Source organism: Sphingomonas oryzagri (assembly GCF_029906645.1).
Classification (GTDB): Bacteria; Pseudomonadota; Alphaproteobacteria; order Sphingomonadales; family Sphingomonadaceae; genus Solisphingomonas; species Solisphingomonas oryzagri.
Genome location: NZ_JARYGZ010000001.1, coordinates 1812159 through 1866173 on the forward strand (window position 1 = coordinate 1812159; position 54015 = coordinate 1866173).

Consider the following 54015-nt stretch of genomic DNA (forward strand, 5'->3'; position numbering starts at 1 on the left):
CGCTCGGCCGCAGCCTCGCTCAGGCGCTCGAACCGCTCTGCGCCTGGGGCACGGAAAACATGGCCGAGATGCAACGCATCTTCGCGGAGCGCGATGCGTGGCAGCGCCCGCGCCCCGCTCGTCCGAAATAAAAACCCCCGCTTTCTGGAAGCTTTGGAGAAATGGTGGAGCGGACCCGCCTCGAACCGGCGCCCCCACCCGAAGGATGGCGCCTCGTGGGCCACGACCAGACGGCGCGACTGGAAACCCACGCCCGATGATCGAAGTACGAAGCTCTGCGACGATGGCATCAATCAGCTTGCCATTGCGTTGACCTCTGTCCTCCGAAGCGGCCAGACGAACAGGATCAGGAGGAAGATCGTGCCGGTGATCAGCGTCGCGATCGGAAGGCCGATACCGAGCGCCTCGTTCTCCGCGAGAAAATCGCCCATCGCGGTGCCGGCGGTACGCGCCACGGCGAGCGTGAGCCAGTAGAGCCAGATGCGGTTCGCCCCCTGTGCGCGCCACAGCGCCAGCGCACCGATCAACGCCGCGAGCAGCACGATCGACGCCGTGCCCTGCCCGATCAGCTTCTGCGCGACATCGCCGAAGAAGGTGCCGAACACACCTGCGCTCAGCATGGCGCACCAATAGGCGACGCCGGTCTTGGGCATCCCCCTCCGCTCTTCGGCGATCTGCTCGGCCCGATCATGCGCTTTGAGGGAGACTGCGACGAAACCGACGAGCAGGATCGTCAGGATCGCGCCGAAAACGACGTAGGGCATCTGGTGCTTGCCATAGTCGGCGATGTTGGTTGCGCCTGTGCGAATGATGATGATCAGCAGCCAGTACCAGGCCTCGCGCGGCGCGGAATCGCGGCGCTCGATCAGGAAGGCGAGCGCCGCCAAGGCCGCGAGCACCGGAACGCCGCCGATCAGACCCAGCCCGCTGTCGTGGGCGTAGAGATCGCCGAGATTGGTCCCGAACAGGCTGGCCATGGCGATGGCCGACCAGTAGCGCATGTCGACCTTCGGCATGTGTTGGATCTGCATGTCGTTTGTCCCGTGGGTGTGAAAGGATCAGGCCGGCTGGGGTGCCGGTTCGCCCGCGCGATCCCTGCGGCCCGCCATGGCGAGCAGCAGCATCGGCAGGAAGCAGAGGACGAGGGGCGCGCCGATCACCAACCCCGCGATGATCGCCGTGGCCAGCGGCGTCTGAAGCCCCGCGCCCCGGCTGATCCCAAGCGCCAGCGGCAGCAGCGTGAGGATGGCGATCAGCGCCGACATCAGGATCGGGCGAAGCCGTGCCCTGCCGGCTTCCAGCAGGCTCGCGGCGGTCACCGGCGCGTCCGGTGGCAACTCCGCGAGGAAGAAGATCGCAAGCTCCGTGAGCATGCCGACCACCATGGTGAGACCCATCATCGCCGAGATGTCGAGCTCGGTGCCGGTCAGCCAGAGGCCGAAGAACACCGCCGTGATCGACAACAGAACGGTGGCGAGCACGGCGATGGTGAAGGCCCAGCGCTCGAACAGCAGGGTGAGCAGCAGCGCGGAGAGCAGCAGCGCGGCGACGAACACCGTCGTGAGATCGGAGAAACTCTGCCTCTGCTGGGCGTAGAGACCGCCATAATCGACGCGGATCGTGGCCGGCAGATGCAGGCCGTCGACCGCCGCCCGAACCTCCTTCATGCCGGTGCCGAGATCCTTGCCCTCGAGCCGTGCCGTGACGGGGATAAAGGGCGCAAGGTCCTCGCGGGTGATCTGCCGCTGGCCCGCCGCGATGCTGATCTTCGCGATCGAGCCGAGGCTCGCTGTGCGGCCGTCGGGCGCGCGCAGCAGCAGTGCACCCAGCGCATCTGTCCGGCTGCGCAGATCCTGCGGCAGACGCACGCGCACGTCGATCACCTGCTCGCCCGAAAGGATCGAGGTCGCCACCGTGCCACCGACCTGCGCCTCGACCTGCTTGGCGACAGCATCGGGATCGAGGCCGGCCATGGCGGCGGCCGATCGATCGACGTGGATGTCGATGGCATCGCCCGCGACGCGCAGGCCATCGACCACCTCGACGACGCCGTCGATCTTGCCGATCGCATCGGCGACCTTCTTGGCCGAATCCACCAGCTCCGCATCGTCGTCGCCAAACAGCTTGACCTCGATCGGCTGCGGCACGGCGGTGAGATCGCCGATCAGGTCTTCCATCAACTGCGCGGTTTCTATCTCGAGGCCCGGAACCTGGTTCTCAACCTTGCCGCGGATCTCGCTCATCACCTCGTCGATCGGGCGGCGGCTGCCGCCCTTGAGGCGGATGAAGAAATCACCCTCGTCCGCCTCGGTCAGTCCCCCGCCGAGCTGGACGCCGGTGCGGCGCGAATAACTCGCGACCTCGGGCGTCTGCCGGATGATCGTCTCGACCTGACGGAGCAGGCGATCGGTGTCGGACAGCGCCGCGCCGGACTTCGCCTTGTAGTCGAGGATGAAGCCGCCCTCATCCATCGCCGGCATGAAGCCTGACTGGATGCGCGTCCACGCGAAGCCGCCGACCGCGATCAGCAGCACGGCGACGATCGCCGCCAACAGCGCCGGGCGTGCAAGCGCCCACGCACCGAGCCGCTCGTAGCGATTGGCGACGGCGCTGGTCATCCGCTCGGCCTTGTCGGCGGCCTCCGCGTCCTTCAACGTCAGCCAGCGATCCGCGACCAGCGGCAGGACGTAGCGCGCGTAGAGCAGCGAGACGCCCAGCGCCGCCACCATCGTCACCGCCAGCGCCTTGAAGAAGCCGCCCGTCACGCCCGAGATGAAGGCGAGCGGCAGGAATACCACGATCGTCGCCATGGTCGATCCGAACAGCGGGCGCGCCATCTCGCGCGCGGCGGCCAACATCGAGGGACGCGTCTCTTCGCCCTCGGCTTCCTGCAGGCGGCGCATGAGATGCTCCAGCATCACCACCGCGTCGTCGACGACGAGGCCGACGGCCGCCGCCATGCCACCGAGCGTCATCATGTTGAAGCTCATGTGGGCCACGGCGAGCGCGAGGCAGGTCGCCGCCAGCGTAGCCGGCAGCAACGTCGCGGTGATCACCATCAGGCGCCAGGATCGCAGGAACAGGAACAGCACCACGCCGGCCAGCAGCGCGCCGAGCAGGATCGCGTCGCGCACCGCGTCGGCCGCGCCGACCACCAGTTCGGACTGATCGTAGAAGAAGCTGACCTTGACGGACTGCGGCAGGTGCGCGCCGTCGAGCCGGGCCTGCACCTCTCTCGCCAGCTTCACCGCATCGGCGGTGGGCGTCTGGCGGATGTTCACCAGCACCGCCTGCGTGCCGTTCGAGGTGACGCGGGTCCACGCCGGCGCGGGCGCGCGGCGGATCGTCGCGACCTGCCCCAGCGTGGCGACGCCGGCTCCACTGGTCGTGCCCGCCTTCACGGGGATCGCGGCGATGTCGGCCTCGGTGGCGAGCTTGTCGTCGACCAGTGCTAGGTAGAGACGATGTCGGTCTTCGATACGGCCGACCGCCGCGACGCTGTTGGCGGAGCCGAGCGCCGTCGAGACGTCGGCGACGGTCAGGCCAAGCGCCTGGAGGCGAGCCGGATCGACCTCGACCTCCATTTCGGGCGTGGCACCGCCCAGCACGTCGACGCCTGCCACCCCCGGCACGGTCGAAAGAAGCGGCCGGAGGCGGAGCTGTGCGAGTTGCTGGAGGGCAACGCCATCCAGCGTGTCGGACGTCAGCGAGATGCCGAGCACCGGGAAGATGGTCGGGTCCGAACGACGCACGGAGAAGCGCGTTCCGGCCGGCAGATCGGGCAGGATCGTGGCGAGCACGCCCTGCGTGGCAAGCGTGGATGCCACCATGTCGTCCCCCCAGCCGAAGCCGAGATCGACCTCGGCCGATCCGCGACTGGTGGTCGAGCGGATCTGGGTGACACCGGGCACCTCGCGCAGCGCGATCTCCGCTGGGCGGGTGATGTCGGCAGCCATCTGGGTCGCGTCGCGCTCGCCCGCATCGATCGAGACGACGACGCGCGGATAATCGATGTGCGGGAACAGGGTAACAGGCAGGCGCGTGGCGGCGACCAGCCCGGCCAGCGTGACGAGAAACACGCTGAGCCAGATCGATCGGCTGTGCCGCTGCATCAGCTCCCTCATTGCGCGGCCCCCTGTTCGGAGACCTTCATGCCATCCTCGAGCGCAGTGCCGCCTACGGTGACGACCTTGTCACCCGCCGAGAGACCCTTGAGAATCTGGATACGGTCCCCCGTCGAGTTACCCGGCGAGACATCCTGCTCGTGGGCGACCCCGCCCCGGATCACGAACACGTAGCTGCGGCCGCCATCATCGAGCAGCGCGCCGTAGGGGATCGTGATGCCGTCGGACTTCGCCGCGAGCGACAACGATCCGCGCACCGCCTCGCCCGGCCCGACCTCGAAGCCGGCCGGAACGTCGCCGTAGACGGAGGCCAGCCGTGTGGTCGGATCGACCTGGGTATCGAGGCCGTCGACGGCGATCATCGCATGGGACGAGCCGGAAACACTGCTGAGTTCCAGCGGCTGCCCGATCCTCACGCGCTGGGCGATCGCCGGATCGATCCCGAAGCGGGCGCGGAGATTGCCCTTCACGGCGATGCTCGCGACGGTGGCGCCGGCGGCCACCTGATCGCCCGTCCTGGCCGACAGAGCCTGCACCACACCTGCCATCGGCGCGCGAAGCGCCATGCCGCCGCGTCCGATCCCGAAATTGGCGAGCGTCGCGCGCGCCGTCTCCGCGGCCGCCCGCGCGGTCTCGACGTCGGCATCCGAAGCCAAACCGTCTGCCCGGAGGCGTTTGGCGCGAGCATAAGCCGCAGCCGAAGATGCCGCGTCGGCCGACGCCTTCGCCATATCCGTCGCAGTGGTGCGGCTGGGGTTCAGCGTCGCGACGACCTGGCCCGCGCGCACAACCGTGCCGTTGGGCGCGAGGATGCGGTCGACGATCGCCTCGGCCGGCGCGATCAGGCTGCGTTCGCCGCCCGGCCCCGCTTCCGTCGCGCCATAGATGATCGTCTGTTCGGCTGTCGCGCCCATCGTCGCCGGGGCGGTACGCACCCGTGCGACCGGATCGGCCTTGTCGCCCGCATCACCGCCACCGCCGCCCGAGCCGCACCCCGCGAGCAGCAGCAGGGGAATAAGTGCGATCGTCCTGGTCATCGGGTCCATCCCTCGCTGGGTCCGCCCGAGAGAAGTTCGAGCGCGATGGTCTGTTCGGCAATCTGCTGGTCGAGCTGCGACAGGGTCAGTTCCCGGTCGCGCACCGCCTGTTCGGCGGTGGCGGCCGCGGCGGACGAAAGGTCGCCGCGTTTCACCGCAGTTGCTGAGGCGTCGGCTATGCGCTTCATGGCAGGCAGCTTGGCGAGCAGATCGGCCCGCTGCTGCCGAACGGTATCGATGCCCGTCACGGCTGTCGTGATCTCGGCGCGCGTCTGGAACAGCCGTGCCTCATATTCCGCCTTGAGCTGCGCCCGCGTCGCGGTCGCGATCGCGATGCCGCCGCGATTGCGGTTCCACAAAGGCAATGTGAAGCCGATCGCCGGGCCGATCGTGCGGTTGTCGCTGGTGTCGCGCGCGCTCGCCAGCGTCAGCGACAGATTGGGGAATTGATCGAGGATCGCTTTATGGACGTCGGCTTCGGCGGCATCATAGCCGGCGCGCAGAGCTTGCAGATCGAGACGTCGAGTAATGGCTTGCGAAACCAGAGTGGCAGGATTCGGAGCCTGGACAGGTTCCGGCGGCGGGGCGATCCGGAGCACGGTTTCCGGCGGAAGGCCGAGCAGCTTGTTGAGTTCCATCTGCGCGGCGCCAAGATCGGTGTCGGCCTGCCTCGCCTTGTCGGTGGCATCCAGCGCGGCCTGCCTGCGCGTATCGACATCGGCGCCGGAAATATCGCCGCGCCCTCCGGCACGAAGGCTCGCCTCGAACAATTGCTCTGCGGATGCGGCGCTCGCCTTCGCGATCGCCAGCTGCCGGGCCAGCGCGAGGATGCGCACGCCCTGGAGCCGCGCCTGCCCCGCAGCCTGCCACTCCGCCCAGGCGAGATCGAGGCGAACCTGCCTCTTGCCCGCCTCGTTGCTCTGACGCTCCACCCGTGCGGTGCGAAGCTGGTTGAGGTCCATGGCCAACTGGCCGCCGAAGGCATCGAACATGTCCGGGCCGGCGAGCAGCTTGTCGTAATTGGCCTGCACCTGCGGATCGGGCAGCAACCGCGCCGCAAAGGCCTGCGCGTCGGTGACGCCGACCTTCGCGCGCTGCGCCTTCAGGTCCGGATTCTCGAGTACCGCGATCACGGCGAGCGCGTTCGGCGTGAGCGGCCGCGTCCAGTCGATCGGCTGCGGCTGCAGATAGGGCCGGTCGATCCGCGCCGCGTCGGCCGATACGATCGCCATGTCAGGCGGCGCGAGAGTCGCGCTGACGTCCGCGAGGGGCGCAGGCCTGTAGCTCGCGCACCCCGTCAGGAGAGACACGGTGCCCAGAACGAGCCCGGTTCGGACCATCCTGCTGCTCATCGACGATCGTTCCGCTGCAGCGGCATGAGGCGCTCCCTTTTCAGGAATGCGCTATGCAGCAGGCAACATTGGGCCAGCATTGGCCGAACATTGGGAATCACCAACTTGCGGCGAGCCCCGAAAACTGCCCATCATAAAAGGCAAGCGGCCACCATCAGATCGATCATGAAGCTCCTCCTCCTCGAAGACGACGATGCGACGCGGGTGCAGGCGGCGCGCCAGCTGACCGCCGCCGGTCATGTCGTGGAAGCGTGCGCCACCGGCCCAGAGGCCATCTTCATGGCGACACAGGGCGATTACGGCGTGCTGATCCTCGATCGGATGGTGCCTGGCCTCGACGGGCTCTCCGTCCTCAAGGCATTGCGGGCAGCCGGGGTTCGCACCCTGGCCCTGTTGCTGACCGCGATGGACGGGATCGACGACCGGGTCGAGGGGCTGGAAGCCGGCGCCGACGACTATCTGGTGAAGCCTTTCGCGGCGGCGGAGCTCATCGCCCGCGTCAACGCGCTGTCGCGCCGTCCGCCGATGTCGGACACGGCGGTGACGGCGACGATCGGCGATCTTACGATCGATCGGGTCAAGCGGACAGTCACGCGCGCGGGGCAGCGGATCGAACTGCAGGCGCAGGAATTCAAGCTGCTCGATTATCTGATTCAGCATTCGGGCGAGGTCGTGACCCGCACGATGCTGCTCGAAAACGTCTGGTCCTTCCACTTCGACCCGCAGACCAACGTCATCGAGAGCCACATGAGCCGGCTGCGCGCCAAGGTCGATCGCGGTTTCGGGCGGGATCTGATCCAGACGGTGCGCGGTGCCGGTTATCGGATCGATGACTGAGCCCCTCCAACGCAGCCAAAGCCCGTTCCGAAGCGGCGCCTTCCGCTTCGCACTGGTGTTCGCGGCCGTCTTCGCGATCGCGGCCTTTCTGATGCTCAGCATGGTGCGTCATCAGATCGGCCACTATGCGCACAAGGCCATGGAGGGATCGCTTACCAGCGAGACCGCCACGCTGATCGCCGAAGAGCCGGAGGGGCTTGCCGGGGAAATCCGGCGCCGCATGGGTGCGACCAACGGCGCCGCCTTCCAGTATCTGCTGCTCGACCGTCAGGGACGTTCCCTGGTCGGCGCCATTCCCCAGGCGACGGCGCACGAAGGCTGGGGTTCGGTCGTCATGCGCGAGCACGCGTCGACGCCGACCGACCCGGAAGGGCCCGAACGGCTGATGACCCTTGGAACCCGGCTGGCCGACGGATCGCTCCTCGTCGTCGCGACCGATGGCTTCGATGTCGACAAGGTCGGTGGCCATATGACCCGGTTCACCATCCTGTGGGCGACCGCGATCACGCTGATCGCGCTCGTCGGCGGTTGGATGACGGGGCTGATCTTCCTGAGACGGATCGGGGCCGCCAATGCGGCAATCGAGCGGATCGTGGCGGGCCGCACCGAGCAGCGCCTGCCGATGATCGGGCTGGCGCCGGAGCTCGACGATCTCGCCCGCAACGTCAACCGGATGCTCGATCGCATCGACGGGCTGATGGAGGGCCTGAGACAGGTATCGACCGATGTAGCCCACGATCTGCGCACACCGCTCACCCGCCTGCGCCAGATGCTGGAAGCCGCGCGGGAAGCCGCCGGGCGCGAGGAAACGGACGCGGGCATCGAGATCGCGCTGGCACAGGCCGACCAGTTGCTCGCTACTTTCCGGGCGATCCTGCGGCTGGCGCAGATCCAGGGCGGCGGGCGCCGTACGCCCTTCGCCCCCGTCCATCTCGACGAGTTGCTCAGAACCCTGATCGAGACGTACGAACCCGTGGCCAGCGATGCCGGGCATCTGCTGACGGCGGACATGGTGGCCGGGGCAGTGGTGAAGGGCGATGCGGATCTGCTCGCCCAGCTCTTCGCCAACCTCATAGAAAACGCCATCATCCACACGCCGTCGGGCACGCGGGTCTCGATCGAGGTGCAGCGCGAGGGCGACGCGATCGAAGTCGTGGTGCGCGACGACGGGCCGGGCGTTCCCGGCGCTGAGCGCGAGCGGATCACCCGGCGCTTCTATCAGGTCGATCCGAGCCGCAGCGGCGGCGGCTCCGGCCTCGGCCTTTCGATCGCGAGCGCGATCGCCACATTGCATGAAGCGCAGCTGACCATCGAAGACGCCCTGCCCGGCCTTCGTATCGGCGTCGCTTTCGCTCAATACAGCGGCACTCCCGAAAACCTGTAGCCGCTCGACAACTCACCGCGGCTCTGGGAGTGGCTGACTATCTGCCGACAAGAAGAATTACCGCCACCTGCGACCGGACCATCTCGCCGACTTCATCGAGGGCGTGGAGGATTACTGGGCGGAGGTGGGCGAGCACACCGCCGCACACCTGCGATCCCACAGTGATCCCAAAGTCATCGCTTTCGGAAAATCGAGACGAGGCTGAAAATAAAAAACCCTGCCGAAGCAGGGCTTTGAGAAATGGTGGAGCCGAGGGGGATCGAACCCCTGACCTTCGCAATGCCATTGCGACGCTCTCCCAGCTGAGCTACGGCCCCACACTTTTCTGCCCGATCCGGCTGGGTTCCGGCCTCGGGAGCGCCGCCTTTAGGGCAGGCGGCCCACCCTTGCAAGCGCCTTTCCGGGGCCTTCGCATTTTTCTGCGAGAGGCCCCGGATGGACGCCCGACGACGTGCTTACTGCTCGTCCTCGTCGTCGTGCTTGGCGACGCCGAGATCGTCGTCGCCACCGATATCGGTGTCGTCGTCCGCCGGCTCCTCGTCATCGTCACCGATGTCCAGATCCTCGGCGAGATCCGAATCTTCCTCTTCCTTCTTCTCCTTGACGGGCTTGGGCGCGTCGAAGGGCAGCGGCTGCTTGGACTTGAGCACCGGTTCCGGCTCCCACTGGATCCCGCACGCGATGCAGGTCACGGGGTCTTCCTTGCCCAGATCATAGAAGCGGGTGCCGCACTTCGGGCAGGTCCGCTTGGTGCCCCATTCAGGCTTCACCATGTTTCGTCCACATCCAATCGCTCGAGAGAAGGGCGCGCCCGGCGGCAACCACCGGAATCGTCAGGCCGCGCGCCTTGCCATAGCGGGACGCCGCTGTCAAAAGCCCGCGCGCATGAGCCACGCAGCCCCCTCCCCACTCCGCCTCTCCACATCGCGGCCCCTGTCGGGCACGGTGCGCGTGCCCGGCGACAAGTCGATCTCGCACCGCTCGCTGATGCTCTCGGCGCTGGCGGTGGGCGAGAGCCGCGTCGAGGGGCTGCTGGAGGGCGAGGACGTGCTCGCCACGGCGCAAGCGATGCGCGCGATGGGCGCCTCGATCGTACGTGGCGAGGACGGGCTGTGGACGATCCATGGCGTTGGCGTCGGTGGCCTGCTCCAGCCGGAAGCCGCGCTCGACATGGGCAATTCGGGCACCTCGACCCGGCTGCTGATGGGCCTCGTCGCGAGCCATGCCGTCACCGCCACCTTCGTGGGCGATGCCTCGCTGTCCAAGCGGCCGATGGGGCGCGTGATCGATCCGCTGTCCAAGATGGGCGCCGAATTCATCCCCTCGCCCGGCGGCCGCCTGCCGCTGATGGTGCGCGGCCTCGTGCCCGCCGTGCCGATCGAATATCGCCTGCCAGTCGCCTCCGCGCAGGTGAAGTCTGCGGTGCTGCTCGCCGGCCTCAACGCGCCCGGCATCACCCGCGTGATCGAGCCGGTGCCCACCCGCGACCATAGCGAGCGGATGCTGCGCGGCTTCGGCGCCGAGCTGACCGTCGAGGAGGTCGGCGGCGAGCGGATCATCGCGATCACGGGCGAGGCCGAGTTGAAGCCCCAGCATATCGTCGTGCCGGGCGACCCCTCCTCCGCCGGCTTCCCGGTGGTGGCGGCTTTGATCGTGCCGGGTTCGGAAATCGTGGTGGAGAATGTCGGCCTCAACCCGACACGCGCCGGCCTCTACGAAGTGCTGCGCGCGATGGGCGGCGACATCGTGCTCGAGAACGAGCGCACCGTCGGCGGCGAGCCGGTGGCGGACCTGCGCGTGAAGGCGTCCAGCCTCCAAGGGATCGAGCCGGACCCGTCGATCGTTCCCTCGATGGTGGACGAATTCCCGATCCTCTTCGTCGCCTGCGCGCTGGCGCACGGCCGCTCGACCCTGCGGGGGCTGGAGGAGCTGCGCGTCAAGGAATCGGATCGCATCACCGTGATGGCCGAAGGGCTGCGCGCGATAGGTGCCACCGTCGAGGAGGTGGAGGACGGCCTGATCATCGACGGCACCGGCGGCGAGACGCTGGCCGGCGGTGCGACGGTCGCGACGCACCTCGACCACCGCATCGCGATGAGCTTCGCCGTCGCCTCGCTCGCGTGCCGCCAGCCGGTGACGGTCGACGATCGCGCCCCGATCGCGACCAGCTTCCCGATCTTCGTGCCGATGATGGAGTCGCTCGGCGCCGAGAGTCACGGCGCGGTGGTGGCATGAGCCATTTCGCCGCCACCATCATCGGCCTGATCGGCAGCGCGACCTTCATCATCGCCTTCGCCTACGCCAACATCGCCAAGGCGATGGACAAGCGCCTTTTCAACGCGATGAACCTGGTCGGCGCGATCCTGCTGCTGATCTCGCTGAGCGTTGATTTCAATCTCCCCTCCGTGGTGCTGGAGAGCGTGTGGGGGATCATTGCGCTGATCGGCCTGATCGCGGCACTGCGCGGCAACCGGACACCTCAGATATGATTATCGCCGTCGACGGGCCCGCGGCCTCGGGCAAGGGCACCATCGCCAGGGCGCTGGCGAAGCATTACGGCCTGCCGCATCTCGACACCGGCCTGCTCTATCGCGCGGTCGGCATTGCGGTGCTGCGCGCCGGCGGCGATCCGGCGGACGAGGGCGACGCCTTCCACGCCTGCGCCTTCGACGACGCGCTGCTCACCGATCCCGGCCTCAAGAGCGAGGCCGCCGGCCGCGCCGCCTCGATCGTCTCGGCCCATCCCTCGGTGCGTGCCTCGCTGCTGGAGCGCCAGCGCGACTTCGCCCGGCAGAAGGGCGGCGCGGTGCTCGACGGGCGCGACATCGGCACGGTGATCGCGCCGGAGGCCGACGCCAAGCTGTTCGTCACCGCCTCGCCCGACGTGCGGGCGCGGCGCCGTTTCGACGAGTTGCAGCGCATGGGCCTCGCCGTCACCTACGAGCATGTGCTGGGCGACATCCGCGCACGCGACGAACGCGACTCCGGCCGCGGCATCGCCCCGCTGAAGCAGGCTGACGACGCCGTTCTGCTCGATACCAGCGCACTGAATGTCGAAGGCGCGGTGGCCACCGCGATCGGGCTGGTCGAGCAACGTCGCAAGACCTGAGGCCCGCGCATCGGGCAAATGGAGACCGACATGCAGCGACCGGATATCGGCGACCGGACCAGGGCCTTCTGCGAGCGTTACGGCATGGCGCTGCCGATCTGCGAGGCGCCGATGGCGGGCGCCGCCCCGGTCGGTCGTGCGATCGCGGTGGCGCAGGCGGGCGGCATGGGCGCCGATGGCGCGGTGTTGACCGCTCCGCACGCGATCACCCGCTGGGCCGACGCCTTCCGCGCCGCAACCGACGGCCCCTTCCAGATCAACCTCTGGGTGCCCGAGCCGGCGCCCGTGCGCGACGCGGGTCGGGAAGCCGCCATCCGTGATTTTCTCGGCCAATGGGGCCCGCCGGTCGAGGCCAGCGCCGGCGATGCCACCCCGCCCGACTTCGCCGCGCAGACCGAGGCACTGCTGGCCGCAAAGCCGACTGCCGCATCGTCGATCATGGGTCTCTTCCCGCCCGATATGGTTGCCGCGCTGAAGGCGGCCGGCATCGCCTGGTTCGCCACCGCCACGACGCTGGCCGAGGCGCTGGCGGCGGAGGCGGCCGGGGCCGATGCGGTGATCGCGCAGGGGTTCGAGGCAGGCGGCCATCGCGGCACCTTCGATCCCGTCGCGGCGCGGACGACGGGCGTTGGGCTGATGGCGCTTGTCCCGGCGCTGGCCGACCGCCTCTCGATCCCGGTGATCGCGGCGGGCGGCATTGCAGACGGTCGGGGCATCGCCGCCGCGCTGACGCTGGGTGCCAGCGCGGTGCAGATCGGCACCGCCCTGCTCCGATCGGACGAGAGCGACACGCCGGCTGCATGGGCCGACGCGCTGCCCAGTACGCCGCCCGAGAGCACCACCATCACCCGCGCGTTCAGCGGGCGCCCCGGCCGATCGATCGTCACGCCCTATGCCGCGTCAGCCATGCCCGATCCCGCGCCCTACCCGGTCCAGCGCGGCCTCACCGCCGCGATGCGCGCCGATGCGGTGAAGCGCAACGATCTCGCCGCGATGCAGGCGTGGGCCGGCCAGTCCGCCGCACTGGCGCGGAGCGGCCCGGCAGGCAAACTCGTGCAAGGCTGGTGGGAGGAGGCGCGAAGCCTCCTGCCCTAGCGGCCCGGCAGCGGCGGCTGGTGCCGGATCGCGAACAGGAAGCCCAACAGAGCGACGACACTGGTCGCGACGCTGACGATCGCCAGTGCGAGGCCGATATGCCCCTCCCCGCCCAGCATCGCGCTGATCTGCGGGACGAGGCTGGGCGCGATGCCCAGGCCGCCGACCGCGCCGATCACGATGAACAGGCCTAGGCAGAAGCCGCGCACCTCGTTGGGAATGTAGATCGAAAGCGCCGTCGCGGTGACGAGACCGGTCACTCCGCCGCAGGTCAGCAGCAGGCCGAGCGCCCAGGCGAAGCCGGTCGATGTCGGCATCACCGCGAAGAAGGCGGCGGGGATGGAGAGCGCGGCCGCCGCGATCGCCGCCGCCAGCATCCCGCCGGGGATACGCCCCTTCTGCCCGAAATCGGCCACCAGCCCGCCCAGCATCGCGCCGACGATGCCCGACAGCAGGATCACCAGCCCCATCCAGCCGCCAAACTGTTCGGGGCGCAGATGATAGTCGCGGGTCAGCACCGGCGCGGCCCAGACGCTCGCCGCCATGTCGGCCATCACCACCGTCACCTGCCCGATGAACAACGGCACGACGAAGCGCGCGCGCTGGCCGATCTCCGCCAGCGCCTCGCGCAGCGGAATATGGATATTCTCGGCGATCTCGTGGCGCGGCGGCTCGCGCAACAGGGCGAAGCTCGCCAGCGAGAGCAGGCTCGCGCCCGCGAACAGCAGCTGCGCCTGCCGCCACGGTGCCATCCCGCCGATCGGCAGCGCGGAGACGGCGACGCCCGCCAGCTTGCCTGCCACCGCGAAGGCGATCGCGGAACCGGTCATCAGGCCGAGCTGAAGGAACAGCATCGCCCGGCCGCGCAATTGCGGCGCGACGAGATCGGCGCAGATCGAGATCGCCACGGGCAGCGCGCAGAAGCCCGCCAGCACGCCCAGCATCCGCCCCGCGAACAGCAAGGCGAAGCTGGACGCCACGCCCGCAATTCCAGTGCCGACGATGGAAACGAGCGTGATCCCTGCCAGCAGCCGCACGCGATGCGAGCGGTCGGTCAGGCGCCCCAGCGGCAACGACAGCAGCGCGATTGGCAACGCACCGGCGATGCCTTGGATCAGCCCCAACTGCGTATCGCTCAGATGCAGGTCGGTCTTGGCCAGTTCCTGCACCGGCGCGAAGACGAGCCGGAGCGCGGCGCCGACCAGCAGGTTGAGCGTCAGCACCGCGATCGCGATCACCACGCCCGAGCGACGCATCGTCACGGCAGGAGTCGGCGCCTCTGCGGACGCGACGAACACGGTCACTGGCCGGCCTTCAGGATGTCGTCGATCGCGGCATCGAAATGCGTGTTCATCGCCGCCACCGCCGCCTCCGGGTCACCATCCGCGATGGCGCGTGCGACGGCACGGTGGCGGGCGATCGTCGCGCTCTTTTCCTCCTCGGTGACGCGCGTGCCCCAGGCGGCGGGGACGGCCACCTCCATCAGCGGCCCGAAGGCGGAGACGATCTGCACGAACAGCGAGTTGCGCGAGGCCCGCGCGATCGCCTCGTGGAAGGCGATGTCGTGGCGGGTCTTGGCGGCGAGGTCGTCGGCATCCGCCGCCATCGCCTCGGCCAGCGCGACGATCTCGGCCGCCTCGTCGCCAGTGCGATGTTGCGCGGCGAGCACGACGGTGCGCATCTCGATGGTGCGGCGCACGTCCCACACGTCGGCGACGCTGATCTGCGCGGTGGTGATGCCGTGGCCGAGTGCGGCCGCCATCACCGATCCGTCGAGCGCGCCGACCTTCGCCTTGCGGCCGTTACCGACGTCGAGCAGCTTGAGCGCGCCCAGCGCCCCGAACGCCTCGCGCATCACCGCGCGGCTGACGCCCAGCTGCGAGGCGAAATGCCCTTCTCCGGGCAGCGTATCGCCGACCCGCAGATGCTGGTCGCGGATATGATCCTTGACCGCATCCATCGCGCGCTGCACGAGCGAGCCGCCATCAGCGCGGCGCGCCATGTCCATCGCCGTTTCCATGGTCTCCGTCCCTTTCAGGCCGCGATGCGGCCGGCGCGATAGTCGCTCGGCGTCACGCCGAAGCGGCGCACGAACGCCCGACTGAAGCTGGCATTGTTCTGATATCCGTTGCGGTAGCCGATCGAGGAGACCGGCAGGTCGGTGGCGACCAGCATCTGGCTCGCCTGCCCCAGCCGCCGTTCGGAGATCGCCTCCGCCACCGAGCAGGAGAAGAGCGCGCGGAAGCCGCGGCGCAGTTTCTCGCGGTTGACGCCGCACGCGCCCGCGATGCTCTCCAGCGTCAGTCGTTCGTGCCAGCGCTCCTCGATCAGCCGCCGCGCGCCGAGGATACGCTGGGTGTCGGCGTGGCTCAGCACGGTCTCGGCGGCGAGCGGCATCAGCGCGCCGTCGCGGAGCAGGCGGGTGGCTTCGCAGAGCAGTTCCACCGCCTTGGCCGCGCAATAGAGATCGCCCGGTTCGCCGGGGAGATCGCAATCGAGCATCGCGCGCAGGATCGAGCGCAGCTCGACCGGAAGGTGGAAGTCGGCGTCCGCATCGCGCGGAAACGGCGTGGCGAGCCGGCGGAACACCGCCTCGTCGAACAGCATCACCACGCGAGATCCGGTTTCACCCCGCACGAGCGCCGCAATCGCCTCGCCCTCGACGAAGCGGAGGCTGGACTGAGCAGAGTCGCAAGCCACCACCACCGGCCGTTCCGGATACGGGGCGGCGTCGATCGCAAAGGGACGGATCAGAATGGTGAGTTCAGGCGAGACCACCACGTGCCGGTTGCGCGCCCCGAAATCCTCGGCCTGCCGAATCTCCATCCCACCTCTCCGTATCTTATGGAGATATCGATACACCTATCGGACAGGTCAATCAACCTATCCGATAGCATAAGTCAGAGCGCGAATATCTTGCCCGGATTGAACAGATCCTTCGGATCGAGCGCGCGCTTGATCATGCGCATCATGTCGACCGCATCACCGAGCTCGTCGACCAGCGCCGCCTGCTTGCCGAGACCGATGCCGTGCTCGCCTGTGCAGGTGCCGTCCATCGCCAGCGCGCGGGCGACGAGGCGACGGTTGATCGCCTCCACTTCCTCCATCTCCTGCGGCGCGTGGGGATCGATAGAGAAGACGACGTGGAAATTGCCGTCGCCGACATGGCCTAGGATCGTCGCCGGAATGTCCGATCCGTCGAGGTCGCGCCGGGTCTCGGCAATGCACTCCGCGAGGCGGCTGATCGGCACGCACACGTCGGTCGCCCAGCCGACCGCGCCGGTGCGCAGGTTGACCGCCGCATAATAAGCCTCGTGCCGCGCCTTCCAGAGCTTCGATCTTTCCTCAGGCCGGTTCGACCATTGGAAGTCGCCGCCGCCGTTCGCCGCAGCCAGCTCGCCGACCAGCCGCACCTGCTCGGCGACATGATCGGGCGTGCCGTGAAACTCGAAGAACAGGGTGGTGAGTTCCGGATAATCGAGCTTCGACCAGCGGTTGACCGCCATCATCTGCATCGCGTCAAGGATTTCGACGCGGGCGAGCGGGATGCCGAGCTGGATCGCCTGCACCACCGTGTCCACCGCACCGCCCAGCGTCTCGAACGGGCAGACCGCCGCCGAGATCGCCTCGGGGATCCCATGGAGGCGCAACGTGATCTCGGTGATGATGCCGAGCGTGCCTTCGGAGCCGACATAGAGGCGGGTGAGATCGTAGCCCGCCGCAGACTTGCGCGCGCGCCTTGAGGTCCGGATATCGCGCCCGTCGGGCGTCACCACCCGCAGGCTCAGGATCGCCTCGCGCATCGTGCCGTAGCGCACCGCGTTGGTGCCCGATGCCCGTGTAGAGGCCATGCCGCCGATCGTCGCGTTGGCGCCCGGATCGATCGGGAAGAACAGCCCCATGTCGCGCAGATGCTCGTTGAGCTGCTCGCGCCGCACGCCCGCCTGCACCGTGCAGTCGAGATCCTCCTGATTGACCGTCAGGATGGCGTTCATCTCGGAGAGATCGACGCTCACCCCGCCCGCGATCGGCAGCGCATTGCCCTCGATCGAGGTGCCCGCGCCGAACGGCACGACCGGCACCTCGGCGGCGGCGCAGAGCTTGACCAACGCCACCACCTCCTCGGTCGATCGCACGAAGACCACCGCGTCGGGCAGAGCCGGTGCGAAATGCGTCTCGCTCTGCCCGTGCTGGAGGCGCATCGCCTCGCCGGTGTGGACACGCTCGCCGAAGAGCGCGCTGAGATCGTCGAGGAAGCCGCCGGGCAGCGGCCTCCGGTCGATCGCGATGGTCGGCGCGCTCATCGTCAGAACTTGAAGCCGGCGCGCACGCCGTAGCGGCGCAGATCGCCGATGATGCCGAGATCGGAGGCCGGAAGCCCCGCCAGCTGCAGCGTCGTCTTCTCGATATAGCTCTCGAAATAATGCTTGTTCAGGATGTTGTTGGCGAACACCGCGAATTCGAACGGGCCGGTGTGGTAGGTGATCGAACCGTTGACCAGCGCATAGGGCCGCAGGATGGTCGGCGTCGTCTGGTTGAGCGTCGCGGCGAGGCGGCTGCCCTTGCCTGAGACGCCCGCGCTGAACGTCACCGTATCGTCGCCGCCCACCTTCACGACGTAGTCGGTGTTCAGATTGTAGGTCCAGTCGGGCTGGAAGGTCAGCCGGTCGCTGGAGAGCGTGCGGCCGGTCACCTCGGTATATTCCGAACTGTCGATCAGGCGCGAGTGCATGTAGGTCAGGCTGCCGGAGATGGTCCAGGCGCTGATCGGACGCAGCCGCGCCTCCAGCTCGGCGCCGTAGCCGTGGACGTGGCCGGCGTTGAGATCGACCGTGACGAGGCCGCCACCCGCCGCCGGCGCGACGCTGTTGAGGCCGATATAGTGGCGATAGTCGTTGTAGAAGACGTCGCCGGACAGGGTCAGCAGGCGCGAGGCATATTTGGTGCCCACCTCGTACGTCCAGGCGGAATCGCCGCGATAGGTGCGGGTCGGCGCGGTCGGCGCGTTGAAGCCGCCGCCGCGATAGCCGCGCGACACCGAGGCGTAGCTCATCAGATGCTGGTCCCAGTGCCGGGTGAGCGTGAAGCGCGGCTCGACCTGGTTGGACTTGATCTGCGCCGGATCGACCGGGCCGCCGAGCGTAAGCGGGCCGCCCGCCGTCGGGATGGTCTGGTACAGGCTGCCCGTCGCGGTGCGGTTCTCATGGTCGTAGCGCAGACCGAGCGCCACTTCCCACGCCGCGCTGGGCTTCCAGAAGACCGTGCCGAAGGCGGCATAGGTGTCGCCGACGCGGCGATCGGTCGAATTGCTGGTGACGCCCAGGATCTTGATGTTGGTGAACCCCTCGGTCGCCAGCGTCTCGTGGCTGTAGAACAGGCCGAAGAGCGTGGAGATCGTGTCGCTCGCCTTGGTGTCGAAGCGCAGCTCGACCGTCTTGGTGCCGAGCCGGTCGCGGCCCGCCTGGCGCACCGCGTCGAGCGGGCCGAAATCGCCGTCGGTGTCGGGCGCGTTGCTGGTGCGGCCGTCATAGGCGCCGATCAGCGTCACCTTGGTGTTGATCGCGTCGATCGGCGTCTCGATCTTCGCGTTCACGCCGTAATAGCGGTAGTTGGTGATGCCGAGCGTGTTGAAATTGTTGAGCCGCGAATAATCGGTCGGCCCGCTCACCCAGGCGTAGGGCACGTTGGTGCCGACGATGTAATCGTAGTAGCCGTTGAGCGTGACGGTCACGTCCTCGGTCGGCTCGGCGCGAACGGTGGTGTTGACCGAAGTCGTCTGGAAGCGGTTGGAATCGCCCCCGATCGTGCTGTTCCTGATGAAGCCGTCCTGCTCGCGGTGCGAGGCGGCGACGCGGACCTGCAGCTTGTCCTTGATCACCGGGCCGGAGACCGAGCCGGAGATCAGCCAGCTGTCGTCCGGCCCGGCATAGCTCGCCTGGCCGGCCGCCTCGAAATCGTTGCTCGGCTGGCGGGTGATGACGTTGATCGCGCCGCCCAGCGTGTTCTTGCCGTAGAGCGTGCCCTGCGGCCCGCGCAGCACCTCGATCCGCTCAACGTCGAGCAGCGGGTTGTTCAGGTAGGCGGTGTTCGGGCGATAGATGCCGTCGATGAACAGGCCGACGCCCGGCTGCACGGTCTGCACCAGCGTCACGCCGACGCCGCGGATCGAGACGAAGGCGCGGCCCGCGCCGTCCGAACTGATGTTGAGGCCCGGCGACAGCGACGCCGCCTCGCGCACCGAATTGATGTTGCGCTTGATCAGCGTGTCGCCGGAGATGGCGGTGACCGCGACCGGTACGTCCAGCAGGGTCTCTGCGCGCTTGCGGGCGGTGACCACGATATCGCCGGTGGCGGCTGCCTCGGCGGCGGCCGGTGCCGTGTCCGGATCCGGCGTGCCCTGCGCGGCGGCGACCGCGCCGGTCGCCCAGCCCGCCGCCAATATGGAGCCCGCCAGCAGGGTTGCGAAACGCACCATCAGAAATCCCCTCTCATGCCGCCGGGTTTTCCCGGCTTGAAGGCAAAGCTATCAGACAGGTTTCCTATCTGAAAGGTAGACGTTTGTGCAAATCCGCACGGCCATTTAGCCGATCATCTCAGGAGCAATAAGGCGCGGCGGGCAAGGGTGCCTCGGTCGTGGCCTCGTCCTGCTCCAGCCGACGGACCCAGGGCTTATCCGCGCTGTATTCCGGCCAGGCGAGTCCACCGTCGCGGGCGAAGCCGACCCAGATGGCGTGGATGCGCTTCGCCAGATCGGCGGGCGGTCTCGGGCCGACGAAGCCTTCCTCCCCCGTGCAGCAGGCGATCGTGTCGAACACGAAGGGCAGGTCGATCGCATGGCAGGCGCCCAGCTCGCCGCCGAAAATGGGCGAGCGCCAGCCGAGTTCGTAGAAATGCGTCCTGCCCCGATGCGCGGCCGCGAACGCACGCGCCGGCTGGCGGAAGACCAGATCGCTCAGCGCCTCGGTGAAAGCATCGCCCGCCTTGCGCCTGCCCATTCCGTAGGCCTTCAGGATCGCGCGCGCCTTCGGCACCTTGCCACGCAGGATGAACCAGGCGAGCAGCCGCCCTATCCTGGCCTTCACGCCGGTCGGCACGAAATAGAGGTTCATCTCCTCGGCATTGGTGCCGATCAGCAGTTCCACCTCGGCGCCGGCTCCCTTTGCAAGCGCATCGAGCGGATGCTCGGGAAGCACGTCGTCGCCGAACACGGGCAGGAAGCGGGAGAGACCATATGCCGGCTCGCGCCCCTGCCCGTCGCGCAGATCGATCCGGGTGGTGGGAGCCTGCACCGTCTGCTGGTGCGGGATCCATTGTGCGGGTGACAGCGTGGCGAACCCATCGACGTCCGGCGTCACCCCGGCGAGCTTGGCCAGCTTCGCCGTCGCCCGCCGCGCCACCGCGATCGGCCGCACCATCGATCCATGGCCGCTCTCGACGATCGCGCGGCGGAACAGGCCCTTGGCGAGCGGCGAGGCGATCAGGCAGCCGATCGACATCGCGCCGGCGGATTCACCGAAAACGGTGATATTGGCGGGATCGCCACCGAACGCCGCGATATTCTTCTGCACCCAGCGCAGCGCCGCGATCTGGTCGCGCAGGCCTAGGTTGGTCGGGGCGCCCGGCAGCGCCAGCCAGCCCTCCACGCCCAGCCGATAGTTGATCGACACCAGCACCACACCCGATCGCGCGAAGGCGGTGCCGTCGGTCACCTGCGCGTCGTTGCTCCCGCCGACGAAGGCGCCGCCGTGGATGAACACCATGACCGGCGCGGCGATCGCATCCTCTGGCGCCCAGATGTTGGCCTGCAGGAAATCATCACCCTCGCGCCAGCCGGCACCGATCAAGGGCACGATGTCGAGACCCGGAAAGGCCGGCGTTTTCGCCTGCGGCGCAGTCGGTCCAGGCGAGGATACGTCGCGGACGCCTTCCCACGCCGGATAGGGCTGCGGCGCGGCGAAACGACGCTCGCCCAAGGGGGACGCGGCATAAGGCACGCCCAGGAAGCGCCTCACACCGCCCTCGCTCACGCCTTTCAGCCCGCCTTCGGCCACCGTCGCCAGCGCCTCGCCCATGCCCGTCTCCTGCCTTTATCCTTGCCTTCCAGATAGAAGACCGACGCACGCAGGCAATCGCGCGGACTTTGCCGCGCGGCACTCCGTGTTGATGGAACCTTGCCCCGCCACCCGCGTCTCGGCTGCGTAGCGAAGGGGATGCCCACCATGAGCCGAAGCCTGTTCCAGCACAGCCGCCTGCACGTCCGGCCGGACCCGTCTCGCACCGTGATCCGTCCCTTCTCGCCCTCCTACCCCGATCCCTTCCGCGACGACGAGCATCCCCGCACACGCAAGATCGTCGAGCGCATCCTGGCGCTCGGCGAGGAGGATATCGGGCGCAAGTGCGCGATGGCGCTCGACGCGCTGGGCGGGCGCCACCGCAATGTCGAGGAGACGCTGCTGCGTCGCTACGACGAGATACGCGAGCAGCTGCCGATCTGCGACGAGGCTTCCGACAAGGGGCGCCTCGTCATCGGCGCCTATTTCAGCGAGGAATACAGCTTCGAGGCCGCCGCTTTGTTCAACCCGAGCATGGTCGTCCACCCGGAGCATGAAGACGACGGATCGGGCGCCGTGCGCTTCCTGATGTCGCTGCGCGGCATCGGCGAGGGCCATATCTCGTCAGTCACCTTTCGCACCGGGCGGTGGTCCGAGAAAGACGGCTTCGCGCTGGACGATGCCAGCCCGCAGGCGGTCTCGCCGCGCATCGAAAAGGTCAATGGCGACGGATCGACCTGCATCGTCTGCGAAGGCAGCGAGGACGTGTCCGAGACGGTGCTCTTCCCCGTCACCGACAGCCAGCGGCAGGGCATCGAGGATCTGCGCCTGTGCCGCTTCGTCGAGGATGACGGCGAGGTGAAATATTACGGCACCTACACCGCCTTCGACGGCCGCGATGCCCGTTCCGAGTTGCTGCGCGGCACCGGTTTCAAGAGCTTCGAGGTCAGCCCGCTCACCGGATCGGCGGCGGCGGCGAAGGGCATGGCCCTGTTCCCGCGCAAGATCGGCGGCCGCTACGTGATGCTCGGCCGGCAGGACAATGAGAATATCTGGCTGCTGGAATCGGACGATCTCCACCATTGGGACGGCGGCGCCAAGCTGATCGAGCCGCGCTTCTCTTGGGAATTCGCGCAGATGGGCAATTGCGGATCGCCGATGGAGATCGACGAGGGCTGGCTGGTCATCACCCACGGCGTCGGCATGGCGCGCACCTATTGCCTGGGCGCCGCCCTGCTCGATCGCGACGATCCTTCGAAGGTGCTCAAGCGCACTGCCCAGCCGATCCTGAAGCCCAGCGCCAAGGAACGCGACGGCTACGTGCCCAACGTCGTCTACAGCTGCGGCGGCATGGTGCACGGGCGCACCCTGCTGCTGCCCTACGGCGTCGCCGACAATTTCGCGAGCTTCGCCAGCTGCCCGATCGACGATCTGCTGGCGCGGATGAGTTGACCTCTCATCCTCCCCCTCCCCGCGCTTTGCGCAGGGAGGATGACGTATTCGTTCGACGAACGGCCATTCCGGTTCGACCGGGGCACGAAAGCCCGATGCCCCGTTAAGCCTTGCGCGTTATGCACTGGGCCATGTCGAACGAGGACGCCGTCATCCCCCGCCCCTCGCCGCGGATCGTCCTGCTGTCGATCGCGGTGTTCTGGCTGCTCTATTTCACGATCTGGTCGCTGCGCGCCACCGTGGTCTACAATAACGGCCACACGATGCTCACCGCCCGCGCGATCGTCTCGGCGGCGAGCGCGGGCGTCACCCTGATCTTCTACCTCGTGATGAGCAGCTGCAATACGGCGCGATTGGGGCGCGGCATGGTCCTGGCGGCTCTGCTCTCGCTGCCGGCCGCTTTCGCCTACGCGACCATCAACTGGTACGTGTTCGATCATCTGGCCGACAAGAAGCCGATGTCTTGGAACTGGACGCCACCCGCCAAGACGGCCTCGCCCGTGGTGCCGTTCGATCCCAAGGACGCGCGGGTGATCGTCTCCACCAACAGCGTGACCCACCAGCAATCGGTCGTCATCGTCCCGCCGCCGCCCCCTCCCCCATCGGTCGGCACCATGCCGGACGACGAGGAGGAGACGCCGCTGATGGGTATCGCCGATCAGGCGGGCAACGGCTATTTCTTCTTCGTCGCCTGGGCCGCCATCTACCTCGCGCTCTGCTACGCGGCGCGGATGGGCGCGCTGGAGCGGCGCACAGCCGAACTGCGCGCCGCCGCCCAGTCGGCCGAGTTGCGCGCGCTCCGCTATCAGGTGAACCCGCATTTCCTGTTCAACACGCTGAACTCGCTCTCCTCGCTGGTGATGACGGGCAAGAAGGGCGAGGCGGAGCGGATGATCCTGAACCTCTCCACCTTCTTCCGCACCAGCCTGACCGGCGATCCCACCGAGGACGTGCCGCTGTCGGAGGAGATCACCCTCCAGCGCCTCTATCTCGATATCGAGACGGTGCGCTTCCCCGAACGGCTGATCGCGCAGATCGAGGTGCCGGAGATATTGCGCAACGCCTGCGTGCCGGGGCTGATCCTCCAGCCGCTCGTCGAGAACGCCGTGAAATACGGCGTATCGCGCGCGCGGCGGCCCGTGACGATCCGCATCCACGCCAGCGCCGAGGCGGAGGTGCTGCGCCTCTCCGTCGAGGATGATGGCGATCCCGTCGGCGGAACCGAAGGCGGCACCGGCGTGGGCCTGCGCAACGTGCGCGACCGGCTGGCCGCGCGCTTCGGCGATGCCGCGCACTGCCATTGGGGTCCGCGCGCGGGCGGCGGCTTCGCCGTGCGCATCACGTTGCCGCTGGTGCGCCATGGCTGCTGAGCCGCCCAAAAGCCCCCTGCGCACCCTCATCGTCGACGACGAGCCGCTCGCGGTCGAGCGCCTCCAGATCCTCTGCGCGCAGACGCCCGGCATCGCACTGGTCGGCACCGCGACCGATGGCGAGGCGGCGCTGCGCATGATCGAGGCGCTGGCGCCCGAGATGGTGCTGCTCGACATCGCCATGCCCGGCCTCGACGGCATCGGCGTCGCGCAAGCGCTCGAGGCTAAGGCGGTGCGCCCCGCCATCATCTTCTGCACCGCGTTCGACCAGTTCGCGGTCGCCGCCTTCGATGTCGCGGCGGTGGATTACCTGCTGAAGCCCGTGGTGCCCGAACGGCTCGCCAAGGCGGTCGCCCGCGTCACCGAGACATTGCGCGCCACCGAAGCCGCGCCCGAAGCCCAGGCGGAGTGGCTGGAGGAATTCTGGGTGCCCCACCGCTCCGAGGTGATCCGCGTCTCGGCCGACGACGTCGATCGCATCGAGGCGGAGCGCGATTATATGCGCCTGCACATCGGCGCGCGCAGCTTCCTGCTCCACCAGACGATCACCGAGCTGGAGCGGCGGCTCGATCCGGCGCGCTTCATCCGGCTCCACCGATCGGCGATCGTGCGCCGCGCCTTCATCACCCGCCTGCGCCACGACGGCCTCGGCACCTGGTTCGCGGTGCTGGCGGACGGCAGCGAGACACGCATTGGCCGCAGCTACCTTCCCGCCGCCAAGACGCTGATCGGGCGCTGACGAAAAAGAACCCCCGGAGGATCGCTCCGGGGGTCAGGGGGACAAACGGGTGGATGCGGGTCAGAAGCCGCGCGCGGCGACCTTCACGTCATTGACCGCGAGCTGGCGGTCTCCGCGCGCCGATGCCATCGCCAGCTGAACCTGCGGCTCGGCGCTCGCCAGCGCGACCTGACGGCAGGCGGCGACGCTGTTCATCAGGCTCAGGTTGCGCTGGTCGACGTCACCACCGCATACCGCATTCGCGGCGCGGGCGATGCGGCTGTGCAGCCTGGCGACGCCGGCATCGGTGGCGAGATCGAGATCGGCGAAGCGGACGGTGGTGCTCATCCCGTCGGCAGCCGGCGCCGCGAACGCGGGAGCGGACAGGAGAAGGGCGGCGGAAAGCGCGAACGCGGTGAAACGGATAGCCATGGTCAGTGCTCCTCAAGGGGGCCGGAGCGGTATGTCCCGGCGGATGCGAGGGCGTTGCATCGCCTTCGCTGGAGCCTTGCTAGGAAATGGGCCGGCGCCATGCGCGCCGGGTTCGATGGAGGGCGCTCAGCCGTCCATCGACGGCGGTACGGCCTGACCAACAACGGTCTGGGATCGACGAACGACCGTCACCGAAACGACATCAGCGCGACGGCGCGACGACTCGCAGTGAGGGACGCACGGTGCGTACCGGACGGACCGGCCGCTCCCGGCGATAGGGATAGCGCGACAGGCCCGGCCCGCCGTCGATCAGCAGGTCGAGCAGGCGCTGTCCCTCCGCCCATTGCCCCATCCGCGAGCGCGCATTGAGGTGCCCCGCCTCGCCCGTCTCGACGAAATCGGACACCCACTCGCCGGCGATCTCCCGCGACCAGCCGGGCGACGCGGCCGGATCGTCACGCCCCGCGACCACGATCGAGGGGAAAGGCAGCATCGCGGTCGGCACCGGCGCGAAATCGGCGAGGCCGGGGTTCCGCGACGGATCGGGCGGCGCGACCAGCAACGCGCCCCGCACCCGCCGCGCCGCGCTCTTGCCCAGCAGGGCCGCCCACCACGCCACCGCGTGACAGCCCAGCCCATGCGCCACCAGCACCACCGGCCGCCCTGCCCCGCTCACCGCCTGGTCGATCCGGCTGAGCCAGACGTTGCGGATCGGCGCATCCCAGCAACCGAGATCGACGCGCGCGCAATCGGGCCGGTCTCGCTCCCAGATCGTCTGCCAGTGGCCGCGCCCCGAATTGTCGATACCGGGGATCGTCAGGCAGAGAGGCCAATCCGTCGCCATCGCGAGTCTCCACGCCAAGCCGAAGATGCCAGAGTGACTCGCGCCGGGCTTCGGGGGCAGTCCCCCGCCCCCGCAATCGTCGCAGGCCAGCCTCCGCCCGGCGCAGAACCGCCGTTGCGCCATTCCCCGTTTAACTTGCTCCGTTGCGGCCTTGTCGCTATAGGCGCGCCATCCAGCGGGCAAAGCTCGCGGTGGCATGGCGCGGATGGGGTGAGCCACAGGCTCTCCGTCACGCGCCCTTTTCGCGTTTGGACGCTGCCGCCGCTTGCCGTTGCTTACTGGACGCCGCGACGGGCATGGGGCCTCCGCGGCAGTTCGGCCAAAGACCCCCGGATTCAACCGGGTGGCCGGAAACGATTGATAGGAACGAACCGCTTTATGGCGACCACTGCCAACCCGACCCGCGACGATTTCGCGGCTCTCCTCGACCAGACCCTTGGTCATGCCGACGGCTTCGAAGGCCGTGTGGTGAAGGGCACCGTCACCGGCATCGAGAACGACCTCGTGGTCATCGACGTCGGCCTCAAGTCCGAAGGCCGCGTGCCGCTGCGCGAATTCGCGCCCGCGCCGGGCCAGAAGGCCGATCTGAAGGTCGGTGACGAGGTCGAGGTCTATGTCGACCGCGTCGAGAACACCCATGGCGAAGCGATGCTCAGCCGTGACCGCGCCCGCCGCGAAGCCGCGTGGGACAAGCTGGAAGGCGAGTTCGCCAAGACCGCGCGCGTCGAGGGCGTGATCTTCGGCCGCGTCAAGGGCGGCTTCACCGTCGACCTGAACGGCGCCGTGGCCTTCCTGCCCGGCTCGCAGGTGGACATCCGCCCGGTCCGCGACGTGACCCCGCTGATGGACATCCCGCAGCCCTTCCAGATCCTCAAGATGGATCGCCGCCGCGGCAACATCGTCGTGTCGCGCCGCGCCGTCCTCGAAGAGACCCGCGCCGAGCAGCGCACCGGCCTGATCCAGTCGCTCGCCGAGGGCCAGGTGATCGACGGCGTCGTGAAGAACATCACCGATTACGGTGCCTTCGTCGATCTCGGCGGCATCGACGGCCTGCTCCATGTCACCGACATGAGCTACAAGCGCGTCAACCACCCGTCGGAAGTCATCAACATCGGTGACACCGTGAAGGTGCAGATCATCCGCATCAACCGCGACACCCAGCGCATCTCGCTCGGCATGAAGCAGCTCGAGAGCGATCCGTGGGAGGGCGCGCAGGCCAAGTACCCGATCGGCGGCAAGTTCTCCGGCCGCGTCACGAACATCACCGAATATGGTGCGTTCGTCGAGCTGGAGCCGGGCATCGAGGGCCTGGTCCACGTCTCCGAGATGAGCTGGACCAAGAAGAACGTGCATCCGGGCAAGATCGTCTCGACCTCGCAGGAAGTCGACGTGGTCATCCTCGAGGTGGACGAGGACAAGCGCCGCATCTCGCTCGGCCTCAAGCAGGCCCAGCAGAACCCCTGGGAGGCCTTCACCGAGAAGCACCCGATCGGTTCGACCGTCGAGGGCGAAGTCAAGAACGCCACCGAGTTCGGCCTGTTCATCGGCCTGGACGGCGACGTGGACGGCATGGTCCACATGTCGGACATCGCCTGGGGCGTGACCGGCGAGGAAGCCCTCGCGCTGCACCACAAGGGCGAGACCGTGCAGGCGGTCGTGCTCGACGTGGACGCCGAGAAGGAGCGCATCTCGCTCGGCATCAAGCAGCTCGAGCGTGGCGGCGTCGCCGGTGCCGGCGCGTCGGCCGGCGGTTCGTCGGGTTCGGGCGTCAACAAGGGCCAGACCGTCACCGTCACCGTCCTGTCGGTGGGTGATGCCGGCCTCGACGTGCAGATCGGCGACGATGGCGCGACCGGCTTCATCCGTCGTGGCGATCTCGGCCGCGACCGTGACGAGCAGCGCGCCGAGCGCTTCCAGGTCGGCCAGAAGTTCGACGCGATGGTGACCGGTTTCGACCGCTCCAAGAAGCCGACCTTCTCGATCAAGGCGCTGCAGCTCGCCGAAGAGAAGCAGGCCGTCGCGCAGTATGGTTCGTCGGACTCGGGCGCCTCGCTCGGCGACATCCTCGGTGAGGCCCTCAAGGCCCGCCAGGAAAACAACTGACGCAGAACAACTAACAGTCTCAACCGGTTAACCGGTCGAGCCTCGAAGCCCCCGTCCGCCACCCGGCGGGCGGGGGTTTTTCGTTTCACATGCGTAACGCGTTAACCTTAGATGCGCGTGACATTGATCCAGTTTTATGAAAAAGATCGGGCCCAGGGAGACTCGTCCGACAGGGCATAAACAAGGGTAGGCGAGATGATCCGGTCCGAACTTGTGCAGCGGGTGGCGGATGCCAATCCGGAACTGCCGTTGAAGGATATCGAGCGCCTCGTTTCCTCGATCTTCGAGGCGATCAGCGCGCATCTGGTGGCGGGTGGCCGCGTCGAACTGCGCGGCTTCGGTGCTTTTTCCACGCGCGCGCGCGATGCGCGCACCGGCCGCAATCCGCGCACGGGGGAACCGGTCGAGGTATCCGCCAAGCGCGTGCCCTATTTCAAGCCGGGCAAGGAAATGCGCGAGCGGCTGAACGTCGCTTAGGGGCTTGACCACGGCGCCCTCCCCGCCTCTTTGGGCGGGGCTGCGGGCGTGGCGAAACCGGTAGACGCAGGCGACTTAAAATCGCCTTCCCATGGAGTAGGGGTTCGAGTCCCCTCGCCCGCACCATCCGACAGGAACGGCTCGCGACAGGATTGCCGCGAGCCGTTCGTCCTCGGCCATTTCAGATGCGCGAGACAGTGAGGCCGTCCTGCGCCCATTCCGCCTGGCTCTTGCACTGGAAGCTGGGCAGCCGGGTGACGCCGGTCGCGCCCGCGTCCATCTCGGCGGTGTCGATGCAATAGGTGCTGCTCGCCGGCTGATAATAGACGCGGACGTGCTGGACGGGCGCGGATGCCTGCGCGAACGCCGGCGCGACGCCGACGAACGCGGTCGAGAGCGCGGCAAGGGCCGGGACGAGGCGGGAAACGCTGGTCATGGCGGTATCTCCTTCCTGGGGGCGGACCGAAGCCCGGCAAGCCCTTCCGGCTTGCTCCTCCGCCCAAGCAGCTAGCGTGCCAATCGTAGAAAGCGCCCGATTCTCGGGCCTTGTTCGACGCTCCTGTCGACCGTAATCAATAATCCTCGCCGGCTATTGGGAGACCGCGCCAATTATCGGCTCAAACCCATAATTGCGTGCCGATCCCGGCCGTAACGAGATATTGCGCATCCCCTCCGCTCGTGTTTCATTCGCCCCAATGGCCGTAGAGCCCGGAGAGGACAAACCGGTACTTCGGGGAAATTCGCGCCATGAGCATGATCGATCGCGTCGCCCGCGCCATCCATATCGCCCTCCCGCGCATGGCGATCAGCGGTGCGCCGATCGCATGGGACGACCTGACCGACGAGGCGCGCGCCGATTACCACGCCGCCGCCCACCGCGCGATCAGCGCGATGCGCGTTCCCAGCGAGGCGATGCTGCGCGAAGGCGAACGACGCGATCTGTCGCGCGACGCCGCCAATATCTGGGAACGGATGGCCTTCACCGCCTTGTCCGACGGACGCTGACACGAAAAGGCCGCCGGCGAGGATACGCCGGCGGCCTTCATGGCGGACATGGCCGCGCGTCAGGAGGTCGGCGCATTCTCCGCGTCTTGCATGTCGCGATCGCTGTCCGCGATCGAGCGATCGAGATTGGCCAGCGCCGCCGCCCGCTGCGCGTCGGTGAGGCCGGGCGAAGCCACGATCGCCGCACGCGCATTCTGGAGCGAGGTGCGGATCATCTCGCGCATCCGGCCGCAGGTGGCGGGTGCCCGCCAGTCGGCTTGGGCATCCACCGGCGTACCGGCGGCGGCGCATTTCGCGGCGAGGTTGGAGCGCGCGGTGGCGAGAGCGGTGCGCTGGATCTCCGCCGCATTGGCGCCCGCCACCGCCGCCTCGTTCGCCGCCTTGCGCGCCGCGGCCTCGGCCAGCGCGGCACGACGGTTGGCCTCCGCCGACATCCGGTCCGCATCCGCCTCCGCCGATCGGCTGACGCGTTCTGCCACCGCCGCCGCACGGCGACCATCGGCCTCGGCGCGGCGACCGGCCTCCTCCGCCTGCTTCGCGGCGTGCGCCGCCTCGACGCGCGCCGCCTCCACCGACGCCGGCGCGGGGCCGGTGAACTCCACGGGATGCACATCCTGCGCGAAAGCGGTGCCGGATGCGGTGAGCAGCAGCCCGCCGCCGATCGCGGCGACCGCGACCATCCCGCCCATGACGAGGCGCGATGCGCCGATCGGTTTCCTGGCCATCATGACGATCCTCTCCTTGAGCTGGGCCTTGTGGCTGAGCGCGCAGGCCACACCGGGCATCCGCGCCGACGCCGACTTGAGCACCGCCCGCCCGTAGGCGAGGCGATCCCCGGCCTGCGCGCCAGCCAGCACCGTGGCGTCGCAGGCCAATTCCTGATCCGATCGGAACGCCCGGTAGGCCCGGTGCGCGAGCGGATTCCACCAGTGCAGCGCCAGCACGGCGAGACCCACGAGGTTGGCGGGAAGATCGAGGCGATCATGGTGCGCCGCCTCGTGGACCAGCGCCAGCCGCCGCTCCTCGGGTGTGTAGCGCTGCATGAAATCGGCCGGCAGGAAGATCCGGCGCCTGACGATGCCGGCGGCCACCGGCCCGTCGACCTGATCGCTGAGTAGCACGTCGATACCGCATTCGCGGGTCAGCGGCCGGGCATCGCGCATCGCCCGATCGAGAAAGGCGCGATAGCGGATCATCTGCCACGCGAACCACAGCAGCGCACCGCCGAGCCACACTGCCAGCAACAGCGCGCCCCAGCCGATGCCCGACGCCAGCGGCGGCGCGGGCTGCGGCGCCAGGATCATCTGCACCGGCAGATCGGGCGCGATCGGCGTGAGGTGGGATGCGACCCGCATATGTCCGGATCGGACCACCTCATGCGCCAATTGCACCGCCGTCGCCGGATCGACGAGGCCAACCGTCGTCTCCGGCCCCTGCCAGACGAAGACCGGCACGCCGATCATCCGCCACCCCGGCAACGGCGGCAGCACCATGCGAAGCACCGGCAGCAGCCAAAGCGCGTAGGCGGCACGCGCGCCGAACGTGCGGGTCACCGGCGCGCGCAGCATCAGCACGATCGCCATCAGCAGGGCCGAGGCGATCAGCGTCTGGACGATCCAGGCGATCATGCCTTGAGCTCCTTCAGCAGTGCCTCGAGTTCGGCAATGTCGTCCTGGGAAAGCCCCTCGCCTTCCGCCAGATGCGCAACCAGGGGGGCCGCGCGGCCACCGAACAGCCGATCGACCAGCCGGCGGGACTCACCCGCCACATAGGCGTCGCGCTTCACCGCAGGGCGATAGAGGTAGCGGCGGCCATCCTCCTCATGCGCCAGCACGCCCTTGGCGAGCAGCCGGCCGAGCATGGTCTTGACGGTGCGGTCGCTCCATTCGCGCGCATCGCCGATGCGATCGTGCACCTCCTGCGCGGTGAGCGGCGCGGGCGCGGACCACAGCGCCTCCATCACCGTCAGTTCGGCTTCGCTGATCCGTTCGGCCACGACTCACCTCTTCGATTACAGTTGTGATCGTAATGACCACATCTGTAATCGTCAAGCGGTCGCGCTGCGGCGGTTCAGCCTTCGAGGAGGCCCGCGACGATATCCGGATGGAGGCGGCCGGCGAATTCGCAGCCGGCGGCGGCGCCGTCATACCAGACGACGCGGGCCATGAACGGCCCCTGCCCGCCGACCTTCAGCCACACGACGCTTTCCGGCGCCAGCGGCTCGTCGACGAGGATGCGGAAGCCCGAGCGGGAGAGATCGGTGACGACGCCCGCCACGCTGTCCGAGCCGACCGGCTCGATCTCGCCGTCGCGATGCGCGAAGTGGCGCGCCTCGCGCCGCGGATCTTCCCGCCGCATCTGGATGACTGCCTTCATCGCTCACCTTTCCCCGGTTCGACGGCCGGCAATAGCGCAGGACGCGTAAAACAATGGTGAAGAGCAGGTTGAGGCTGGCGCTCGCTCCCGCGCGGCCTAGGGTGGCAGGCGGTCATGATCCGCTCCGTCCCCCTTGCGCTCGCGGCGCTCGCCCTGGTCGCCGGTTGCCGGCGGCACGACGATGCCGGCCCGATCGAGGCGAGCGTGATCGGCCCCGCTTTCTCGGCGCACGCCGATGCCGATGGCGGGCCGCTTGCCGCACCGCAGGCGGCGTTGATCGGCGCGACCGGACAGGGCCTGCTCCGCTTCGATGCCAGCGGGCAGATCGTCCCCGGCCTCGCCGCGCGCTGGATCGTGGGCGACGGCGGGCGCAGCCTGATCTTCCGCCTGCCCGATCTGCCCGCGCCGGGAGTGCGGCCGATCGATGCCGAGGCGATCGCCCAGCGCATCCGCGCCGCGATCGCGGCGGACAGCCGCAACCGGCTGAAGCCGCTGCTCGGCGCGATCGACGAGGTGGATGCCGTCACGCCGCAGGTGATCGACATCGAGTTGAAGGCGCCGCGTCCCAACCTCCTCCAGCTCTTCGCCCAGCCCGATCTGGCGATGGGCGAGCCGGGGCGCGGCCCTTTCGCCATCACGGAGGCGCGGAAGGGCACACTGCGCCTGCGCGCGCTTCCCGATCGCGACGCCGATCCGGACGAAACGCCGCGTCTGCCTCCGGCGGTGCGGTTGCGCGCCCAGACCGCCGGCCGTGCCGTCGCCTGGTTCGTCGCCGGGGCGACCGATCTGGTGCAGGGCGGACGCTTCACCGATCTGCCGGTCGCCCAAGCCGCGACGCTGCCGCGCGGCGCGCTGCATTTCGATCCCGTAAAGGGCCTGTTCGGCCTCGCCTTCGTCCGCGCGGACAGCGGCTTCATCGCCGATGCCGGCAATCGCCGCGCGCTCTCGATGGCAGTCGATCGCGAGAGCGTAGGCACATCGCTCGGCCTGCCGAACTGGTCGCCCGCCGCCGCGATCGTCGCGGCCGGTACGCCGGAGATCGAGCATCCCGCCATGCCACCATGGTCCACCACGCCCCTCGCGGACAGGCAGGCGCAGGCACGCGGGACGATCGACCGGTGGCGGAGCGCCCATGGCGCGCCACCGGTGTTGCGCATCGCCATGCCCGCCGGGCCGGGCGCGCGCCTGCTGTTCGCGGCGATCGCGCGGGGGTGGCGATCGATCGGCGTCAGCGCGGTCGCGGTCGGGCCGGACGATGCGGCGGACCTGCGCCTGATCGACGAGATCGCACCCGCCGACGTCGCCAGCTTCTACCTGCGCAGTTTCGCGTGCGATCGACAGGTGGCCTGCAGCGACGTCACCGACCGGCTGCTGGTCGAGGCGCGCGACGCCGACTCACTCGCCGAGCGCACGGTGCTGCTGATCCAGGCCGACGCGCTGATGGCGGACAACACGCCGTTCATCGCCTTCGGCCCGCCGGTCCGCTGGTCGCTGGTGGCGCCGTCGCTCGATCTCTATCGGGATTCGCCGTGGGCGATCCACCCGCTGAATGAACTGAGGACGCCCCTCAAGCGCTGATACGCGCGAAGGAGCCTTTCATGCCGATGACCGACCATTTCGACCGTCTTGCCGATCAGGCGAAACTCGGCCGCGACCCCGCCTCGGTGCGGCGGCGGATCGAGCATATGGAGCATCTGCTCGAGGGGCTGATCACGGTTCCGGTGCTCAATCGGCGCATCGGCCTCGACGTCATTCTCGACGTGCTGCCGGTCGCCGGCGACGCGGTGGCCGCCGCGCTCGGCGCCTATATCGTCTGGGAAGCGCGCAACCTCGGCATGTCGAAATGGCAGATGACGCGGATGCTGGGCAATGTCGGTTTCGACTTCGCGCTCGGCCTGATCCCGTGGGTCGGCGCGATCCCCGATTTCTTCTTCCGGTCCAACACGATGAACCTGAAGATGATCAAGCGGCACCTCGACAAGCATTACCCGCAAGCGGCGATCGTCGAGGGCGAGGTGGTGCGTCGGTAACCTCCGACACCACCGTCATCGTGAAGCGTGAAGCTCCGTGGCGATCCATAAGGTCCGCCATGGATGCCTCGCTACACTCGCAATGACGGCGAGGCCTTAAGGGGCCGCCACCTTCACCGGATCGCCCATGTCGGCCCCGCCCGCCGTCGCCGGGCAGGTGCGCGGACGCTTGTCGAGGCCGAGGCAGATCCACACCTCCTCCAGCCAGCCGCGCTTATTGAGGTTGAGCCGCATCATGTCGGCGCGCATCCCCGGATTGGCGGCGGCGAAGGCAGTCTGGAACTGGCCGGCGGTCAGCCCGCGACGATGCGACAGCGTCGCCATATCGGGCGTGCGGATGCGGCGATAAACCTCACCCTCGGTCCGGAAATAGGCGATCGGATCGTCCGTCATGCAGGTGCCGTGCTTGGCCCATTCGTGCTGGAGCAACTGGGTCGAGGGCGTCGCATCGACGCCGGCGCGAAGCTGGTCGTCGCTCAGGATCGGGGTGGTCCGGCAATATTGCGGCCAGCGGTTCGGCCCGTCCCCGTCCGGCCACAGGCCGTGCAGGATGAAGCCGCGCGCCGCGACGCCCGAACATTCCATGTCGTTTGCGTCCCGGCCCCGCCGCTTCTGCGCGAAGCAGTGCTCGGGCGTCCAGATGATCGACAGCGTGTAGCCGGTGGTCGGAACGCGCCGCGTCGGCTGGTCCGCGCTCGGCAGTTCGGCATGGGGACGCGGGAGCGATTGTGCGGCCGCGACGGACGGCGCCAGCAGCGCAAGGAGGATCAGCAGGAAACGCACGCGCGAATCTCCCGATTGGAACATTTAAAGAACGAATAGGCCGTGAAATCCTACAGCGCAAGCGCTCAGGAGAAAGTGTCGCCCAGGTCGCCCGGCATCCGCTGGCCCTTGAACCAGCGCACCGCGTCCGGCCGGAACAGCAAGGCCGTGCAAATTCCGTCGAGTACGAGGCGCGCCACCGTTATCAGCATCACCATCGCCGGCAGCATGAACTGCGGATGTCCGAACAGACTCCGCAGGACGCCCACCACGCCGAGCGCGAACAGGATGACGAAGATCCACCGCGCGATATCCGCGCCGCGCCGTGCGATGAAGAACCACAGCAACAGATCGACGACGAGCGTTCCGATCACGCCGCCGATCATGAATACCGGCATGGCCGCCATCATCCGAGGCGGCATCCCGGCGGGCACGAAGCTGGAGATGTGCAGCATCGACCAGATGCCGGATGCCAAGCCACTCAGCACGTAGACTAGAAAAATCCGCTCGAACAACAAGATCGACCTGGGACGCATCGTTCATCTCCCTGCGGGATCGCAACCTATCGCGACAGGCATTTCAGGAAAAGGTATCGGCATAATCCTCCTCCATCACGCCGCGCCGCTCGAACCAGTCGCGCGAATCGGGCTGGAAGAGCAGCATGATCATCGTGAAATCGAGGCCGACGCCGAACAGCGACCCGATCTTGAACACGGCGGGGAGAAAATTCGGCGCGATGACGACCCGGAAAATCGAGATCAGGCTGAGCACGGCTCCCGCGATGAAAAGCCATTTGGCGACACGGCTCGCCCGGCGACCGATCAAATAGAGGAGCAGTAGATTGCACAAAAGGCCGATCAGGAGGGTGCCGAGGGCAATCCAGCCGCTGAGATAACCGGGGGGCGGATAGCTGCCGAACGTCCGGCTGGCCCAATAACCGCTGTAGACGGTGATCGCCAGGCCGATGACGATCCGGCCGATATAGACCCGCTCGAACCAACGAATGGATTCCGGTCGCATGAATTCGCCCCTCTGCCCCTGGGAGCGAAGTCTAGCGGCAGTCCGGCACTTCTCAAGCCAGTGCGAGGTCTAATCCGATGTCCGCTGCCGGGGCCGACTGGGTGAGGCGACCGACCGAGACGTAGGTCACGCCGGTCTCGGCGATCTCGCGGATCGTCTCCAGCGTCACCCCGCCCGAAGCCTCGGTCGGCACGCGCCCGCCGACGAGGGTGACGGCGCCACGCAGGATCGAGGGCGTCATGTTGTCGAGCAGCAGGTGGGTGGCGCCGGCCGCCAGGGCCGGTTCGATCTGGTCGACCCGATCCACCTCGACGATGATGTTGGCGATGCCCGCCGCCTTGGCGGCACCCACCGACTGCCCGATCGAGCCGGCCACCGCGATGTGATTGTCCTTGATCATCGCCGCGTCCCACAGGCCCATGCGGTGGTTGGTGGCACCGCCCATGCGGGTCGCGTATTTCTCCAGCACGCGGAGGCCGGGGATGGTCTTGCGGGTGTCGAGCAGGATCGCCCCGGTGCCCGCGATCGCATCGGCATAGGTGCGCGCCATCGTCGCGACGCCGGAGAGGTGCTGGAGCGTGTTGAGCGCCGACCGTTCGGCCGTGAGCATGGCGCGCGCCTTGCCCTCCATCCGCATCAGCGTGGTGCCCTTGAGGATGCGGTCGCCATCCTGCGCCAGCACTTCGATCGTCACGTCCGGGTCGAGATGGCGGAAGAAGGCCTCGGCAATCGGCAGGCCGGCGACGGCGATGGCATCGCGGCTGACCAGCGCGCCGGTGAAGCGCGCGTCCTCGGGGATCACGGCGGCCGACGTGATGTCGCCGGCGTCGCCCAGATCCTCGGCGAGCGTCGAACGGACAAAGGCGTCGAGATCGAAGCCGGGAAGATCGAAGGTCACGTCACAACTCCGTTCGTCCTGAGCGTAGTCGAAGGACGGGCTGCAGGCGTCGCGCGTGAGGCACGCACTTCGACTACGCTCAGTGCGAACGGTTTTATCTTCCGTTCGATCGCGCTCTTAGGCAGGCGCCGCCGACGGATCAATCCGTCGCGGCGGCATCCTCGCCGGTGATCGCCCCGATCGCGCGGCGCGCAAGGAACTGCACGCCCCAGCCGATCGCGAAGGTGACGGCCAGCGGCGCGATCACCTTCAGCGCGCCCTCGGCCAGATAACCGGTGATCGCGCCCTCGACGCCGCTGTCGCCATCCTCGCGATCGATCGCCGCGCCGATCAGCATGCCGAGTACGTTGTTCATGGGGAAAGGTCTCCTCGTCGGGTTCACGCCGATAGCGTTCTGGCGGCGAAACCGTTCCCGGTGATCAGCGACTCCCCAGATCGCCCTTGCCCACCGTCTTGCCGGCCATTTCCAGCATCCGGTCGAGCGGCTTCTTGGCGGCGATGCGCGTGGCCTCGTCCAGTTCGATGCGCGGCTCCATGTCGCGCAGCGCCACGTAGAGCTTCTCCATCGTGTTCATCGCCATGTACGGACACATGTTGCAGTTGCAATTGCCGTCCGCGCCGGGCGCGCCGATGAACAGCTTGTGCGGCGCCGCCTTCTGCATCTGGTGGATGATGTGCGGCTCGGTGGCGACGATGATCGTGTCCGCATCCGATTTCAGCGCGAAGTCGAGGATCGCCTTGGTCGATCCCACCTCGTCGGCATGATCGAGGATGAAGGCCGGACATTCCGGGTGCGCGGCGATCGGCGCGTCCGGATATTGCGCCTTGAGCTTCAGCAGTTCGGTCTCGCTGAACGCCTCGTGGACGATGCAGGCGCCGGGCCACAGCAGCATGTCGCGGCCGGTCTTGCGGTTGAACCAGGCGCCCAGATTTTTGTCGGGCGCAAAGATGATCTTCTGGTCCATCGGCAACTGGGCGAGGATCTTCTCGGCCGAGGACGAGGTGACGATGATGTCGCTGTGTGCCTTCACCGCCGCCGAACAGTTGATGTAGGTGAGCGCGATATGATCCGGGTGCGCGGCGCGGAACTTGGCGAACTCCTCCGGCGGGCACGAATCCTCGAGGCTGCACCCGGCGTTCATGTCGGGCAGGATCACGGTCTTGTCGGGGCTGAGGATCTTGGCGACCTCGGCCATGAAGCGCACGCCGCAGAACGCGATCACGTCGGCGTCGGTCGCCGCCGCCTTGGCCGAGAGATCGAGGCTGTCGCCCACGAAATCGGCGAGATCCTGAATGTCGGGCGTCTGGTAGTAATGCGCGAGGATGACCGCGTTGCGCTCCTTGCGCAGCTTGTCGATCTCGGCCTTCAGATCCAGGCCCTTGAGGCTCTTGGCAGGCGCGTTCATGTGTCTGTTGTTCCTTCACCCTCGGTCGCGCACCAGATAGGGCGCCGCGCGGCAAATGTCAGTGGCTATTGGCGACGACATCCTGCCACGGCCGCGCGAAATCCATCGGCGTGAAGGGGCCGGGATCGGGGAAGGCCTCGCCCCGGAAGCGGACGCGCACATTGGGCTGCAGGCCGGCGGCCTTGAGCGGCAACGCGAAGCTCTGCGCCACCGCCTGCCGCGCCGCCTGCTTGGCCACCGCCACCGGCGAAGCCTCGCGGGCCTGGCGGATCAGTTCGGAGCGTGCCTGCTGCTGGTTGGCCTTATCGAGATCCTCGCCGCTGTCGGTGAACTTGAGCAGCAGGCCGCCACCGTCATAGGCCTTGATCCGCTGCGGATCGACCTCCGGCCCCTCGATCATAAGCGGCGGCAGGGTGACGTCGAGCCGGTGGCTGTCCTTGTCCCACGTCACGTCGCCCGGCTTCATCTGGCCGAGATCGACCTCGTAGCGCACCCGCCCCGGCATGATCAGCGTCCGCTGCGCCGAAAGGCCGAAACGATGCTGGGTGGACGTCACCACCGCGACATAGGAGGCGACCAAGGCGGTCAGCCGGTTCTGCGCCTGCAGCCCCTGCAGGCTGGCGGTGGCGATGCTCTCGGGATCGGGCGACCAGAAATGGTCGAAGATGCGCTTGCCCGCCACCAGCGCACCGCCGGCGACCAGCGCGAAGCCCAGCACGATGCCGAGCAGGACTTTCAGGACGGTCTTCATGTCAGGCGGCGAGGCTCCAATGATCGCCCTCGGCCCTCACCCGCCCGCGCCTGTCGAGATCGAGCAGGTGGGCCAGCACGTTGAGGCCCGCCGCCTTCTCCAGCCGGGGATCGAGACCGGCATACATTTGCGTCACCAGCGCAGGGATGGTCGCGGCGCCCTTCTCCAGCGTGCGCAGGATCTGGTTCTCGCGTTGTTTGCGGTGGCCGAGCATCCCGCGCAGCAACTGCCTGGGCTTGGTCACCGGATCGCCATGCGCCGGGAAATAGATCGCATCGTCACGCGGCATCAGTTTCTCGAGGCTGGCCATATAGGCGCCCATGTCGCCGTCGGGCGGGATCACCACGCTGGTCGACCAGCCCATGACGTGATCGCCGGTGAACAGCGCCTGCGCCTCCGGAAGCGAGAAACAGAGGTGGTTGGAGGTGTGGCCGGGGGTGAACAGCGCCTCCAGCGTCCAGCCGGGGCCGGAGACCGTATCGCCCTCCACCATGATGCGGCCGGGCGCATAGCTGTGGTCGAACCCCGCCTCCAGCCCGCTGCCGTCGTCCGCCATGATCGGCGCGCAGCCCATCACGGGCGCGCCCGTCGCCTCGGCCAGCGGCTTCGCCGCGGGCGTGTGGTCGCGGTGGGTGTGGGTGCAGACGATCGCGACGATCCGCTCGCCCTCGGTCGCCTTCAGGATATTGGCGACATGCTCGGGAATGTCCGGTCCGGGATCGATCACCGCCACCTCGCCATGGCCGACGATATGGGTCTGCGTACCGGTATAGGTGAAGGGCGACGGATTGTGCGCCAGCACGCGTCGCACCAGTGGGTGGACGGTCTCGACGAGCGGCTGGTCAGTCATCTGAGGCCCCTGTCGGGATTTCTGACACTTCGGCGAAGCGGCCGAAGGACGTTAACCCTCGAAATACCACGGAAACCGCCATTCGCCGAAACTGGCACGCGGCCTGCAAAGCTATCGACGTTCCACGTTCCCGCGAACACCGGCGGGCCGGCGCGATCTTCCGCGACGGCCCGCCACCCCGCGGGCCTCCCGCCAACCGATCCCGAAGCGACGAAGATCAGGCCGCCTTCTGCGCGACGCCGGACTTCTGCATCAGCTCGGCCAGTTCGCCCGTCTCGTACATCTCCATCATGATGTCCGATCCGCCGACGAACTCGCCCTTCACGTAGAGCTGCGGAATGGTCGGCCAGTCGGAAAACTGCTTGATGCCCTGGCGGATCGCCTGGTCCTGCAGCACGTCCACCGAGCCATATTCGACGCCGAGATGATCGAGGATCGCCACCGCGCGGCTGGAGAAGCCGCACTGCGGGAAGAGCGGCGAGCCCTTCATGAACAGCAGCACTTCATTGCCGTTCACGGCCTCGGCGATGCGGGCCTGCGTGTCGTCGGTCATCGGTATCACTCCAAAGGGCGTTTCGTTGCGCGTTAAATCGGAACGCGCCCGCCAAAAAACAAGCTGTTCAGGGCACCGCGGTGGTGAGCTGGAGCGCGTGCAGCACGCCGCCCATCCGCCCGCCGAGCGCTTCGTACACCTTCTGGTGCTGGCGAACGCGGGGGATGCCCCGGAAGCTTTCGCTCACCACCTTCGCCGCATAATGATCGCCGTCGCCGGCGAGATCGGTGATCTCCACCGTCGCATCGGGGATGCCGGCCTTGATCAGCCCGGCAATCTCGTCGGCCGCCATCGGCATGTCAGATCGATCCCAGCAGCTGGCGGCGCGCCTCGATTTCCTGAGCGTCGAGCTGCGCGCGGATCTGAGCCTCGTCGATCTCGACATTGGCGGAGACGAGATCGCCGTAGAGCTTGCGCACGACGTCCTCGTCGCCGGCTTCCTCGAACTCGGCCTGCACCACCGCCTTGGCATAGGCGTCGGCCTCTTCCGCGGTCAGCTTCATCAGGCCCGCCGCCCACTGGCCGACCAGCCGGTTGCGCCGCGCGGTGACGCGGAAGGCCATCTCCTGATCGTGGGCGAACTTGTTCTCGAACGCCTGCTCGCGATCGTCGAAGGTGGTCATGGCCTTGTATCTTTCCCTGCGGTTTCGATTGCTGAAATAAGGAAAGCGCCCGTCCCGCGCAACCGACGGCCGTCCTGTCGAAAAATCTTACAACGCAATCTCATACTGCGCGGTCGTCTTGCCGGCGATATCCTCGGCGGTGACGCCCGGCGCCAGCTCGATCAGGCGGAACGGGCTGTCATGGTCCTTGCGGCTGAACACGCACAGGTCGGTGACGATCATGTCGACGACGTTGAGGCCGGTCAGCGGCAAGGTGCAGGCGGGGATGAACTTCGCATCGCCGTTCTTGGAGGTGTGTTCCATCACGACGATGATCTTCTTCACGCCGGCGACGAGGTCCATCGCGCCGCCCATGCCCTTCACCATCTTGCCGGGGATCATCCAGTTGGCGATGTCGCCATTCTCGGCCACTTCCATCGCGCCCAGCACGGCGAGGTCGATATGCCCGCCACGGATCATCGCGAAGCTGTCGGCGGAGGAGAAATAAGCGGTCTGCGGCAGTTCGGAGACGGTCTGCTTGCCCGCGTTGATCAGGTCGGCATCCTCCTCGCCCTCATAGGGGAAGGGGCCGATGCCGAGCATCCCGTTCTCCGACTGGAGCGTCACCTCGACGCCCGACGGCACATGGTTCGCCACCAAAGTCGGGATGCCGATACCGAGATTGACGTAGAAGCCATCCTTCAGCTCCTTCGCGGCGCGCGCCGCCATCTCATCGCGGGTCCAGGGCATCAGTGGCCTCCTTTCGGTGCGGTCGCCGGGTCATGCCATTGCTTGTCGGCGGGGAAGATGTCGCCGGCGCCGCCCTGCAGGCCGGAACCGTAGACCGGATTGGGCAGCACGAACCAGCCGCGCCCCCAGAGCGGGGCGACGCCCGGCAACGCGGTCAGCGCGCGACGGGCCGGCACGTTCGATGCCTCGTTGAACAGATCCGAGAAATCGCCGAGCTGGTCACCGCCCATCGCGATCACGCAATAATGGTCGGCGATACGCCAGCGGCGCGCATCCTTGAGCGAGCCGGTCTTGTCGTCGCCGGCGAGGAACAGGGTCTCGCCATGCCTGGCCGGACCGAGGCCCGCTTCGTCGATCGCCTGCTCGGTCGGCTCGGCGTTGAAGGCATTGCGGTTGGTGTTGAAGATCACCATCACACCCATGCGATGCAGCGCGTCGATCGCCTCCTTGGCACCGGGCGTGGGCGAAACGGCATGGATGCCGGTCTTCTCCCAATGCGCCCAGCGATCGTCGAAGTCGCGATGCGGGGCGCCGGTCAGATCGTCATATTCGAAGCCCTGATTGAGCAGCACCGTCTCGTCGACATCGAACACGGCGGCCGGCGGCTTGCCGGCGCAGGGCACGAACTTCGGCGCGTCGAGGCTTGCGCCCTCGGCCAGCACGACCGAGCGGCGATCCTTCCCCTGCAGCACCTCGCCGACATAGAAGGTCAGTGCCGACCATGCCTGCCGGCTGATCGCCGCCGCCTCGCCGGAGCCGTAGAGATACTGCATCCCCGCCAGCTTCGGATCGGCGGCCGGCGGCTCGGGCGGAAAGACCGGCTGGCGCGACGCCGCGCAGCCCGTCACCGCCATCAGCAGCAGGAAAGCGGCCTTCCTCACGCCGCCGCGCGCGGGCGCACGGTGCGCTGCTCGATCTTCTTGTCGTAGGGCGCGCCGAGGATCAGGCGGTTGACGTAGATGCCGGGCAGATGGATCGCGTCGCCGTCGAGCGACCCCACCGGCACGATCTCCTCGACCTCGGCGACGCAGATCTTGCCTGCCGTCGCGGCGGGATGGTTGAAGTTGCGCGCGGTTTTGCGGAAAATCAGGTTGCCGCTCTCGTCGGCCTTCCAGCCCTTGATGATCGACAGGTCGGCGAAGATGCCTTCCTCGAGGATGTAATCCTCGCCGTTGAAGCGCTTCACTTCCTTGCCCTCGGCAATCGCGGTGCCGACGCCGGTCTTGGTGTAGAAGCCGGGGATGCCCGCGCCGCCCGCACGCAGGCGCTCGGCCAGCGTACCCTGCGGGCAGAATTCCACCTCCAGCTCGCCGGCGAGATACTGGCGCTCGAACTCCTTGTTCTCGCCCACGTAGGAGGCGATCATCTTCTTCACCTGCTTGGTGCGCAGCAGCTTGCCGATGCCCTCGTTGTCGATGCCCGCATTGTTGGAGGCGAACACCAGATCCTTCACGCCCGAGGCCTGGATCGCGTCCAGCAGGCGTTCCGGAAGGCCGCACAGGCCGAAGCCGCCGCTCGCGATCAGCATGCCGTCGCGCAGGACACCATCCAGCGCCGCCGCCGCATCCTTGAAGACCTTGTTCGCCACAGCCGTCTCCTCGTTCGTGCTGCGGTGCCGTTAACAGCCGATCGGCCCAAGCGGAAGCTGGCTTGGCACGCATGATGATTATAGAGACGGCCTATGACGAACATCCGCACCGGCGGCCGCATCCTGGTCGACCAGCTTCTCGCGCAGGGGTGCGACCGCATCTTCTGCGTTCCCGGCGAATCCTATCTGGCGGTGCTCGACGCGCTGCACGATTCGCCCGCCATCGATCTGGTGGTGTGCCGGCAGGAAGGCGGCGCCGCCTACATGGCGGAAGCCGACGGCAAGCTGACCGGCAGGCCGGGCATCTGCTTCGTCACGCGCGGGCCGGGCGCGACCAACGCCTGTGTCGGCGTCCATACCGCCTTTCAGGATTCGACCCCGATGATCCTGTTCATCGGCGACGTCGCGCGCGACGCCAAGGATCGCGAGGGCTTTCAGGAGGTCGATTTCCCCGCGATGTTCAAGCCGCTCGCCAAGTGGGCGGCGAAGATCGACGATGCGAAGCGCATCCCCGAATATGTCGCGCGCGCCTATGCGGTGGCGATGTCGGGACGCCCCGGCCCGGTGGTGCTGGCGCTGCCCGAGGACATGCTGCTCGACGAGGTGGAAGCGCTGGATCGCCCCAAGGTGATCCGCCCCGCCCAGCCGCCCTGTATCGGCGCGGTGGGCACGCTCGTGCAGATGCTCAAGGACGCGACCAACCCGATCGCCATCGTCGGCGGGGCGGACTGGGACGATCGCGCCGCGCATTATTTCGCCGAGTTCGCCGAAGGGATCGGCCTGCCCGTCGCCTGCGCCTTCCGCCGGCAGGATGCGGTCCTGTCCTCCTCGCCCGTCTACGCTGGCAATCTCGGCTACGGCCCGAACCCCAAGCTGCTGGAGCGGGTGCGTGCCGCCGACCTGCTGCTCGTGGTCGGCCCGCGCATCGGCGAGGCGACTACTGACGGCTATACCCTGATCACGCCCGATCACCCCGATCAGATCCTCGTCCACGTCCACCCGGACCCGAACGAGCTGCAGTCGGTCTATCGAACCGATCTCGCCATCTGCGCCGATATGCCCGAATTCGCCGAGACGATGGCGCAGTGGGAGCATGACATCCTCGCCTTCGAGGACGGCGCCGAGGCCCATGCCGAATGGGAAGCGTGGAACACGCCCGCCGCGCGCGACGGCGTGACACTCGATCTCGGCCCCTGCGTCGCCGCGATGCGGGAGGCGATGCCGGCGGACACGATCATCTGCAACGGCGCGGGCAATTACTCCGGCTGGTGGCACCGCTACTGGCGCTACGGCAAGCGCGGTACCCAGCTGGCGCCGACCAACGGATCGATGGGCTATGGCGTCCCCGCTTCGGTCGCCGCCGCCTTGCGCTGCCCCGATCAGCGCGTGGTCGCGCTCGCCGGGGACGGCTGCTTCCTGATGAACGGGCAGGAACTCGCCACCGCCGTATCGCGCGGCGTGCGTCTGCTGGTGATCGTCGTCGACAACGGCAATTACGGCACCATCCGGATGCACCAGGAGCGCGAATATCCGCACCGCGTCTCCGGCACCGCGCTCGCCAACCCGGATTTCGCGGCGCTCGCCCGTGCCTATGGCGGCTGGGCGGAAGTGGTCGACAAGACGGAGGATTTCGCGCCTGCCCTCGCCCGCGCCCTCGAACAGCCGGGTCTTGCAATGCTCCATTGCAGGACCGACATCGAACAAATCACCCCGGCGCTGCGTTTGAGCAGTCTGAACCAGCGATAACGGCCCCATTCCGAGGCCGTTCAGAACGAATCGCCTAGAAGGGGTCTTGTAGCGGCTCCCCGTTTTACCAACGGACCGCTGAACTGGATTTGGGAGACTGAACATGCGCAAGCTGATCACGGGTCTTGTCGCCGCCGGCGTTCTCGCCGGCACCACGATTGCCGGCGCCGCGCCGGCCGAAGCCCGCTACCATGGCGGTGGCTGGGGCGGCGGTTATCATGGCGGCTGGCACGGCGGTGGCTATGGCTGGCATCGTCACGGCGTAGGCACCGGCACCGCAGTCGCGGCCGGCCTGCTGGGCCTCGGCGTCGGCGCGGCGATCGCCTCGTCGGATCGTCCGGCTTATTACGGCGGTGGCTATTATGCCGCTCCTCCGCCCCCGCCGGCTTATTATGGTGGCTATTACGCGCCGCCCCCGCCGCCGGCTTATTACGGCGACTATTACGGATACTAAGTCCGTGGTCGCGGCGGCTTTCGGGTCGCCGCGATGGCCGGAAAAAAGGCGCCGCTCCGATCTTGGAGCGACGCCTTTTTCTTTGTCCGTCCGGATCGATCAGAGCTTGTCGATCGCACCTTTCACCGCGCCCTTGGCCTTGCCGACCGTGGTCTGCACATTGCCCTTGGCCTCCTGGCCGGCGCCTTCCGCCTCGAGGCGCGGATCGTTGCTCTCGCGGCCGATAGCCTGCTTGGCCTTGCCGACCGTCTCGTTCACGGCGCCTTTGATCTTGTCGGTAAGTTCGCTCATCTGAAGCCTCCTGCGAAGTCCGGCGGTTCGTGCAACCGCTTCGCAGGCATCAACAATTTTCCGCGATCCCGGTTCCTGAACCTCAGATGAGTCCGGCCAGCGGACTGGAGGGATCGGCGTAGCGCCGGATGCCCATCCGCCCGGCGCGGTAGGAGAGCCGCCCCGCCTCGACCGCCGCCTTCATCGCGCGCGCCATCAGGATCGGATCCTTGGCCTCGGCGATCGCGGTGTTCATCAGCACGCCGTCGCAACCCAGCTCCATCGCCACCGCCGCATCGGACGCAGCGCCGACGCCGGCATCGACCAGCACCGGCACCTTCGCGCCCTCCACGATCAGGCGGATCGTCACACGGTTCTGGATCCCGAGGCCGGAGCCGATCGGCGCGCCCAGCGGCATGATCGCCACCGCGCCGGCATCCTCCAGCCGCTTCGCCGCGATCGGATCGTCGACGCAATAGACCATCGGCTTGAAGCCTTCCTTGGCCAGCACCTCGGTCGCGCGGATCGTCTCGACCATATCCGGGTAGAGCGTGCGCGCCTCGCCCAGCACCTCCAGCTTCACCAGATCCCAGCCGCCCGCCTCGCGCGCCAGCCGCAGCGTGCGGATCGCGGATTCGGCATCGAAGCAGCCCGCCGTATTGGGCAGGTAGGTGATCCGCCTGGGATCGATATAGTCGGTCAGCATCGGCGCCTTGGGATCGGAGACGTTCACCCGCCGCACCGCGACCGTGACGATCTCCGCGCCCGATGCCTCGACGGCCGCCGCGTTCTGCTCGAAATCCTTGTATTTGCCCGTGCCGACGATCAGGCGCGAGCGGAACGTCCTGCCCGCGACCGTCCAGCTGTCCTCCGCCACCGGCGCGGCATGGTCGCCGCCGCCGACAAAGTGGACGATCTCCAGCTCGTCGCCATCCTCGACCTTCACCTGCCCGAGCGTCGAGCGCGGCACCACCTCCAGGTTGCGCTCCACCGCCACCTTCGCCGGCTCGAGCCCCAACTCGGCGGCCAGCTCGGCGAGGGTCAGATCGCCGCGCACGCGACGATGCTCGCCATTGACGCTGATCGAGATGGTGCCGTCTGCGTGCATAAGATTCACTTTTCCGAAGAGACCGTCTAGGAGGGGCGCATATAGGGACCGCCCGGCGGCGCCCGCAACCGAAAGGGAGCGCATTGGCAGAGACCGTCTTCGTGCTGAACGGCCCGAACCTGAACATGCTGGGGCTGCGAGAGCCGGAAATCTACGGCGCCGACACGCTGGACGACATCGCCAACATGCTGGATGATCGCGCCCGCGAACTGGGGCTGGAGATCGAGATGCGCCAGTCCAACCACGAAGGCCATCTGATCGACTGGATTCAGGAGGCCAATGCGGTCGGCGCGAAGGCGGTGCTGCTCAACGCGGGCGGTTTCACCCACACATCGGTCGCCATCCACGATGCGATCAAGGCTGTGACCGTGCCGGTGATCGAGGTTCACCTGTCCAACCCGCACAAGCGCGAGGAATTCCGCCATCGCAGCTTCATCGGCATGGCCGCGAAGGGCACGGTAGCGGGATTTGGCGCAATGTCCTATGCGCTGGCGCTGGACGCGGCGGCCAAGCTCTGACAGAGCCGCCATCAATGAATAACGACAAGAGGGTCGAGTAATGACCGATACCCCGGAAGTTTCCAACGGTGCCATGCAGGTCGATGTCGGGCTGGTGGGGCAGCTCGCCGAGCTGCTCGACGCGACGCGCCTGACCGAGATCGAGGTGCAGGACGGCGATCGCCGCATCCGCGTGGCCCGTACCGTGACGATGGCGGCCGCCCCGGCTGCGCAGATGATGGCCGCCGCTCCGGCCGCCGTCGCTGCTCCGGCGGCAACCGCCGCCCCGGCGCCTGCCGCCGCGCCCGCGCTGGCCGCACCGGCCGATCACCCAGGCCTCGTGAAGTCGCCGATGGTCGGCACCTGCTATCTCGCCGCCGAGCCGGGCGCCGCCCCGTTCATCTCGGTGGGCAAGTCGATCGCCGCCGGCGAGACCTTGCTGATCGTGGAAGCCATGAAGGTGATGAACCCGATCGTCGCCACCAAGGCGGGCAAGGTGACGCAGGTGCTCGTCGAGAACGGCCAGCCCGTCGAGTTCGATCAGCCGCTCGTCATCGTCGAGTAAGCGATCATGGCCATCCAGAAGGTCCTGATCGCCAATCGCGGCGAGATCGCGCTCCGCATCCACCGCGCCTGCCACGAGATGGGCATCCAGACGGTCGCGGTGCACTCCACCGCCGATGCCGATGCGATGCACGTCCGCCTCGCCGACCAGGCGGTGTGCATCGGGCCGCCCGCCGCCGCGGAGAGCTATCTCAACATCCCGAACATCATCGCGGCGGCCGAGATCAGCGGCGCCGATGCGATCCATCCGGGCTACGGCTTCCTCTCCGAGAACGCCAAGTTCGCCGAGATCGTCGAGGCGCACGACCTGATCTTCATCGGGCCGAAGCCCGAGCATATCCGCACGATGGGCGACAAGATCGAGGCGAAGCGCACCGCCGGCGCGCTCGGCCTGCCGCTGGTGCCCGGTTCGCCCGGCCCGGTCAGCGATATCGCGGAGGCCAAGGCGATCGCGGCGCAAGCCGGCTATCCCGTCATCATCAAGGCCGCCTCGGGCGGCGGCGGGCGCGGCATGAAGGTCTGCGAGAGCGAGGACCAGCTCGAGACGCTGATGATGCAGGCCGGGACCGAGGCCAAGGCCGCCTTCGGCGACGCGACCGTCTATATCGAAAAGTATCTCGGCAATCCGCGCCACATCGAGTTCCAGGTGTTCGGCGACGGCAACGGGAACGCCATCCATCTCGGCGAGCGCGACTGCTCGCTCCAGCGCCGCCACCAGAAGGTGCTGGAGGAGGCCCCCTCCCCCGTCATCTCGATGGAGCAGCGCGAGGAGATGGGCGCGGTGGTCGCGAAAGCGATGGCCGACATGGGCTATCGCGGCGCCGGCACGATCGAGTTCCTTTATGAAGACGGCCGCTTCTACTTCATCGAGATGAACACCCGCCTGCAGGTGGAGCATCCGGTGACCGAGGCGATCACCGGCCTCGATCTCGTCCGCGAGCAGATCCGTATCGCCGACGGTCATTTGCTGACGCTTCGCCAGGAGGATGTCGAGTTCCGCGGCCACGCCATCGAATGCCGCATCAACGCCGAGAACCCGCGCACCTTCGCGCCCTCGCCGGGTCTGGTGAAGGGCTATCACGCGCCGGGCGGCATGAACGTGCGCGTCGATAGCGGTCTCTACGCGGGCTACCGCGTGCCGCCTTACTACGATTCGATGATCGCCAAGCTGATCGTCTGGGGCCACACCCGCGAGGGCGCGCTGCGCCGCCTGCGTCGCGCGCTGGAGGAGTTCGTGATCGACGGTGTCACCACCACGATCCCGCTCCACCAGGCATTGCTCGACGATGCCGAGTTTCAGGAAGGCGACTACACGATCAAGTGGCTGGAAGAGTGGCTGGCCAAGCAGGACGCCTGACGCGGATCGCGCTCGTCGTCGCGGCACTCGGCTGCTGCGCGGCGACGGGCGCGTCCTCGCCGGTGCAGACGCTGGCGGGGCGTTACAGCTCGCATTTCCAGAACGGGCTGGTCGACGGCTCGACCTACTGGAGCGACGACGTCGTCGAGATCGTGCCGGTCTCGGCGAACGCCGCCTACGTCCGCGCCGAGCTGCAATTCTACAACGGCCACAGCTGCAGTATTGCCGGCGTCGCGAAGGCGCAGGGCGACGCGCTGGTCTATCGCCCGGCGCAGACTCCCGATCCCGACGATCACTGCGTGCTGAGCGTCCGCCGCAAGGGCGCCTCGCTGCAGCTCGACGATGGCGACAACAGCTGCAAATCCTATTGCGGCGAGCGCGGATCGCTGAGCGACCAGACGCTGCCGTTGAAGAGCAAGCGGGCGATCACCTACATGCCGCGCCTCAAAGGCTCCTCGACCTTTCGCGACGCGCTGACCGAGTGGCGCACGGGCAAGCCCGCCCATCCGTGAGGGCCTATGGCTGACGGCGCGACCGATCTCGCCTTGCTTTTGAGCGGGATGCGGCCGGAACTTCACCCGGATCGCTATGATTTCGACGTTCGCGACAGCGCGCCATCGAACGCCTTCGCCGTCATTCGCGAGGATGAGGGACTGACCGTCATCGCGCCCGGTGAAACCGGCACATGGGCACGGATCAGCCTGTCCGTCCATTCCAGCCTGTCCGCAGTCGGGCTGTCAGCCGCGTTGGCCAGGGCGCTCGCGGACAAGGACATTTCCTGCAACATCGTCGCCGGCTACCACCACGACCATCTTTTCGTGCCCTGGCCGCGCCGGCACGATGCGATGGCGGCGCTGGCCACCCTTTCGGAGACCGCCGCATGAAGGCCACCATCTACCACAACCCGCGCTGCTCGAAATCGCGCGAGACGCTCGCACTGCTAGAGGCGGCCGGGGCGGCGGTTAGCGTCGTCGAATATCTCAAGGCGCCGCCGTCGCGCGCCGAGCTGGCGCATCTCTATGCCAAGGCCGGGATGAGTCCGCGTGACGGGCTGCGCATGTCCGAGACGGGCGCCAAGGCGCTCAGGGACGCGTCCGACGACGCGATCCTCGATGCGATGGCGGCCGATCCGATTCTGATCGAACGGCCTTTGGTGGAAACGGAGAAGGGCGTGCGGTTGGGGCGGCCGCCGGAGAAAGTGCGGGAGATCCTGTAACGCCCCTCCCTTGAAGGGTGGGGACACCAATAAATTGTGGACCGATCGCCCCAACCGTCTTGCCCCCGTCACCGGCTTGCGGCTTAATCATCCCGTCATGGCAACCATCGCGGTCTACAGCCTCAAGGGCGGTGTCGGTAAGACGACGCTGACCGTTGGCCTCGCCTGGTGCGCGGCAGGCGCCTCGGCTCGTCGGACGTTGCTCTGGGATCTCGATCCGCAGGCGGCATCCTCCTGGCTGCTCGGTGCCGGCAAGCCCGGCAAGGAAGAGGCGCAGGCGGTCTTCACCAAGGATGCAGCGCCCTCCGATCTCGTCCGCTCGACCGGCATCGACAATCTCTCGGTGCTACCCGCCGACAAGTCGCTGCGCGGGCTGGACCGGCTGTTTCACGATCTCGACAAGCGCAAGCGCCTCGCCAAGCTGACCGACCGGCTGAACAAGGAGTGGGATCGCATCCTGCTCGATTGCCCGCCCGGCCTCACCGATACCGCCGATCAGGCGCTGCGCGCGGCGACGCTCATCATCGTGCCGGTCATCCCCTCGCCGCTCGCCCGCCGCGCGTTCGACGACGTGGTGGCGCACCTGAAGGCGGAGCATGGCAAGGTCGCGCCGATCCTGCCGGTGTTCAACATGGTCGACCGCCGCCGCTCGCTGCACCGCGCGGCCGTTGCGGAACTGCCCGACTGGCCCGTCGTTCCGATGGCGAGCGCCCTGGAGAGCATGACCGCCAACGCCCCCCTGTCCGGCCCCTTCCCGGCCTCCAGCACCGCTGGCCCCGCGATCCAGCGCCTGTGGCGCGGCATCGAGAAAAGGTTGGCGGGCTGATGCCCAAGAACCCCTCATGCTAGGCCGGGGTCGAAGAACGGCCGCCGAGCCGATCGATCCCGATCTCCTGCTGCGCGCCTATTCGGTCGGGGTCTTCCCGATGGCCGACAGCCGGGACGCCACCGACATCTTCTGGGTCGAGCCGAAGAAGCGCGGCGTGCTACCGCTCGATGGCTTCCACCTCTCGCACTCGCTCAGGAAGACGCTGCGCTCGGATCGCTTCGCGGTGACGGCCGACCGCGCCTTCGCCCGCGTGATGCAATCCTGTGCCGAGGCCACCGCCGATCGCCCGGAAACCTGGATCAACGGGCAGATCGAGCAGGCCTACACGATCCTCCACCGCAACGGCCACGCCCATTCGATCGAGGTGTGGCGCAGCGGAGACATTGGCGGCGATCTGGTCGGCGGCCTCTACGGCGTGTCGCTGGGCGGCGCCTATTTCGGCGAAAGCATGTTCAGCCGGATGGCCGACACCTCCAAGATCGCCCTTGCCCACCTCGTCGCGCGGCTGCGCTTCGGCGGCTACAAGCTGCTCGACTGCCAGTTCATCACCGATCACCTCGCCTCGCTGGGCGCGATCGAGATCGGACGGACGGATTACCGCGCGCTGTTGGATGCGGCGCTGGGTGCGGGAGTTGCGGCGGCGGCCGGAGGGGCGCCCGCATCGTCATCGGCGTCGGCGGACTTCTTCGCGGCCGAACGGGCATTCCCACCCGCCACCGAGGAAGCCATGACCGTATCCGGCCCGATATCCGGATGCGTCATCGCGCAACTTTTGGGCCACACGTCGTAGATCGGATGCTCGACGACGTTGAGCGACGGCGATTCCTTGTAGAGCCAGCCTGAGAATATCCGCCGCCAGCGCGTATCGCGGCCCTGCACATCCACCTGCACGAAGGCGCCGGTCAGCGGCTCGGCCTCCCACGGGGCGCTCGTCTCGCAGGCGCGCAGGCGCACCACGACATCGCCGACACGGGTCGCCTGCCCCGGCTTCAGCGTCAGATCGTGCTCTTCGCCGTTGCGCTTGTTGAGCAGGCCCAGCACCGCGACACGTTCCGCCATCGGCGTCTCGACCTTGCTCGGCTCGTCGGCGGGCGCGGCCGGCTTCGCGGCGGGCTTGGACGGCGCACTGTCGTCAGAGCTGCTGTCGTCCGGCCCGGCTCCGTTGGCGAGCGGCAGCGAGGGCTGCTCGTCATTGGCCTGGATCGCCTCGACGCCCTGCCAGGCGGCCACCCCGCCGATCAGCAGGATCGCCGCCACGCCTGCGCGCTTGCGGTTCACGGGGTGGCGGGACCAGCGGCCGCGGCGGGTGCCGCAGGCTTGGCGCTGTCACTGCCCGACTTGTTGATGAACTGGCCGACCATGCTCATCAGATCGACCGATCCCTGCGTGTCGAGGATCTCATCGCCATTCTTGAACGGGGTCGAGGAGCCGCCGGGGATCAGGTTCATATATACACCTCCAAGAATGCCCTCGGAGGTGATCGCGGCGCTGCTGTCGTTGGGCAGCTTGCTGTTCGGGTCGATCGCCAGCGCGACTTCCGCCTGGAAGGTCTTGGGATCGAGCTTCACGTCGGCGACCTGACCGACCTTGATGCCGGCCACCCGCACGTCGGTGCCGGGGTTGATCCCGCTGGCGTTCGGGAACAGCGCGTTCACCCGGATCGCGTTGGGCACGCGCCCGCCGCCGGTACGCTCGAACGCGAACCAGCCGAACCAGATCGCGATCAGCACGACGAGCAGGCCGATCAGCGCCTCGGCGCCATGCTCCTTGACCAGACTACGCATCGGTCAGTTCGGGCTCCACGCCTCGTAGTCGCCGGTCGCGGCGGCGCGCTTGCCGCCCGCTTCCAGCGCACCTGCGGGCTTGTAGGCCTCACGCGTGCCGGTCATGTTCGGCTTGGCCGGAGCCTGCCACGCACGCGCCGGCGGCAGCGCCTTGTCCGGCGTCTCGGCCTGGGTGCCGTGCAGCCAGCCATGCCATTCGGGGGACACGCGGCTCGCATCGTTGGAGCCGGCGTAGATCACCCAGCGGCGCGGATTGCCGTGAACGTCCGTGCCGCCCTCGAAATAGACGTTGCCATACTCGTCCGTCCCCATCCGCGAACCGTTGCGCGCGGAAAAGAGGCGAGTGCCGATGGTGGCGCCATTCCACCAGGTGAAGATGCTGGTCAGGATACCCATGGACGAGCGCTTAGCCTGCCGCCCCGACGGCGGCAAGCGGGGACCTGCACGAACGGGGGCATGTCCCCCGCCGCGCGAAATGCCGGGTCACTCCTCCGGCATCACCAGCAGCACCGCGAGCGGCCCTTTCGCGCCCGCCGCGATCCGCGCGACCAGCCGCTGTTCGGGCACGAGATCGGCAAGCCCGGCGCGGCGCACCGTCTCCATGTGGATGAAGATGTCCGCCGGATCGTTCTCGCGCATCAGGAAACCATAGCCCTTAAGGCGGTTGAACCACTTCACCCGTACCGGTTCGGCCGGGCCGGCCGAATCGAGCAGCGGGATCGGATCGACGTGGCTCGCCGCACGACGCGCCGCGGTCTCCAGATCCGGCCCGGTGGCGGTCGTGAGATCGAAGCTGACAATCGAGCGCGCCTGCAGCCCGCGTTCGCGCGCGGATGCGATGCAGATGGCACGCGCGCCTTCGGGCAGGCTGCGGCGGCCGAACGGGCGCAAAACCGAGAAGTGGATGAGGACGTCGCCTTCGCCATGATCGCCGACGAGGAAACCGAATCCGCGGGTGGCATCGAACCACTTGATCGCGCCCGACACCTCGACCTCGGCAGCATCCGCACCGGATGATCCATCCTGCGAGGACAATCGATGCGGTGCGGCGTGGCCCGAAAGCCTGTCGTCATGCAGCGCCGGCCTTGCATGGCCAGCCTTGCCTCCGTCATCGTCGTACGCGAAAGCACCTTCTTGCATGACAAACGTTCCCCCCGTCGCGCCACGTTAACACAATTATTACCCGAATCGATCTCGAATCTTAACGATTCCTT

Annotated in this window: 61 protein-coding genes, 2 tRNA genes and 1 pseudogene (1 of these 64 cut by a window edge); 26 read left to right on the forward strand and 38 right to left on the reverse strand. The window is 67.8% G+C overall.

Features of this window, described 5'->3' with window-relative positions; translation table 11 throughout:
- A protein-coding gene (locus QGN17_RS08740) for a winged helix-turn-helix transcriptional regulator (protein WP_281044094.1) crosses the window boundary here: on the forward strand, positions 1 to 131 show its 3' end. 289 nt of this gene lie to the left of the window's left edge; the window shows 131 of its 420 coding nt (coding positions 290-420); the start codon falls outside the window, past its left edge; its stop codon occupies positions 129 to 131.
- Positions 132 to 293: 162 nt separating this feature from the next.
- On the opposite strand, the gene QGN17_RS08745 is transcribed toward QGN17_RS08740, so the two are convergent.
- Genes QGN17_RS08745 through QGN17_RS08760 form a run of 4 tightly spaced genes read right to left on the reverse strand, consistent with a single transcriptional unit; the run spans position 294 to position 6393 of the window.
- Positions 294 to 1031, reverse strand: a complete 738-nt coding sequence (locus QGN17_RS08745) for a hypothetical protein (RefSeq protein WP_281044095.1) — start codon at positions 1029 to 1031, stop codon at positions 294 to 296.
- Between the two features lie 27 nt (positions 1032 to 1058).
- Positions 1059 to 4124 (reverse strand): efflux RND transporter permease subunit, encoded by a 3066-nt coding sequence (locus QGN17_RS08750; RefSeq protein WP_281044096.1) that lies wholly within the window; start codon positions 4122 to 4124, stop codon positions 1059 to 1061.
- Positions 4121 to 5161 (reverse strand): efflux RND transporter periplasmic adaptor subunit, encoded by a 1041-nt coding sequence (locus QGN17_RS08755; RefSeq protein ID WP_281044097.1) that lies wholly within the window; start codon positions 5159 to 5161, stop codon positions 4121 to 4123. The genes QGN17_RS08750 and QGN17_RS08755 overlap by 4 nt, the downstream gene beginning before the upstream one ends.
- Positions 5158 to 6393 (reverse strand): TolC family protein, encoded by a 1236-nt coding sequence (locus QGN17_RS08760; RefSeq protein WP_281044098.1) that lies wholly within the window; start codon positions 6391 to 6393, stop codon positions 5158 to 5160. Before QGN17_RS08760 ends, QGN17_RS08755 begins: the two co-directional genes overlap by 4 nt.
- 285 nt (positions 6394 to 6678) lie before the next feature.
- Here QGN17_RS08760 and QGN17_RS08765 point away from each other — a divergent pair, with 285 nt between their 5' ends.
- Together QGN17_RS08765 and QGN17_RS08770 are read left to right on the forward strand one after the other, a co-directional pair.
- Entirely contained in the window at positions 6679 to 7350 is a 672-nt protein-coding gene (locus QGN17_RS08765; RefSeq protein ID WP_281044099.1) for a winged helix-turn-helix domain-containing protein, read from the forward strand.
- Positions 7343 to 8734, forward strand: coding sequence for a sensor histidine kinase (locus tag QGN17_RS08770; protein WP_281044100.1), 1392 nt, complete (start codon positions 7343 to 7345; stop codon positions 8732 to 8734). The genes QGN17_RS08765 and QGN17_RS08770 overlap by 8 nt, the downstream gene beginning before the upstream one ends.
- Before the next feature lie 241 nt (positions 8735 to 8975).
- Here the strand turns inward: QGN17_RS08770 and QGN17_RS08775 are convergent.
- Together QGN17_RS08775 and QGN17_RS08780 are read right to left on the reverse strand one after the other, a co-directional pair.
- Positions 8976 to 9051 (reverse strand) — tRNA-Ala (locus QGN17_RS08775).
- Between the two features lie 138 nt (positions 9052 to 9189).
- Positions 9190 to 9507, reverse strand: a complete 318-nt coding sequence (locus QGN17_RS08780; protein ID WP_022689644.1) for a TIGR02300 family protein — start codon at positions 9505 to 9507, stop codon at positions 9190 to 9192.
- A 112-nt stretch (positions 9508 to 9619) separates the two neighbouring features.
- Here QGN17_RS08780 and aroA point away from each other — a divergent pair, with 112 nt between their 5' ends.
- The 4 genes from aroA to QGN17_RS08800 are packed head-to-tail and all read left to right on the forward strand — an operon-like array spanning position 9620 to position 12938.
- Positions 9620 to 10969: a 3-phosphoshikimate 1-carboxyvinyltransferase gene (gene aroA, locus QGN17_RS08785; protein WP_281044101.1), complete on the forward strand. Its 1350-nt coding sequence runs from the start codon at positions 9620 to 9622 to the stop codon at positions 10967 to 10969.
- The gene (locus QGN17_RS08790) at positions 10966 to 11223 is read left to right on the forward strand and encodes a CBU_0592 family membrane protein (protein WP_281044102.1); all 258 of its coding nucleotides are present in this window, start codon (positions 10966 to 10968) and stop codon (positions 11221 to 11223) included. Before aroA ends, QGN17_RS08790 begins: the two co-directional genes overlap by 4 nt.
- Positions 11220 to 11843 (forward strand): (d)CMP kinase, encoded by a 624-nt coding sequence (gene cmk / locus QGN17_RS08795; protein WP_281044103.1) that lies wholly within the window; start codon positions 11220 to 11222, stop codon positions 11841 to 11843. The genes QGN17_RS08790 and cmk overlap by 4 nt, the downstream gene beginning before the upstream one ends.
- Before the next feature lie 30 nt (positions 11844 to 11873).
- Positions 11874 to 12938 (forward strand): NAD(P)H-dependent flavin oxidoreductase, encoded by a 1065-nt coding sequence (locus tag QGN17_RS08800; RefSeq protein ID WP_281044104.1) that lies wholly within the window; start codon positions 11874 to 11876, stop codon positions 12936 to 12938.
- Here QGN17_RS08800 and QGN17_RS08805 read toward each other — a convergent pair.
- The 6 genes from QGN17_RS08805 to QGN17_RS08830 form a co-directional block, all read right to left on the reverse strand.
- Positions 12935 to 14242, reverse strand: a complete 1308-nt coding sequence (locus QGN17_RS08805; protein WP_281044105.1) for an MFS transporter — start codon at positions 14240 to 14242, stop codon at positions 12935 to 12937. The two genes, QGN17_RS08800 and QGN17_RS08805, sit on opposite strands and share 4 nt — an antisense overlap.
- The gene (locus QGN17_RS08810) at positions 14239 to 14958 is read right to left on the reverse strand and encodes a FadR/GntR family transcriptional regulator (RefSeq protein ID WP_281044106.1); all 720 of its coding nucleotides are present in this window, start codon (positions 14956 to 14958) and stop codon (positions 14239 to 14241) included. The genes QGN17_RS08805 and QGN17_RS08810 overlap by 4 nt, the downstream gene beginning before the upstream one ends.
- 14 nt (positions 14959 to 14972) lie before the next feature.
- Positions 14973 to 15764 (reverse strand): helix-turn-helix transcriptional regulator, encoded by a 792-nt coding sequence (locus QGN17_RS08815; protein WP_281044107.1) that lies wholly within the window; start codon positions 15762 to 15764, stop codon positions 14973 to 14975.
- Positions 15765 to 15838: 74 nt separating this feature from the next.
- A complete protein-coding gene (locus QGN17_RS08820; protein WP_281044108.1) occupies positions 15839 to 17242 on the reverse strand; it encodes an FAD-binding oxidoreductase in 1404 nt (467 codons plus the stop codon).
- Between the two features lie 2 nt (positions 17243 to 17244).
- Complete coding sequence (locus QGN17_RS08825; RefSeq protein WP_281044109.1) at positions 17245 to 19413, reverse strand: TonB-dependent receptor; 2169 nt, start codon at positions 19411 to 19413, stop codon at positions 17245 to 17247.
- Between the two features lie 118 nt (positions 19414 to 19531).
- On the reverse strand, positions 19532 to 21010 hold the full coding sequence (locus QGN17_RS08830; RefSeq protein ID WP_281044110.1) for a carboxylesterase/lipase family protein: 1479 nt from the start codon (positions 21008 to 21010) through the stop codon (positions 19532 to 19534).
- Between the two features lie 147 nt (positions 21011 to 21157).
- Here QGN17_RS08830 and QGN17_RS08835 point away from each other — a divergent pair, with 147 nt between their 5' ends.
- The 3 genes from QGN17_RS08835 to QGN17_RS08845 all read left to right on the forward strand — a co-directional run bounded on the left by QGN17_RS08835 (position 21158) and on the right by QGN17_RS08845 (position 24550).
- Positions 21158 to 22441, forward strand: a complete 1284-nt coding sequence (locus tag QGN17_RS08835) for a glycoside hydrolase family 130 protein (RefSeq protein ID WP_281044111.1) — start codon at positions 21158 to 21160, stop codon at positions 22439 to 22441.
- A 131-nt stretch (positions 22442 to 22572) separates the two neighbouring features.
- Entirely contained in the window at positions 22573 to 23811 is a 1239-nt protein-coding gene (locus QGN17_RS08840; protein ID WP_281044112.1) for a sensor histidine kinase, read from the forward strand.
- The gene (locus QGN17_RS08845; protein WP_281044113.1) at positions 23801 to 24550 is read left to right on the forward strand and encodes a LytR/AlgR family response regulator transcription factor; all 750 of its coding nucleotides are present in this window, start codon (positions 23801 to 23803) and stop codon (positions 24548 to 24550) included. Before QGN17_RS08840 ends, QGN17_RS08845 begins: the two co-directional genes overlap by 11 nt.
- A 60-nt stretch (positions 24551 to 24610) precedes the next feature.
- Here QGN17_RS08845 and QGN17_RS08850 read toward each other — a convergent pair whose 3' ends face one another.
- Positions 24611 to 24961 carry a UrcA family protein gene (locus QGN17_RS08850; RefSeq protein WP_281044114.1) on the reverse strand — a complete coding sequence of 117 codons (351 nt, stop codon included), beginning with the start codon at positions 24959 to 24961 and terminating at the stop codon, positions 24611 to 24613.
- Between the two features lie 202 nt (positions 24962 to 25163).
- Positions 25164 to 25805, reverse strand: a complete 642-nt coding sequence (locus QGN17_RS08855; RefSeq protein WP_281044115.1) for an RBBP9/YdeN family alpha/beta hydrolase — start codon at positions 25803 to 25805, stop codon at positions 25164 to 25166.
- Positions 25806 to 26183: 378 nt separating this feature from the next.
- On the opposite strand from QGN17_RS08855, the gene rpsA reads away from it, so the two are divergent.
- From rpsA to QGN17_RS08870, 3 genes are all read left to right on the forward strand, one after another.
- Positions 26184 to 27908, forward strand: a complete 1725-nt coding sequence (gene rpsA / locus QGN17_RS08860) for a 30S ribosomal protein S1 (RefSeq protein WP_281044116.1) — start codon at positions 26184 to 26186, stop codon at positions 27906 to 27908.
- Between the two features lie 195 nt (positions 27909 to 28103).
- The gene (locus tag QGN17_RS08865) at positions 28104 to 28385 is read left to right on the forward strand and encodes an integration host factor subunit beta (protein WP_281044117.1); all 282 of its coding nucleotides are present in this window, start codon (positions 28104 to 28106) and stop codon (positions 28383 to 28385) included.
- A gap of 42 nt (positions 28386 to 28427) precedes the next feature.
- Positions 28428 to 28511, forward strand: a tRNA-Leu gene (locus QGN17_RS08870).
- Between the two features lie 55 nt (positions 28512 to 28566).
- On the opposite strand, the gene QGN17_RS08875 is transcribed toward QGN17_RS08870, so the two are convergent.
- Complete coding sequence (locus QGN17_RS08875) at positions 28567 to 28821, reverse strand: hypothetical protein (protein ID WP_281044118.1); 255 nt, start codon at positions 28819 to 28821, stop codon at positions 28567 to 28569.
- A 311-nt stretch (positions 28822 to 29132) separates the two neighbouring features.
- On the opposite strand from QGN17_RS08875, the gene QGN17_RS08880 reads away from it, so the two are divergent.
- A complete protein-coding gene (locus tag QGN17_RS08880) occupies positions 29133 to 29390 on the forward strand; it encodes a hypothetical protein (protein ID WP_281044119.1) in 258 nt (85 codons plus the stop codon).
- A gap of 59 nt (positions 29391 to 29449) precedes the next feature.
- On the opposite strand, the gene QGN17_RS08885 is transcribed toward QGN17_RS08880, so the two are convergent.
- The 3 genes from QGN17_RS08885 to QGN17_RS08895 all read right to left on the reverse strand — a co-directional run bounded on the left by QGN17_RS08885 (position 29450) and on the right by QGN17_RS08895 (position 31766).
- Complete coding sequence (locus QGN17_RS08885; RefSeq protein ID WP_281044120.1) at positions 29450 to 31018, reverse strand: M56 family metallopeptidase; 1569 nt, start codon at positions 31016 to 31018, stop codon at positions 29450 to 29452.
- The gene (locus QGN17_RS08890) at positions 31015 to 31386 is read right to left on the reverse strand and encodes a BlaI/MecI/CopY family transcriptional regulator (RefSeq protein ID WP_281044121.1); all 372 of its coding nucleotides are present in this window, start codon (positions 31384 to 31386) and stop codon (positions 31015 to 31017) included. Before QGN17_RS08890 ends, QGN17_RS08885 begins: the two co-directional genes overlap by 4 nt.
- Before the next feature lie 74 nt (positions 31387 to 31460).
- Positions 31461 to 31766: a PilZ domain-containing protein gene (locus QGN17_RS08895; protein WP_281044122.1), complete on the reverse strand. Its 306-nt coding sequence runs from the start codon at positions 31764 to 31766 to the stop codon at positions 31461 to 31463.
- 114 nt (positions 31767 to 31880) lie between these two features.
- Here QGN17_RS08895 and QGN17_RS08900 point away from each other — a divergent pair, with 114 nt between their 5' ends.
- Positions 31881 to 33344 (forward strand): ABC transporter substrate-binding protein, encoded by a 1464-nt coding sequence (locus tag QGN17_RS08900; protein ID WP_281044123.1) that lies wholly within the window; start codon positions 31881 to 31883, stop codon positions 33342 to 33344.
- 20 nt (positions 33345 to 33364) lie between these two features.
- A complete protein-coding gene (locus QGN17_RS08905) occupies positions 33365 to 33796 on the forward strand; it encodes a DUF4112 domain-containing protein (RefSeq protein ID WP_281044124.1) in 432 nt (143 codons plus the stop codon).
- Between the two features lie 96 nt (positions 33797 to 33892).
- Here the strand turns inward: QGN17_RS08905 and QGN17_RS08910 are convergent, their stop codons facing one another.
- From QGN17_RS08910 to QGN17_RS08975, 14 genes are all read right to left on the reverse strand, one after another.
- Positions 33893 to 34579: a ribonuclease T2 family protein gene (locus tag QGN17_RS08910; RefSeq protein ID WP_281044125.1), complete on the reverse strand. Its 687-nt coding sequence runs from the start codon at positions 34577 to 34579 to the stop codon at positions 33893 to 33895.
- Between the two features lie 65 nt (positions 34580 to 34644).
- A complete protein-coding gene (locus QGN17_RS08915; protein ID WP_281044126.1) occupies positions 34645 to 35094 on the reverse strand; it encodes a hypothetical protein in 450 nt (149 codons plus the stop codon).
- Positions 35095 to 35137: 43 nt separating this feature from the next.
- Positions 35138 to 35578: a hypothetical protein gene (locus tag QGN17_RS08920; RefSeq protein ID WP_281044127.1), complete on the reverse strand. Its 441-nt coding sequence runs from the start codon at positions 35576 to 35578 to the stop codon at positions 35138 to 35140.
- A 52-nt stretch (positions 35579 to 35630) separates the two neighbouring features.
- A complete protein-coding gene (gene nadC / locus QGN17_RS08925) occupies positions 35631 to 36476 on the reverse strand; it encodes a carboxylating nicotinate-nucleotide diphosphorylase (RefSeq protein WP_281044128.1) in 846 nt (281 codons plus the stop codon).
- Between the two features lie 139 nt (positions 36477 to 36615).
- Entirely contained in the window at positions 36616 to 36831 is a 216-nt protein-coding gene (locus QGN17_RS08930) for a hypothetical protein (protein ID WP_281044129.1), read from the reverse strand.
- A gap of 64 nt (positions 36832 to 36895) precedes the next feature.
- Positions 36896 to 37882, reverse strand: a complete 987-nt coding sequence (nadA, locus tag QGN17_RS08935; protein WP_281044130.1) for a quinolinate synthase NadA — start codon at positions 37880 to 37882, stop codon at positions 36896 to 36898.
- Positions 37883 to 37940: 58 nt separating this feature from the next.
- A complete protein-coding gene (locus QGN17_RS08940; protein ID WP_281044131.1) occupies positions 37941 to 38633 on the reverse strand; it encodes a DUF4230 domain-containing protein in 693 nt (230 codons plus the stop codon).
- A 1-nt stretch (position 38634) separates the two neighbouring features.
- Positions 38635 to 39483 (reverse strand): MBL fold metallo-hydrolase, encoded by an 849-nt coding sequence (locus QGN17_RS08945; protein ID WP_281044132.1) that lies wholly within the window; start codon positions 39481 to 39483, stop codon positions 38635 to 38637.
- Positions 39484 to 39700: 217 nt separating this feature from the next.
- The gene (grxD, locus tag QGN17_RS08950) at positions 39701 to 40036 is read right to left on the reverse strand and encodes a Grx4 family monothiol glutaredoxin (RefSeq protein ID WP_281044133.1); all 336 of its coding nucleotides are present in this window, start codon (positions 40034 to 40036) and stop codon (positions 39701 to 39703) included.
- A gap of 67 nt (positions 40037 to 40103) precedes the next feature.
- Positions 40104 to 40334, reverse strand: coding sequence for a BolA/IbaG family iron-sulfur metabolism protein (locus QGN17_RS08955; RefSeq protein WP_281044134.1), 231 nt, complete (start codon positions 40332 to 40334; stop codon positions 40104 to 40106).
- A gap of 1 nt (position 40335) precedes the next feature.
- Positions 40336 to 40659, reverse strand: coding sequence for a DUF1476 domain-containing protein (locus QGN17_RS08960; protein WP_022691416.1), 324 nt, complete (start codon positions 40657 to 40659; stop codon positions 40336 to 40338).
- Between the two features lie 87 nt (positions 40660 to 40746).
- A complete protein-coding gene (locus tag QGN17_RS08965) occupies positions 40747 to 41388 on the reverse strand; it encodes a CoA transferase subunit B (RefSeq protein ID WP_281044135.1) in 642 nt (213 codons plus the stop codon).
- On the reverse strand, positions 41388 to 42242 hold the full coding sequence (locus tag QGN17_RS08970; protein ID WP_390902690.1) for an HAD family acid phosphatase: 855 nt from the start codon (positions 42240 to 42242) through the stop codon (positions 41388 to 41390). Before QGN17_RS08970 ends, QGN17_RS08965 begins: the two co-directional genes overlap by 1 nt.
- A 23-nt stretch (positions 42243 to 42265) precedes the next feature.
- Complete coding sequence (locus QGN17_RS08975; protein ID WP_281044136.1) at positions 42266 to 42976, reverse strand: CoA transferase subunit A; 711 nt, start codon at positions 42974 to 42976, stop codon at positions 42266 to 42268.
- Between the two features lie 93 nt (positions 42977 to 43069).
- Between QGN17_RS08975 and QGN17_RS08980 the strand changes: the two genes are divergently transcribed.
- Positions 43070 to 44722: a thiamine pyrophosphate-binding protein gene (locus tag QGN17_RS08980; protein WP_281044137.1), complete on the forward strand. Its 1653-nt coding sequence runs from the start codon at positions 43070 to 43072 to the stop codon at positions 44720 to 44722.
- Between the two features lie 103 nt (positions 44723 to 44825).
- Positions 44826 to 45176, forward strand: coding sequence for a hypothetical protein (locus QGN17_RS08985; RefSeq protein WP_281044138.1), 351 nt, complete (start codon positions 44826 to 44828; stop codon positions 45174 to 45176).
- A gap of 99 nt (positions 45177 to 45275) precedes the next feature.
- On the opposite strand, the gene QGN17_RS08990 is transcribed toward QGN17_RS08985, so the two are convergent.
- Together QGN17_RS08990 and thiS are read right to left on the reverse strand one after the other, a co-directional pair.
- Positions 45276 to 45467, reverse strand: coding sequence for a CsbD family protein (locus QGN17_RS08990; RefSeq protein ID WP_281044139.1), 192 nt, complete (start codon positions 45465 to 45467; stop codon positions 45276 to 45278).
- 82 nt (positions 45468 to 45549) lie between these two features.
- Positions 45550 to 46554: a sulfur carrier protein ThiS gene (gene thiS / locus QGN17_RS08995; RefSeq protein ID WP_281044140.1), complete on the reverse strand. Its 1005-nt coding sequence runs from the start codon at positions 46552 to 46554 to the stop codon at positions 45550 to 45552.
- Between the two features lie 83 nt (positions 46555 to 46637).
- On the opposite strand from thiS, the gene aroQ reads away from it, so the two are divergent.
- The 8 genes from aroQ (at position 46638) to aat (ending at position 51807) form a co-directional block, all read left to right on the forward strand.
- Positions 46638 to 47072 (forward strand): type II 3-dehydroquinate dehydratase, encoded by a 435-nt coding sequence (gene aroQ / locus QGN17_RS09000; protein ID WP_281044141.1) that lies wholly within the window; start codon positions 46638 to 46640, stop codon positions 47070 to 47072.
- A 40-nt stretch (positions 47073 to 47112) separates the two neighbouring features.
- On the forward strand, positions 47113 to 47616 hold the full coding sequence (gene accB / locus QGN17_RS09005; protein ID WP_281044142.1) for an acetyl-CoA carboxylase biotin carboxyl carrier protein: 504 nt from the start codon (positions 47113 to 47115) through the stop codon (positions 47614 to 47616).
- Between the two features lie 6 nt (positions 47617 to 47622).
- Positions 47623 to 48972 carry an acetyl-CoA carboxylase biotin carboxylase subunit gene (gene accC / locus QGN17_RS09010; protein WP_390902649.1) on the forward strand — a complete coding sequence of 450 codons (1350 nt, stop codon included), beginning with the start codon at positions 47623 to 47625 and terminating at the stop codon, positions 48970 to 48972.
- The gene (locus QGN17_RS09015) at positions 48948 to 49484 is read left to right on the forward strand and encodes a hypothetical protein (protein WP_281044143.1); all 537 of its coding nucleotides are present in this window, start codon (positions 48948 to 48950) and stop codon (positions 49482 to 49484) included. Before accC ends, QGN17_RS09015 begins: the two co-directional genes overlap by 25 nt.
- A 6-nt stretch (positions 49485 to 49490) precedes the next feature.
- Positions 49491 to 49856, forward strand: coding sequence for an ACT domain-containing protein (locus QGN17_RS09020; RefSeq protein WP_281044144.1), 366 nt, complete (start codon positions 49491 to 49493; stop codon positions 49854 to 49856).
- Positions 49853 to 50188 (forward strand): arsenate reductase (glutaredoxin), encoded by a 336-nt coding sequence (arsC, locus tag QGN17_RS09025; protein WP_281044145.1) that lies wholly within the window; start codon positions 49853 to 49855, stop codon positions 50186 to 50188. Before QGN17_RS09020 ends, arsC begins: the two co-directional genes overlap by 4 nt.
- Before the next feature lie 97 nt (positions 50189 to 50285).
- Entirely contained in the window at positions 50286 to 51014 is a 729-nt protein-coding gene (locus tag QGN17_RS09030) for a ParA family protein (protein WP_281044146.1), read from the forward strand.
- Between the two features lie 16 nt (positions 51015 to 51030).
- Complete coding sequence (gene aat, locus QGN17_RS09035) at positions 51031 to 51807, forward strand: leucyl/phenylalanyl-tRNA--protein transferase (RefSeq protein ID WP_281044147.1); 777 nt, start codon at positions 51031 to 51033, stop codon at positions 51805 to 51807.
- A gap of 35 nt (positions 51808 to 51842) precedes the next feature.
- On the opposite strand, the pseudogene QGN17_RS09040 reads toward aat, so the two are convergent.
- From QGN17_RS09040 to QGN17_RS09055, 4 genes and pseudogenes are all read right to left on the reverse strand, one after another.
- A pseudogene (locus QGN17_RS09040) lies at positions 51843 to 52076 on the reverse strand (DUF2155 domain-containing protein); the annotation flags it as partial.
- A gap of 215 nt (positions 52077 to 52291) precedes the next feature.
- A complete protein-coding gene (mlaD, locus tag QGN17_RS09045) occupies positions 52292 to 52801 on the reverse strand; it encodes an outer membrane lipid asymmetry maintenance protein MlaD (RefSeq protein WP_281044148.1) in 510 nt (169 codons plus the stop codon).
- A gap of 3 nt (positions 52802 to 52804) precedes the next feature.
- A complete protein-coding gene (locus QGN17_RS09050) occupies positions 52805 to 53197 on the reverse strand; it encodes an NADH:ubiquinone oxidoreductase subunit NDUFA12 (protein WP_281044149.1) in 393 nt (130 codons plus the stop codon).
- Between the two features lie 87 nt (positions 53198 to 53284).
- Positions 53285 to 53941: a cold-shock protein gene (locus QGN17_RS09055; RefSeq protein WP_281044150.1), complete on the reverse strand. Its 657-nt coding sequence runs from the start codon at positions 53939 to 53941 to the stop codon at positions 53285 to 53287.
- Positions 53942 to 54015 lie beyond the last annotated feature (74 nt).

Excerpts from the sequence above, each read along its gene's own strand:
- QGN17_RS08745 (WP_281044095.1), bottom strand. The coding sequence starts at position 1,031 with ATGCAGATCCAACACATGCCGAAGGTCGACATGCGCTACTGGTCGGCC.
- QGN17_RS08750 (WP_281044096.1), bottom strand. The coding sequence starts at position 4,124 with ATGAGGGAGCTGATGCAGCGGCACAGCCGATCGATCTGGCTCAGCGTG.
- QGN17_RS08755 (WP_281044097.1), bottom strand. The coding sequence starts at position 5,161 with ATGACCAGGACGATCGCACTTATTCCCCTGCTGCTGCTCGCGGGGTGC.
- QGN17_RS08760 (WP_281044098.1), bottom strand. The coding sequence starts at position 6,393 with ATGGCGATCGTATCGGCCGACGCGGCGCGGATCGACCGGCCCTATCTG.
- QGN17_RS08765 (WP_281044099.1), top strand. The coding sequence starts at position 6,679 with ATGAAGCTCCTCCTCCTCGAAGACGACGATGCGACGCGGGTGCAGGCG.
- QGN17_RS08770 (WP_281044100.1), top strand. The coding sequence starts at position 7,343 with ATGACTGAGCCCCTCCAACGCAGCCAAAGCCCGTTCCGAAGCGGCGCC.
- QGN17_RS08780 (WP_022689644.1), bottom strand. The coding sequence starts at position 9,507 with ATGGTGAAGCCTGAATGGGGCACCAAGCGGACCTGCCCGAAGTGCGGC.
- aroA (WP_281044101.1), top strand. The coding sequence starts at position 9,620 with ATGAGCCACGCAGCCCCCTCCCCACTCCGCCTCTCCACATCGCGGCCC.
- QGN17_RS08790 (WP_281044102.1), top strand. The coding sequence starts at position 10,966 with ATGAGCCATTTCGCCGCCACCATCATCGGCCTGATCGGCAGCGCGACC.
- cmk (WP_281044103.1), top strand. The coding sequence starts at position 11,220 with ATGATTATCGCCGTCGACGGGCCCGCGGCCTCGGGCAAGGGCACCATC.
- QGN17_RS08800 (WP_281044104.1), top strand. The coding sequence starts at position 11,874 with ATGCAGCGACCGGATATCGGCGACCGGACCAGGGCCTTCTGCGAGCGT.
- QGN17_RS08810 (WP_281044106.1), bottom strand. The coding sequence starts at position 14,958 with ATGGAAACGGCGATGGACATGGCGCGCCGCGCTGATGGCGGCTCGCTC.
- QGN17_RS08815 (WP_281044107.1), bottom strand. The coding sequence starts at position 15,764 with ATGGAGATTCGGCAGGCCGAGGATTTCGGGGCGCGCAACCGGCACGTG.
- QGN17_RS08820 (WP_281044108.1), bottom strand. The coding sequence starts at position 17,242 with ATGAGCGCGCCGACCATCGCGATCGACCGGAGGCCGCTGCCCGGCGGC.
- QGN17_RS08825 (WP_281044109.1), bottom strand. The coding sequence starts at position 19,413 with ATGGTGCGTTTCGCAACCCTGCTGGCGGGCTCCATATTGGCGGCGGGC.
- QGN17_RS08830 (WP_281044110.1), bottom strand. The coding sequence starts at position 21,010 with ATGGGCGAGGCGCTGGCGACGGTGGCCGAAGGCGGGCTGAAAGGCGTG.
- QGN17_RS08835 (WP_281044111.1), top strand. The coding sequence starts at position 21,158 with ATGAGCCGAAGCCTGTTCCAGCACAGCCGCCTGCACGTCCGGCCGGAC.
- QGN17_RS08840 (WP_281044112.1), top strand. The coding sequence starts at position 22,573 with ATGTCGAACGAGGACGCCGTCATCCCCCGCCCCTCGCCGCGGATCGTC.
- QGN17_RS08845 (WP_281044113.1), top strand. The coding sequence starts at position 23,801 with ATGGCTGCTGAGCCGCCCAAAAGCCCCCTGCGCACCCTCATCGTCGAC.
- QGN17_RS08850 (WP_281044114.1), bottom strand. The coding sequence starts at position 24,961 with ATGGCTATCCGTTTCACCGCGTTCGCGCTTTCCGCCGCCCTTCTCCTG.
- QGN17_RS08855 (WP_281044115.1), bottom strand. The coding sequence starts at position 25,805 with ATGGCGACGGATTGGCCTCTCTGCCTGACGATCCCCGGTATCGACAAT.
- rpsA (WP_281044116.1), top strand. The coding sequence starts at position 26,184 with ATGGCGACCACTGCCAACCCGACCCGCGACGATTTCGCGGCTCTCCTC.
- QGN17_RS08865 (WP_281044117.1), top strand. The coding sequence starts at position 28,104 with ATGATCCGGTCCGAACTTGTGCAGCGGGTGGCGGATGCCAATCCGGAA.
- QGN17_RS08875 (WP_281044118.1), bottom strand. The coding sequence starts at position 28,821 with ATGACCAGCGTTTCCCGCCTCGTCCCGGCCCTTGCCGCGCTCTCGACC.
- QGN17_RS08880 (WP_281044119.1), top strand. The coding sequence starts at position 29,133 with ATGAGCATGATCGATCGCGTCGCCCGCGCCATCCATATCGCCCTCCCG.
- QGN17_RS08885 (WP_281044120.1), bottom strand. The coding sequence starts at position 31,018 with ATGATCGCCTGGATCGTCCAGACGCTGATCGCCTCGGCCCTGCTGATG.
- QGN17_RS08895 (WP_281044122.1), bottom strand. The coding sequence starts at position 31,766 with ATGAAGGCAGTCATCCAGATGCGGCGGGAAGATCCGCGGCGCGAGGCG.
- QGN17_RS08900 (WP_281044123.1), top strand. The coding sequence starts at position 31,881 with ATGATCCGCTCCGTCCCCCTTGCGCTCGCGGCGCTCGCCCTGGTCGCC.
- QGN17_RS08905 (WP_281044124.1), top strand. The coding sequence starts at position 33,365 with ATGCCGATGACCGACCATTTCGACCGTCTTGCCGATCAGGCGAAACTC.
- QGN17_RS08915 (WP_281044126.1), bottom strand. The coding sequence starts at position 35,094 with ATGCGTCCCAGGTCGATCTTGTTGTTCGAGCGGATTTTTCTAGTCTAC.
- QGN17_RS08920 (WP_281044127.1), bottom strand. The coding sequence starts at position 35,578 with ATGCGACCGGAATCCATTCGTTGGTTCGAGCGGGTCTATATCGGCCGG.
- QGN17_RS08930 (WP_281044129.1), bottom strand. The coding sequence starts at position 36,831 with ATGAACAACGTACTCGGCATGCTGATCGGCGCGGCGATCGATCGCGAG.
- nadA (WP_281044130.1), bottom strand. The coding sequence starts at position 37,882 with ATGAACGCGCCTGCCAAGAGCCTCAAGGGCCTGGATCTGAAGGCCGAG.
- QGN17_RS08940 (WP_281044131.1), bottom strand. The coding sequence starts at position 38,633 with ATGAAGACCGTCCTGAAAGTCCTGCTCGGCATCGTGCTGGGCTTCGCG.
- QGN17_RS08945 (WP_281044132.1), bottom strand. The coding sequence starts at position 39,483 with ATGACTGACCAGCCGCTCGTCGAGACCGTCCACCCACTGGTGCGACGC.
- grxD (WP_281044133.1), bottom strand. The coding sequence starts at position 40,036 with ATGACCGACGACACGCAGGCCCGCATCGCCGAGGCCGTGAACGGCAAT.
- QGN17_RS08955 (WP_281044134.1), bottom strand. The coding sequence starts at position 40,334 with ATGCCGATGGCGGCCGACGAGATTGCCGGGCTGATCAAGGCCGGCATC.
- QGN17_RS08960 (WP_022691416.1), bottom strand. The coding sequence starts at position 40,659 with ATGACCACCTTCGACGATCGCGAGCAGGCGTTCGAGAACAAGTTCGCC.
- QGN17_RS08965 (WP_281044135.1), bottom strand. The coding sequence starts at position 41,388 with ATGCCCTGGACCCGCGATGAGATGGCGGCGCGCGCCGCGAAGGAGCTG.
- QGN17_RS08970 (WP_390902690.1), bottom strand. The coding sequence starts at position 42,242 with ATGGCGGTGACGGGCTGCGCGGCGTCGCGCCAGCCGGTCTTTCCGCCC.
- QGN17_RS08980 (WP_281044137.1), top strand. The coding sequence starts at position 43,070 with ATGACGAACATCCGCACCGGCGGCCGCATCCTGGTCGACCAGCTTCTC.
- QGN17_RS08985 (WP_281044138.1), top strand. The coding sequence starts at position 44,826 with ATGCGCAAGCTGATCACGGGTCTTGTCGCCGCCGGCGTTCTCGCCGGC.
- QGN17_RS08990 (WP_281044139.1), bottom strand. The coding sequence starts at position 45,467 with ATGAGCGAACTTACCGACAAGATCAAAGGCGCCGTGAACGAGACGGTC.
- thiS (WP_281044140.1), bottom strand. The coding sequence starts at position 46,554 with ATGCACGCAGACGGCACCATCTCGATCAGCGTCAATGGCGAGCATCGT.
- accB (WP_281044142.1), top strand. The coding sequence starts at position 47,113 with ATGACCGATACCCCGGAAGTTTCCAACGGTGCCATGCAGGTCGATGTC.
- accC (WP_390902649.1), top strand. The coding sequence starts at position 47,623 with ATGGCCATCCAGAAGGTCCTGATCGCCAATCGCGGCGAGATCGCGCTC.
- QGN17_RS09020 (WP_281044144.1), top strand. The coding sequence starts at position 49,491 with ATGGCTGACGGCGCGACCGATCTCGCCTTGCTTTTGAGCGGGATGCGG.
- arsC (WP_281044145.1), top strand. The coding sequence starts at position 49,853 with ATGAAGGCCACCATCTACCACAACCCGCGCTGCTCGAAATCGCGCGAG.
- QGN17_RS09030 (WP_281044146.1), top strand. The coding sequence starts at position 50,286 with ATGGCAACCATCGCGGTCTACAGCCTCAAGGGCGGTGTCGGTAAGACG.
- aat (WP_281044147.1), top strand. The coding sequence starts at position 51,031 with ATGCTAGGCCGGGGTCGAAGAACGGCCGCCGAGCCGATCGATCCCGAT.
- mlaD (WP_281044148.1), bottom strand. The coding sequence starts at position 52,801 with ATGCGTAGTCTGGTCAAGGAGCATGGCGCCGAGGCGCTGATCGGCCTG.
- QGN17_RS09050 (WP_281044149.1), bottom strand. The coding sequence starts at position 53,197 with ATGGGTATCCTGACCAGCATCTTCACCTGGTGGAATGGCGCCACCATC.
- QGN17_RS09055 (WP_281044150.1), bottom strand. The coding sequence starts at position 53,941 with ATGCAAGAAGGTGCTTTCGCGTACGACGATGACGGAGGCAAGGCTGGC.